This is a genomic window from Roseixanthobacter finlandensis (assembly GCF_043195105.2).
Lineage (GTDB): Bacteria > Pseudomonadota > Alphaproteobacteria > Rhizobiales > Xanthobacteraceae > NCEH01.
Window position 1 is genome coordinate 799,729 of record NZ_CM195536.1, and the last position, 55,409, is coordinate 855,137.

Consider the following 55,409-nt stretch of genomic DNA (forward strand, 5'->3'; position numbering starts at 1 on the left):
GCTGGGTGGTCTATTTCATCCTGCCCCTTGGCCTTGCGCTGCTGGCGTACCGGTGCGCGCAGGCCGCGATCCAGATCTGGCGCGGTGAGCGCGAGATGATCACCATCTCCCACGAGAGCGGCGAGCTCATGGATGAGGAGACCTTCGCGGGCACCCACGAACCTTCGGCGGCATCCGGGCGTGATGCGGCCGCGGCCAAGCGGGGGAAGTGAGACATGGTCTCGTTTTTCCTCTGCGCTTCCTTGCTGGGACTGCTGTTCGCCGGCGTGCCGGTGGCCATCAGCCTCGGCCTCGCCAGTGTGCTGTCGATCGTGCTGTTCTCGTCGGACAGCATGTCCTCGGTGGCGCTGAAGCTGTTCACCGCCTCGCAGAGCTATACGCTGCTGGCGATTCCCTTCTTCATCCTGGCCTCTTCCTTCATGTCCACCGGGGGCGTCGCGCGCCGGATCGTGCACTTCGCGGTGGCCGCGGTGGGGCACATCCGGGGCGGCCTCGCCATCGCCTCGGTCATGTCGTGCATGCTGTTCGCGGCCCTGTCCGGCTCGTCGCCGGCGACCGTGGTCGCGATCGGCAGCATCGCCATCACCAGCATGCGCGAGGCGGGCTATACCAAGGAGTTCGCGGCGGGCATCATCGCCAATGCCGGGACCTTGGGCATTCTCATCCCGCCCTCCATCGTCATGGTGGTCTATTGCGCGGCCACCGACGTGTCGGTCAGCCGCATGTTCCTTGCGGGCATCCTGCCGGGGATCGTGGCCGGTTTCCTGCTGATGGCGACCATCTATGTCTTCGCGCGCCTGCGGAACATGCCCAAGGCGCCGTTCAGCGGCCTTGCCGTGATCCGCGATGCGTTCCTCGATGCCTCCTGGGGCCTGTTCCTCGTGGTGGTGATCCTGGGCGGCATCTATGGCGGCGTGTTCACGCCCACGGAAGCCGCCGCGGTGGCCGCGGTCTATTCCTTCCTCGTGGCGAATTTCATCTATCGCGACATGGGTCCCCTGAAGGGCGAGCCGTGGCGCCGCCCCGGCGAGACGCTGGCGCACACGTTGCGGCGCAATCTGTTCGTCATGATCGCGCGTTCCGTGCCCGCCCTGTTCCACCGCGACACCGAGCGTGTCCTAGTGGAGGCGGGGAAGGCGACGATCATGCTCATGTTCATCATCGTCAATGCCATGCTCTTCGCCCATGTGCTGACGGCGGAGCGGGTGCCGCAGACCATCACGGAATGGATGATCGGCGCCGGGTTCAACTGGTTCACCTTCCTCCTGGTGGTCAATCTGATCCTGCTGCTGGGCGGCCAGTTCATGGAGCCGTCGGGGCTTCTGCTGATCGTCGTGCCGGTGGTCTTTCCCATCGCCATGGCGCTCGGCGTCGATCCCGTCCACTTCGGCATCATGATCGTGGTGAACATGGAGATCGGGCTGATTTCCCCGCCCATCGGCATCAATCTGTTCGTGACGGCGGCGGTGGCGCGCATGAGCGTGGTGGATGTGGTGAGGGCGGCGATGCCGTTCATCATCGTCCTGTTCGTGGTCCTGATCATCGTCACCTATGTGCCGGTGCTGTCCACCATCCTGCCCTACACGCTGATGGGACCGGAGCCGCTCGGCTTCAAATGAGTGGCGGCCTGCGCGCCGCTCAACGTCTTTCCCCGCTGCGGCGGGGCGCCCGGGCCGGGTGGAAGCGGCCTTGACAACAAAGGGAGTTCACTTCGATGGAGATCAAACGTGGCGGGTCCACACCCTCTCGCAAGGCGCCGGCGAAATCCTTCACCGGCACGGTGTGGCAGGACCCGATCATCGAGGCGCCGGAACCGGCCCTGCTGAAGTCCAACGTGGTGATGTTCGAGCCCGGCGCCCGCACCGCCTGGCATACCCATCCCATGGGCCAGACGCTCTATGTCACCGCCGGCATCGGCCTCTGCCAGTCGTGGGGCGGTCCGATCCAGGAGTTCCGCGCCGGCGACGTGATCTGGATCGCGCCGGGCGAGAAGCATTGGCACGGCGCAACGCCCACCAACATGATGACCCACATCTCCATGCAGGAAGGCCACAATGGCGTGGTGGTGGAATGGCTCGAGCACGTGAGCGACGAACAATATAACGGCGCGGCCTGATCGGGCGGCCGGGCTGCGGCGGTGTCCCCGTCGCAAGCCCGGCCGCGTCCCACATGTGCCCGCCATGAGTGAGGAGGAAAGCGGTGGCTCGATTTCCCGACGCCGACTGGATGGCCGCCTTCGCTGGAAGGGTGGCCCAGGATCGCGAATTGTCCGTCATCGGCGGCAAGTTCGACGTGGACATGGGGATGACCTTCGGCGCCTTGCGCTATGTGCTGAAAATCCGGCGCGGGCGGGTGGACGAGATCATCGCTTCGCCGCGCTTCGACGTGCGCACCCAGTTCGAGATGCGCGCGCCGCTGGAGCTGTGGGAGCGCTTCCTGAGCGAGACCCCGCCACCGCTCTATCACGACATTTTCGCCATGATCATGCGGGTGCCCGAGTTCCGGCTGGAGGGCGACACGCTCGTCGCCATGCAGAACGCGCGGGCGCTGCACCGGATGATGAACGTCATGCGCAGCGTGGGCTACGGCAATGCCTGATTTCGAACCCATCCTCGGACGCTATTTGAAGGTCGCCATCAAGGGGCGCGCGCACCGGATCTTCGTGGAGGAGGCCGGCGCGGGCATTCCGCTCATCTGCCTGCACACCGCCGGCGCCGACAGCCGGCAGTTCCGCCACCTGCTGAATGACACGGAGGTCACCGACTGCTTCCGCGTCATCTGCTTCGACCTGCCCTGGCACGGCCGGTCCGATCCGCCGGCCGAATGGTGGCTGGACCCCTACGAGCTGACCACCGAGGATTATCTCGCCGCCATCGAGGCGGTATGGATGGCGCTCGGCGTCGAGCGGCCGGTCTTCATGGGCTGCTCCATGGGCGGGGCCATCGTGTTGCGGGTGGCGAGCGATTTCCAAGGGCGGATTCGCGGCGTGATCGGCCTCGAAAGCGCGGCCCATGCGCCGGGGCGCTACAATGACTTCCTGCTGCATCCGGCGGTTCACGGCGGCGAGCTTGTGGCCACCTATACGTTCGGCCTCAACGCGCCACAGAGCCCGGAAGAGGGAAAGCGCGACAATTGGTGGTATTATTCGCAGTCCGGTCCCGGCGTCTATCGGGGCGACGTGATGTTCTACAGCATGGACTTCGATGCCCGTACGCACATCAAGACCATCGACACGAACATCTGCAAGGTCAGCCTGCTGACGGGCAGCTATGATTATTCCTGCACGCCGGCCATGACGGCGGAGGTGGCCGCCGCCATCCCCGGCTGCCGCCATGCCGAGATGCCGGGCATCGGGCATTTCCCCATGATCGAGAATTATCCGCTGTTCCGCACGTTTCTTCTGCCGGAACTGGATTTCATGGCCAACGACTGACCCTGCCGGCCGCGATCCGCAAGATTTCGCGGCAGGCAGGACGCAATACTCACGAGACAAATGCTCACGGAAAAAGAGCAGGAAACAAGGGCACGCCGCGCACGGCGATGCCCATGATGGGAGGAGCCGAATGGCGCTCGAACCTTACGAAGTCTATGCGGTGCATTACGCGCATAATCCCGCGGCCACCTCGGCGCATAATTTCGTCGGCGGCGATGCCCATGACGTGCCCATGCCGCTCGATTATTTCGTGTGGGCGATCAAGGGCAACGGCCGCACCTTCATCCTCGATACCGGCTTCGACGAGGCCATGGCGCAAAAGCGCAAGCGCCAGTTCCTGCGCTCGCCCGGCGCGGGGCTCAAATGCATCGGCATCGACCCGGACATGGTCGAGGACGTGATCATCTCGCACATGCATTATGACCACAGCGGCAATTACGATCTCTTCCCCCGCGCCAGATATCATCTCCAGGATATCGAGATGGGCTATTGCACCGGCCGCTGCATGTGCCACGCGGCGATGAAGATGCCGTTCGAGGAGGAAGACGTGGTGGCCATGGTCCGCAAGGTCTATGCCGGCCGCGTGCAGTTCCACGACGGCACGGCGGAACTCGCGCCCGGCATCAGCGTCCACCACGTGGGCGGCCACAGCAAGGGGCTCCAGGTGGTGCGGGTGTGGACGCGGCGCGGCTGGCTGGTGCTGGCCTCGGACGCGAGCCATTTCTACGCCAATATGGAGCAGGGCCGGGCCTTCCCGATCCTCCACAGCCTCGCCGATACGCTGGAGGGCTATGACCGGCTGCGGGCATTGGCCAGCGACCGCTCGGCCATCATCCCCGGCCACGATCCGATCCTGTTCGACCGCTATCCCGCGCCCGCTCCGGGCCTGGAGGGCGTGGTCCTGCGGCTCGATGCGGATCCCAAGGGGTAAGCGGGACCAAGGGGTAAGCGGGATAAAACACCGGGTCTGAGGCGGGCACCCGCGTCAGGCCCGGCGTGCGCGCCCCCGGCCGGCCGCCGGGGATCACAGGCCGAGATAGGCCTCGCGCACCTTGGGGTTTTCCATCAGGGCCGCGGCGCTGTCGGCGAGCACGATCCGCCCGGATTCCAGCACATAGCCGCGCGAGGCCACCGACAGGGCGAGCGAGGTGTTCTGCTCCACCAGCAGGATCGAGGTGCCCTGCTGGTGGATCTTCACCAGCGCGTCGTGCACCTCGTCCACCACGATGGGCGCGAGGCCGTGGCTCGGCTCGTCGAGGATCAGGAGCCGCATGCCGAGCATCATGGCGCGGCCCAGCACGACCATTTGCTGCTCGCCGCCGGAGAGGGTGCCGGCGCGCTGGTTGCGGCGCTCGCGCAGGCGCGGGAACAGCGAGAAACTCTCCTCCAGCCGCTGCTTGTGGGCCGGGTCGTGGCGCACGCAATAGGCGCCGAGCAACAGGTTTTCCTCCACCGTCATGTCGGGAAAGACATGCCGGCCCTCGGGCACATGGGCGATGCCGAGCTTGGGCACATCATAAGGCGCGGTCGCCATCAGGTCGTGCCCGTCGAAGGTGATGCGCCCGCGCGCGTTGCGCACCAGGCGCGAGATGGTGCGCAGAAGCGTGCTCTTGCCGGCCGTATTGGCGCCGATGACGCAGATGAACTCGCCTTCGCTCATCTCCATGGAAATGTCGTGCAGCACGTCATTGCCGTCATAGCCGGCATGAAGGTGCTCGATCCGCAGCAACGGGGCTCCGGTCATGTTCATGTGCCCCTTCTCACGCGTATTCGCGGCCGAGATAGGCGCGCACCACCTCGGGGTTTTTCGCGATGTCCTGCGGCGCGCCGTCGGCGATCTTGCGGCCGAAATTGAGCACCACGATGCGCTCGCACAGGGACATGATGGCATGCATGTGGTGCTCGACCACGATGACGGTGAGCCCGTCGTCCCTCAGCGAGCGGATCAGGGCCATGATCTCCTCCATTTCCACATGGTTGAGCGCGGCCATCACCTCGTCGAGCAGCAGCACCTTGGGCCGGGTGGCGAGGCTGCGCGCCACCTCCACCCGCGCGCGCTCGGGAAAGGAGAGGTCGCTCGCCGTCTTGCCGGCGATGTGCGCGAGGCCCACCCGGTCGAGGCAGGCCATGGCGGTCGTGCGGGCCTGCGCGACGCTGTCGCGCAGCAGGGCGCCGATGAGCACATTGTCGAGCACCGTGGCCTCCATGAACAGGGCCACGTTCTGGAACGTCTTGGTGAGGCCGCGCGCCGCCACCTTGTGGGGCTTGAGCCCGGTGATGTCCGCGCCGGCGAAGCGCACCGCGCCGCTGGTGGGCTTGTGCAGGCCCACCAGGGTGCTGAACAAGGTGGATTTGCCGGCGCCATTGGGCCCGATCAGGCCGATGATGTCCCCCGCGTCCACCTCGAACGATACATTGTCGAGGGCGAGCAGGCCGCCGAATCTCTTGGTGATGCCGTCCACCTGGAGGATTGGAGCGCTCATCCCTTCCTCCCCTTGCGCAGGCGCGCGATGCCGTTGGAGACCAGGACCAGCAGGCCGCGCGGCTCGATCAGGATGATGCCGATCAGCATCAGGCCGAACACCAGCTGGGAGAGGCCCGCCGCTCGCGAGGAGAGAGCGGCATTGGCGAATTCCTCCAGCGGCACGATGACGAAGGCGCCGATGAGGGGACCAGCCAGCGTGCCCGCGCCCCCGAGGATGGCGATGATGGCGGCGCGCACGGAGATGGCGACGATGCCGAACACCGCCTCGGGATCGAAGAAATAGGTGAATTGGGCATAAAGCGTGCCCAGCAGGGCGGTGAGCGCGGCCGAGATTACGGCGGCGGTGATCTTCACCCGCGTGGTATCCACGCCCACCACCTCGGCGGCATCGGGATTTTCCTTCACCGCCCGCAGGCGATAACCCAGCGCGCTCTTCTGGATCACCAGGAAGATGACGCAGATGAGCACCAGCGCGCCGAGGATGATGTAGTAATAGGGCGTCGTGCCCTTGAATTGCAGCAGCGCGAGACTGTCCGCCGCATAGGGCACCGACAGGCCCGCCGGGCCGCCGGTCACCGAGGTCCAGGAGCTGGCGATGACGCGCAGCACCTCGCTGAAGGCGAGGGTGGCGAGTGCGAAATAATGCCCCCGCAGCTTCATGGTGGGAAAGCTCAGCAGGAACGCCGCCAGCGCCGCGAGTGCGGCCCCCGCCAGCATGCCGATCCAGGGCGACAGGTTGAAATGGATCAGCAGGATGGTGGAGGTGTAGGCGCCGATGCCGAAGAATGCCGCGTGTCCGAGCGAAATCTGGTTCGCAAGGCCGCCGACGATGTTCCACGCCTGGCCGAGGGCGGCGAACAGCAGCGTGAGCGTCAGGACCCGGATCGGATAACCCGCCGGATCGAGGAAGGACGGCACGACGACCGCTGCGATCAGCGCCGCCGCGCCCCAGATCCAGGATTTCATCGCGCCGCTCCGATCAGGCCGGTGGGCCGCACCGCAAGCACGGTGATGAACACGAGGAACAGGACGAGGTTCTGTAGCTGGATCGGAAAGAACAGGGTCGATACCGATTGGATCACCCCCACCACCAGCCCGCCGACCACCGCGCCGGCGACGCTGCCGAGTCCGCCCAGCACCACCACAGTGAACATGAGCACCACGAATTGATGCCCGACCGTGGGATGGACGGTGAAATAAGGCAGGATGACCGCGCCGCCGAACGCCGTCATGCCGACCCCGAGCCCGAAGGCGATCTGGCGCATGCGGTCGGCGTTGATGCCCATGAGATGCGCCGCCATGGGATCCTGGGCGGTGGCGCGCATGGCCCGCCCGTACCAGGTCTTGTTGGTGAACAGCCACAGCGCCAGGCCCGACAGCAGCGACATGCAGAAAGCCGCGAGATAGGGCACGCTGATGAACAGCGGGCCCAGCCTCAGCGCCGAGGTCTGGTAGCTGGTGGTCACCGATCGGAAGTCGGAACCGAAGGCGATCAGCGACAGATTCTCGATCACGATGAGCAGCCCCACCGTGACGAAGATCTGCGCCACCGGCGGCGCGTTCAGCACCCTCTGGATGATGGTCATCTGCACGAGCACGCCGAGGCCGAAGATCACCACGAAGGAAATGAGCGATCCGACCAGCGGGTCGATGCCCAGATACTTCCAGGCGAAGAAGGCGACGAACATGCCCAGCGTGAGGAATTCGGCCTGGGCGAAGTTCACGATGCCCATGACGCCGAATACGAGGGTGAGGCCGATGGAGATGACGGCATAGACGCCGCCAATCATCAGTCCGTCGATCACGGCTTGAAGGAAGGCCATGAAGCGCTCCGGAAGGCGAAGGTGAGGGACGGGAAGGGGGCGCGGACCGGCTATGCGCCGGTCCAGATGGCCTTGCCCTTGGCGTATTCGTCCGGCCACACGGTCACCAGATTGTCGCCGCGCCATTGCACCATCAGCGGCTTGGCGAGGGTGTTCAGGCCGGTCTCGTCGAACTTGACCGCCCGCCCGGTCATGGCATTGCACCAGCCGCCTTCGAAGCGGGTGCTGTGCAGCGTTTCGCGCACCGCATTGGGATCGGCCTTGCCGGCCTTTTCCAGCGCCTTGGCGAGCACGTCGAGGCACACCGCGTGTTCCAGGGCCTCGTGCACCATGAAATAGCCGTAGCGCTTTTTGAACGCGTCGGTGAGGCTCGGGTCCTGGTCGTAATTGCCCGGCGCGATGGACATGACGTTCTCGGCATAGTCGCCGAGCGCCTTCTTGAAGTCCGGGATCACATAGCCGCCCGCGCCGCCGATCACCGGCAGCTTGATGCCCTGCTGGCGCATGGTGCGGATGATCTGCAGGCCGTCGTTCAGATAGGAGGCGGGGAACACCGCCTGCGCGTTCGCCGCGCGCAGCTTGTTGATGAGCGGCGTGACGTCGGTGATGCCGAGCGGATAGGCCTCGTCCATGGCCACCGTGATGCCCAGCGCCTTGGCGGTGGTGCGCAGGCCGGCGGCCTGCGAGCTGCCATAGGCCGTGTCCTCGTACATGATGGCGATGGTCTTGAGCGTCTCGCCGCCCTTCTGCGCGATCTCGGCGGTGCCCTTCAACTGGGCCTCGCCCAGGGTGGAGGCCTTGGAGATGACCTGGAACACGTTCTTGAAGCCGCGCCCGGTGATCTGGTCCGAGAACGACATGGTCATGAGCGGAATGCCGCGCCGCTCGGTGGCCTCCGAAAGCGCCAGGGTGAGCGATGAGGCATAGGCGCCGAGGATGGCGACCACGTCGTTCTGGGCGATGAGGCGCTGGCCCACGGTGGCGGCGGAGGTGGGCGTGGAAGTGGAATCGGCGATCACCAGATTGATCTTGGCGCCGCCGAGCGCCTTGATGCCGCCGGCGGCATTGATCTGATCCGCCACCAGCTCGATGCCGTTGCGCGAGTTGACGCCGAACTGGGCATTGGCGCCGGATAGGGGCACGACGACGCCCACGTTCACGTCCTTGCCCGCCGCATACGACACCCTGGACAAATAGGGCATGGCCAGCGTCGCGGCCCCGGCGGCCAGAACGCTGCGTCGGCTTGGCATGAAGCCGCTTGGCGTGAAGCCACTCTCGGGACGGTTGGCGCGACAAGCGGAAAGGGTCTTATGCCCCTTGGATTCGCTCATGATCCTCTCCCTATTTAATTATTGTCTTATTGCCTCGACTCTCATCTGCCTGATGTGCGATGTCAAGGAAAACCAATCATACAATATGACATGGACGGGCGGGTCGGTTTCTGCCACCCTCCGCGGCTGCAAAGCCAATAAGGACAGGGAGAGACCATGCAGCGCTACGGCCATTTCATCGGCGGCGCCTTCACCGCGCCGGCCGGCGGCGAATATTTCGAGACCCGCAATCCCTATAGCGGCGAGGCCTGGGCCGAGATCGCGCGGGGCACCGCCGAGGACATCGCGAAAGCGGTCGCCGCCGCCGAAAAGGGGTTCGAGACATGGCGCGCCATGACGCCGTCCGCGCGCGGCAAGATCCTCTATAAGCTCGCCGAATTGATTGAGGCGGATGCGGCGCGCCTGGCCGAGATCGAGGTGCGCGACAACGGCAAGCTCTATGCCGAGATGCACGCCCAGACCAAATATCTCGCCGAATGGTACCGCTATTATGGCGGCCTCGCGGACAAGGTGGAGGGCGCCGTCATCCCCACCGACAAGAGCGGGATCTTCAATTTCACCCGCTACGAGCCGCTCGGCGTGGTGGGCATGATCACGCCTTGGAACTCCCCGCTGCTGCTGCTCGCCTGGAAGCTCGCCGCGGCGCTGGCGGCCGGCAATGCGGCGATCATCAAGCCGTCAGAATTCACCTCCGCCTCCACCCTCGAATTCATGACGCTGTTCGAGAAGGCCGGCTTCCCGGCGGGCGTGGTCAACACCGTCACCGGCTTCGGCACCGAGGCGGGCGCGGCGCTCGTGGAGCATCCCGCCGTCAGCAAGATCGCCTTCACCGGCTCCGATATCGGCGGCCAGAAGGTGTATGAAACGGCGGCCAAGCAGATCAAGCACGTCTCCCTGGAACTGGGCGGCAAGTCGCCCAACATCGTGTTCGAGGACGCGGACCTGGAGGCCGCCGTGATGGGCGCGGTCTCCGGCATTTTCGCCGCCACCGGCCAGACCTGCATCGCCGGCTCGCGCCTGCTGCTCCAGCGCGCGATCCACGATCGCTTCATGGAGCGCCTGCTGGAGGTGGCACGCGCCGCCAAGATCGGCGATCCCATGCAGGCGGAGACCAATGTGGGGCCGGTCACGACGCCGGCGCAATATCGCAAGGTGCTGGATTATATCGACATCGCCCTGGCGGAGGGCGCCCATTGCGCGCTCGGGGGCAAGCCCTATGCGGGCGCGCCCGGCGGCCAGTTCGTCGAGCCCACCATCTTCACCGGCGTCACCAATGCCATGCGCATCGCTCAGGAGGAGGTGTTCGGCCCGGTGCTGGCGGTGATCCCCTTCGACACGGAGGACGAAGCGGTGCGCATCGCCAATGATGTGGCGTTCGGCCTGGCCTCCGGGGTCTGGACGAAGGACATGGGCCGCGCGCTGCGCCTGTCCGAGCGCCTGCGCTCCGGCACCGTGTGGGTGAATACCTATCGCGCGGTGAGCTACACCTCGCCGTTCGGCGGCTTCAAGCGCAGCGGCATCGGCCGCGAGAGCGGTCTTGAGGCCATCAAGGAATATCTCCAGGTCAAATCGGTGTGGATCGCAACCGAAACCACGGTGGCGAACCCGTTCATCATCCGCTGACGATCGGGGCCCATGGCGCGTCAACGGGACGATGCGCCATGGGTCACTATGTCTATGATCGTATTATCATATGAGGCGATGACCGGAGTCCGCGTGTCGCTGCGGCGGCGCGGTGTACGTCAGGCCGGTGCAGAGCGGGGGCTGCACGGTGCGTCGTCATATCCACGCAGGGATGATGCGCGGATTTGGGCATGGATCGTGGCGCCGCGCTATCGGCCGCGTCTTCCACAAGGGCATCCGGAGTGGCGGTGCAAATGCCGTCCCTGCCGAGATCAGGCGAGCGGTTCGCGGTGGGCTTTTCTTCGGCCCAAGTATTGCGCAAGAACGTATGATTGTATTATCACTTAACTTGTTTGCATGTTTCGGATGGCGGGCGCCCGGCACAGGACGCCGCTCCCGCCGGCGCCGAAACCGCCGGCCAGGTTCCAGAGAAAGGTGACGTGAGACATGACTGAAATGTTCGAGAAAGGCCTCGCCAAGCGCAAGAGCACGCTCGGCGCCGAATATGTGGAGAAGAATCTGGCCAATGCCGACGATTTTTCCCTGCCGTTTCAGGAAGCCATGACCGCCTGGTGCTGGGGCTTCGGCTGGGGCGACGAGACCATCGACGTGAAGACCCGCAGCATGATGAACCTCGCCATGCTCGGCGGGCTCGCCCGCTGGCACGAGTGGGAGATCCACTGCAAGGGCGCCCTGACCAATGGTGTGACCAAGGAAGAGATCCGCGCCATCATCCATGTGGTCGCCATCTATGGCGGCGTGCCCTGCGGCGTGGAATGCTTCCGCATCGCGCGCAAGGTGCTCCAGGAAGCCGGCCAGCTCTGAGGCCGGCCAGCTCTGGGCCGATCGCCATTCATGGCTTGACGCCATGGCAGCAGAACCTCGTCATGCACGGGCTTGTCCCGTGCATCCACGCGGCACCGTTGGTGCCAGCCGTTCAAGATCGGTGGGGTCGGCCCGGCGTGGATGGCTGGGACGTGCCCGGCCATGACGGCTTGTGAAAGCACGATAATCGCGCGCACCTGCCGTCACGCGTCTCGACGATACACCACGCCGCTGAATGTCGATCGGTCCTAGGGCAACGCGCGCAGAAGAGGCGCCGAACCCCACAAGTTCCGGTGGCGCGCTCTGCCCGGCGCCCGGCATGCCGGGCAGAGCGCGCACTTCATCGGGAACACGCATCGCGGGAGCATGGGAATGGATTTGGGACTTGCCGAACGGCGCGCCCTCGTCACCGGCGCGGGCAGCGGCATCGGCCGCGCGGTGGCGAAGGTGCTGGCCGCCGAGGGCGCAAGGCTTGTCATCGCCGCGCGCAATCCTGCGCCTTTGGAGGAATTGGCCGGCGAGATCGCCGCCGCGGGTGGCGTGCGCCCCATCGTGGCGACTGCCGATGTCGCGGGCCCGGACGGCGTCGCCCGATTGACCGCCGCCGCCCTGCAGGCGCTGGGCGGCATCGACGTGCTGGTGAACAATGCCGGCGCCTCGCGTCCCCTGGGCGAGCACGCGGGGGATGCGGAATGGGCCGAGGCCTTCGCGCTCAATTTCGACGCGGCGCGCCGCCTCACCGAGGCCTTCGCCCCCGGCATGAAGGCGGCGGGCTGGGGCCGGGTGGTGAACATTTCCGGCGCGGTGATCTCCAAGGTGATGAATGCGGCCATTCCCGCCAAGGCGGCGCTGGAAAGCTGGTCCAAGTCCGCCGCCGCCGAGCTCGCGCCCCACGGCATCACGGTGAACTGCGTGGCGCCCGGCCGCATCAAGTCGGTTCAGATCATGACGCGGCTTTATCCCACGGATGCGGCGCGGCAAAAATTCATCGACCAGAACATCCCCATGGGCCGCTTCGGCGAACCGGAGGAACTGGCGGATCTGGTGGTCTTCTTGTGCTCGAAGCGGGCAAGCTTCGTCACCGGCACCACCATTCCCGTCGACGGCGGCGGGCTGCGCTTCGCCTTCTAAAGCATTTTCGAGCGAAGTGGACTCCGGTTCGCGTGAAGAAAAATGCGACAACGCAATGAGTTAGAGTATTTCATCGTTTCTGTGAAACGATGAAATACTCTAAGGAACCGCGCCAGCGCGCCGATCGCGCGGCGCAAACAAGGGGTGCGCGCCGCGCGTTTCGCCCGCACCCGCCATCAAGGTCGCAGCAATGTCCCTTTGCCCGCCGCGCACCAGGGAACACGCAGGCTCAGCGCACCGCCGCGCTGGCCTTCAGGTCGCGGATCCGCTCCGCGCTATAGCCGCATTGCTCCAGGACCGCGTCGGTATGCTGGCCCATGACGGGCGCCGCGAACGGCGCCGGGCCTGGCGTGCGGGAGAAGTGCAGCGGCTTGGTCATGCCGCGATAGGTGCCGATCACCGGATGTTCGTAGGTGGTCACCAGATCCTGCGCCAGCACTTGGGGATGGTCGAACAGGTCTTCGATCGGCTGCACCGGGGCATTGGGCACCTTCTCGCCGAACATCTCCGCCCATTCCACCGCGGTATGCTTGCGCAGCGCGGCATGCAGGCGCGGGAGGATCACGTCCACATGGGCGATCCGGCTCGCCATGGTCGCCATGCGCGGATCTTCCTTGAAGTCCTGCATCTCCAGCATGTCGCACAGCGCATCCCAGAAGTGCTTGGAATGGGAGGAGATGTAGAGATACCCCGCCTTGGTGGGGTGGATGCCCGTGAGCGGCGCGAGGCGGATGTCGCGATTGACCGCGCGATCCTCGCCGTCCGCCCACACGAAGCGGGCCGATTGCATGGTGATAGCGCTGCGCAGGAGCGAGGAGCCGATATATTGCCCGTGCCCATCGCGCTCGCGCTGGAACAAGGCGGCCGAAATGCCGAAGGCCACCAGCGCGGAGGTGTAATAATCCACCACCGAGCCCAGCACGATCTCGGGTTCCCCGTCCGGCCCGCCCTGGAAGGTGCAGAGGCCCGTGAGACACTGGAGCACCTGGTCGAAGCAGGCATTATTGGCCATCGGGCCATGGTCGCCGAAGCCGGTGATGGCGCAATAGATGAGGCGCGGATTGATGGCCTTCAGGCGGTCATAGTCGATCTTCAGGCGCGGCGGTACGGAGGGGCGGAAATTGTGCACCACCACGTCGGCGGTGCGCACCAGATCGAGGAAGGTTTCGAGCCCCTCTTCCTTCTTCAGGTCGATGACGATGCCGCGCTTGCAGCGGTTTGCGCCCACGAAGGAGCGGCTCTCATCGGGCAGCGTCGAGGGATAGCTGCGCATCATGTCGCCGCTGGGCGCCTCGACCTTGATGACGTCCGCGCCGAGGTCCGCCAGCAAGGTGCAGCCATAGGGGCCGGCGAGATAGCTTGTCAGGTCCAGAACCCGGATGCCGGAGAGCGGCCCGCGCGGCTCGCGTGCGCCTGCCGGGCTCTCGCTATCGCAGAAGGTGTTTTCGCGCGCCTCAGGCATTCGTCCCGTCCTTCTTGTTTGTTTGCCGCACGGATGGGTGCAGGTTCGCTCCCCCGGCCCGGCGGAGAGGGCCGTCCACGCGTGCTTTCCTATGTGCTGGCGCGCACGACCAAAAATAACGTTCGGGCCTACCGCATATATCTCCCTGGTATGGTTGGAGGAGGACTTTGAGATGAATGCTTCGTTCCGGCCACCCGTGGGCGCCTTCAGGAGCGAAAGGTTCGATCTGCGGAAGCTTCATTATTTCGCGCGCATCGTCGAACTGGGCAGCATCTCGCGGGCGTCGGCGGAATTGCACGTCGCCCAGCCCGCCTTGAGCAAGAGCATGCGATGCCTGGAATTCGACCTGCGCACGTCGCTGCTGGAGCGCTCCTCCAAGGGCGTGCGCCCCACCCGCGCCGGCGAGAAGCTCTATGCGCATTGCAAGATCGTGTTTCACCAATTGGAGATGGCGCGCTCCGAGATCCAGGGCTCGCTGGAGGAGCCCACGGGCAGCGTCACGATCGGCATTCCCTACAGCGTCAATCTCATCCTCGCCGCGCCGCTGCTGCGCGAGACCCTGGTGCGGTTTCCGGCGATCGAGCTTCAGATCGTGGAGGCGCACAGTTGCGGCATCGCGGTGCATCTCATGTCGAATTCCATCGACGTGGGCGTCATGGTCCGCGAAGGCAATCTCAATCCCGCCATCCACGCCCATGACCTGGTGGAGGAAGAGTTCCTGCTGGTGCGCTCCAGCCAAGGCGCGGAACGGGGGGACGAAGCCGTCCGGCTCGAAGACGTGGTCGACCGGCCGCTGATCCTGGCGAAGGGTCAGCTGCGGACCATGGTGGAGGAGCGCTTCGCCCGCCGCGCCCTGAGGCTCGCCGCCGTGCGCGAGATCGAGACCTTCAGCATGATCCCCCAATGCGTGGAGGCGGGCATCGGGGAAGCCATCCTTCCCGCCGGTTGGATCAGCGCCCTGGGCCAGACCCGCACCATCTGCACGCGCTTCGAGGAGGCGACGATGAACCGTCGCCTCGCCATCTGCCATACCGCCTCGCGGCCTTTGAGCTATGCGGCGCTTTGCGTGAAGGATCTGGTGCGGCAGATCGCGGCCGGGCTGATCGAAACCGGCCAATGGCACAGCGCCCGCATGATGGCCGTCCCGGCCGCGCTGGTGCGCGGCTGAACAATGGCGTCGGGACCCGCACGCCGGCGCTTGCCCCCGTGATCATCAGCCCCGGTGCGCGACCGCTGGCGATCGGGTCGAGACACAGGTGTTCAGGTCAAAGAGCTGAGACGCTCGAAGATGGCGCGCGCCATATGCCGCGAACCATTGCGGTCATACGCCTCGGCCAGTCTCAGTAACCCCTCTTCCGAGGCAATGGCTTGAGCGGTCCCGGTATGCTCTTCTGACAGCATCCAATAGATATCCGCCGCCTGACACGTTCGGCCTTCATTCTGATAGCGCTGCGCCATGGCCAGAAGCTGATCCAGGCCCCGGTGAACCACATCCCATCTGCGTTCTTGCCATAGGACGCCACGCGCCGCCGATTGTTCAATCTGCATAGCACTTCTCCTCCTCACATACTTGAAGAGCGATAATATTTTGAGAATATCATAAAATAAATTATCAAAAAATTCAATTATATATTTAACATAATTAAAATATTATATAATATATATGTATAATAATGGATTGCAGCATTTAGGTATAATATTTTTCCTACGAATTGCAAACAACTTGCGTGATCGTGAGGGGTTTTTGTTCGAAAGTCATCATCGTCACTCCACAGGCGCTCATAATCCGTCGAGAGGAATATTCAGCTTGAGGGAGATGTCGCCCTCCTCAAGGCCGAAGTGCCGGCGCAGCTCCTCCATCTTCTGTTCCAGGCGCAGCAGGGCGAGACCGAGCCGCTCGATTTCCTCCTCGCTCAGCGTGCCGCCCTCCACCCGGCGGATGGCCTGACGCTCCACCACCTGTCGCACCGTCTCCACCAGCATCAGAACCAGCCGGACGAGGCCCTGTTCCACCCGGTCGGGATCAATGTCGATACGGCCCCTGAGCGCCGCGTCGAGGGTCTCGTGCGTGCATTCCGCGGTCATGGGCCGCCTCCACTCAGGTTGGGGTCGGAAAAGGAATAGGGCGGCCAGGGGCCGGTCACGGTGATGCCGAGGTCCGGGCGCAGGTGTTGCAGGGCGGAAACGTCGGCGAGGAACGAGGACGCAAAGGCGCGCAATACGAGGAACGACGCCCGCAGGTCCGGCTGGGAGGGGGAGCGCGCCCACAGCAGACGGTCTGTCGCATGGGTCGCGAGCCCGTCATGGGGAAACTCCGCCGTGGAGGACGGCCAGCCCCTTTCGCGCCGCGCAAGGGTGCGCAGATGGCTCGCGCCCGGCCCGCGCCCGTCCAGCCGCGACAACGGACCGGTGGCCGGGTCGGGGATCTCGGGCAGGCCGGCCACCCGCAAGGCGAACTCCAGGCAATGGCGCACCCGGTCAAGCTGTGTGCTGAGAACGTCGTGATGGCGCGTCAGCAGGTGGCGGCAGGCGGCGGCGTCTTCCGTCAGCGTACCGAACCGCAACGGCAGCATCGTGCGTCCCTCCATGAGAGCGCCCACCACCTCCTGGTGGCGCAGGACATGGGCCGCATTGGGCGCGATCGTCGCATCCGCGATGTCGCTGACGGCGCAGGCCAGGCCGCACGCCTCCACGAACATCGGCGTTCCCCCCCCGATGCCGGTGGGCATCGGGATTGTCGGGGGTGGAGATTCCAGGATCGCATAAAGATAGAGCATGGCATTTAGCCTGCGTGATGGTTCCGCCCGTCCGGCGGGCTCGCCGCGGCCTCGCGCATTCGGTTCACGGTATCGGTGGAGGTCAGGAGTATCTTGAGGCCCAGATAAACGAGATCGACGCCGGCCACCGAGATGGTGGCCTCGCCCCAGAGCACCAGGCCCTTGTGGAGCACCCGATCCAACAGATCGGCGACCGCAATCTCGCCGGTGGTGCGCGAGGGGATGGGGTTAAGGTCGGACAAGGCCGTCTCCTGCGAAATTATAGGCCCCCCAAGGGCCGGTCAGGGCATAGTGCATCCCTTCGTCGGCGTAGGCGCCCTCCAGTTCGGAAAGGCACGCCCGCCAGGCGGGCTCGTCCTGAAGGGCCACCAGATAGGCCCCGTTGAGCGCCATCGTGCCCGGCTGCCGATGCAGTTCCGGCGGCTGCAGGGGATTGGAGACCGCCGCCCGGGCGTGGGCGGCGAGACGCTGGTGGCTCGTCGTCACGCAATGATTGAGGGCCGCCTCGGCCGCGGCACGGGCCTGCTGTTCCTCCTTCTTGCGCCGGAAGAAGGCCGCGCCCGCGCCGGGTCCTGCGGGCTCCGGCGCCCGGACCGTGGGGTCCCGAGCCTTCACGAAGAGCTTCACGCCCCATTCCCGGGCGCCGCGCAGGCGGCCGACGGACTGCTCCAACGCCGCCCGGTGGAGGGCGAGCGCCGCGCCGAGCGCGTCAGCGCCGGAAAACAGGGTGCAGAATTTCAGCGGGAGCACCGTGGCGCGGGTCAGGAGGGCGCAGACCACCCGCTCGTGGCCCAGCACTCGCGCGTGCGTCCATGGCATGTCCTCCAGGTGCGCCGGCAGCGCCTCGGCCCCGAACAGGTGCTCCGGCACCGGGCTCGCCACCGCGGCGAGCGCGCCGGAGGACACCTGCCAAACCGGCACGCCGGGCAGGATGCCCTCCGGCAGAAGGTCCATTCCCTCCGGGCCATGGTCCGCGATGATCGCGTAGACATACAGCATGGACACCTCCCGCCTCCTCTGACGCGGACATCTGGTGGTTTTCGGCTCCTCCGTCCTCCCGGCATACCGGAGGGCGGCATTTCTGTTCGCGGCGCCGCCCCCGCGCATCGCCGGTGCCTGGAGGCGCCTCAGTCCGGTAGCGGTTCCTGCTGTCTGCGGAGCGACACTGGCGCCGCTTCCGCCTGAAGCACCCGATAGGCCGCGGAAAGGTGCAGGAAGCCGGCGGTGTCGCCCTCCTCCTCTGCGTGGAGCGGCCCGGCCGGAGCGGTTGCGGCCTCCTGATGCACGAGGTCAGGATGGACAAGGCGCAGCGCCCGACGATAGGCGGCTTTCACCGCGTCCGGGCCGGCATCCGGCTCCACGCCCAGTTCGGCGCGGGCGCCGCGGACCGCCGCCGCCGGCGCCAGATGGACATGGACCGAGGCAAAGCTGTAGGGCGGCAGCGGTCCCACGAGACGGAAGGTGAGCCCGCCGTCGAACGCCGCGTCCAGCGCTTCCAGAACCTCGACCAGCGCGCCGTCCGTTCCGCGGTCCACCAGCAAGGCGAGGCTGACGACGCCATCGGGTTCGCTCGGCCCGGTCGTGGCGAGATCCTGCGTGGCGGCCCGCAGGCGCTCCATCACCCGGCAGCGGACCTCCCGCCGCTCCGCCGCCACCAGGCCTTCGAGCATCGCGCCAAGGGCCCTGCGTGCCGGCGCGTCGCCGCCGTCGGCCGCATGGCGCAATTGCGCGGGAACGTCGGCAAGGCGCCGCGCCACCACGGCGTCGAGGTTCCAGCGCACGGAGAGGTCCATCTCGAACCGGGAGCCCAGGGCATTGAAGGCGCCCTGGAGCACGTCGGCGCCGTGGCTCAGCATGTGGCGAACGCGGCCCTCGTCCTCCAGCACGGTGCCCAGCGCCACCGGCAGCACCGGAGCTTCGGCGAGCAGCCGTTCCATCACCTTCTGGCTGGCGAGGAGCCAGGGCAGCAGCGCGGCGCGCTCGCGGCCCTTCAGGCCGCCTTCCGGCGCGGCGCCGACCACGGCGGCAAGCGATCCGGCCGTGATGGCCCGCAGGCCGGGCGGCAGGCCCTCGCGATCCGCGAGGAAGGCGGGACCGATGCTGTCGGCAGGCACCACGGCGAAGACGAGAAGCTCGGTCATGGGGCACGTTCCCTCTTCGTGGCGATCAGGGCGTCGTCGAAATGCTGCTGCGTGACCTGCAAGGTGGCCGCGGCTTCATCGCCACCGCGCTCCACCACGTCGCGGATGGCGGCAATGCCGGCATGGCGGCACAGGGCTTCGAGGTCGGCTCCCACCATGCCTTCGGTGCATGCGGCGAGGGCCGCGAGGTCGACACCCGGCGCCAGCGGCATGCGCCCGGCGTGGACATCGAGAATGGCGCGCCGGCTCTCAAGGTCGGGCGCCTGGAACTCCACCAGGAAGTCGAACCGTCCGGGCCGCAGCAAGGCGGCGTCGATCTGGTCCAGCCGGTTGGTGGCCGCCACCACGGTGACGCCGCGCAGGTCCTCGATGCCGTCGATCTCGGTGAGAAGCTGGGCCACCACCCGGTCCGTCAGGGCGCCGCCGGTGCCGCCGCGATTGGGGGTGAGGGTGTCGATCTCGTCGAAGAACACGATGCAGGGCGCGGTCTGGCGGGCCTTGCGAAACACTTCGCGTACGCCGCGCTCGGATTCACCCGCCCACATGGACAAAAGCTGCGGGCCCTTCACGGCGATGAAATTGGCGCCGCTCTCCCCCGCCAGGGCCTTGGCCATCAGGGTCTTGCCGGTGCCCGGCGCGCCGTAGAACAGGATGCCCTTGGGCGGCTGGATGGCGGCGGCGGCGTAGAGCGCCGCATGTCGGGTGGGCCATTCCACCGTCTCCACCAGCAGCCGCTTTATGTCCTCGAGGCCGCCCAGGTCCGCCCATCTCTTGTGGGAGGCCTGGGTGACGATCTCGCGCAGCGCACTCGGCTGGGTGCCGGCCTGGGCGGCGGCGAAATCCTCGGCCGTGACGACCAGCGCCGCAAGCTTCTCCTCCGAGATCCGGCTGTCCTCGAAGTTCAGGTCGGGGATCAGCCGCCGCAGGGCGCTCATCGCCGCCTCGCGGCACAAAGCGGCGAGGTCCGCCCCCACGAAGCCGGGGGTGTGGAAAGCGAGCCGGGCAAGGTCCACATCGGCGGCCAGCGGCATGCCCCGGGTATGGATCTCCAGGATTTCCCGGCGCCCGTTCTCGTCGGGCACGCCGACAACGATCTCCCGGTCGAACCGGCCGGGCCGGCGCAGCGCGGGGTCGATGGCGTTGGGGATATTGGTGGCGGCGATGACGATCACTTGGCCGCGTGACTGGAGCCCATCCATCAGCCCGAGGAGCTGGGCCACAACCCGGCGCTCCACCTGCCGGTCGCCGCTCATCTCCTCGCGCTTGGGGGCGATGGCGTCCAATTCGTCGATGAAGATGATGGAGGGGGCGTTCTTCTCCGCCTCGTCGAACATGCGGCGCAACTGCGCTTCGCTCGCCCCGTACATCTTGTCGATGATCTCGGGGCCGTTGAGGTGGATGAAGTGTACGTTGGCTTCCCGCGCCACCGCACGCGCGATCAGGGTCTTGCCGGTGCCGGGCGGGCCGTACAGCAGCACGCCCTTCGGGGATTCGATGCCGAGATGCTGGAACACCTCCGGGTGCTTCAGCGGCAGCTCGATCATCTCGCGGATGCGCCGCACCTCCTTGGAGAGCCCGCCCACGTCCTCATAGGTGACGGCGTTGCCTTCGGCCGCGCCGTCCAGGCAGCGCACCTGGGTGTCCGGCCCGATCAGCACCGGGCCGGGCGGATCGGAACTTTCCACGGTGAATTCGCGGGTCTGGGCGCCCACCAGCGTGGTGCGCACCCGGTCGCCGGCCAGCATGGGAATGCCGTCGAGCAGCCGCATCAGGGTGCGCGGCTCCGGCGCGCGGGTGCGCGAGCCGACCTGGGCCAGGGTGACGGCGCGGGCTCGCGCCACGGTGGCGGGACGCAGCGTCACCTGCTCGTCGAGGCTGGCACCGGCATTGACGCGCGCAAGGCCGTCCATCTGCACCAGGCTCTGCCGGCGCATGCCGGCATGCGCCGGCATCACCCGCGCCACCGTGGCGCGGCGGCCGATGATGGACACCACGTCGCCCACGACCACGTCGAGCCGCCGCATGTCTTCGGGATCGAGCCGGATCAGCCCGCGCCCGACATCCCGGGTGGGCGCCTCGCAGACCCGGAATGTGAAGGCAGCGGGTTCATCGGCCATGATGCGCCTCCTGGTTCGCGAGCGTCTGGCCCGCGAGCGCGGGTGCCATCGCCTCGGGCGGCGCCACGGCCGCTTCCAGCCGGTCGAGCCGCTCGCGCAGCAGCCGGTTCTCCTCCGCCATCTCCCGTGCCTGGGAATTGAGGTTGGGATCGCTCTGCCACCAGTTGATGCCCATGGACATGGCGCGGTCCACCGAGGCCACCACGAGGCGCAGGCGGATATTCAGCAGTTCCACCTCCACCAGCGAGATGGTGATGTCGCCGGCGATCACGATGCCCTTGTCCAGCACGCGCTCCAGAATGTCCGCCAGCCCCGCCGCCTGAAGGGAATGCTCCATCCGCTGTTCGCTCATCTCTGTCCACTCCCTGTCCGCGTCTTCCCGTCCGGCGGCCATCCGGCGCGCATGCGCCGTGGCTCATCGGCTTCGACGTGCCCGCGCGCCGCAGCGGCGCGCGGAATTCCTCAGGACACCAGCCGCGCCGCGCGCAGGAGAAGGCTGGAGGCGTTGGCGCGCAGGTGCGAGAAGTCCTCGCACAGGCGGCAATTGAGGTTGTCCGCCTGGCGGTCCTTGCAGGCGAGGAGGTCCTCCGCGACCGCACGGAGGCGGGTGGCGAAGGCCACTTTTTCCGGCAGGCGCGTCGCGCGATTGAGGGCGCCGGTCAACGCGCGGATCTCAGCTTCCTGCGCCGCGAAGATGCCGGCGGGGCAGAGGATGCGGGCCTCACCCGTCTCAACGGTCACGGCGCGTCCTCCATCACCTGGTCACGCAGATAGCGGCGCGAGCGGTGGTAGCCGGTCACGTTGCCATCCCGGTCCAGGATGATGCGGTAGGCGGCCAGCAGATCGGTCGAGGCCGGGATGCGCTTCAGCTCCAGAAGATTGACCGTCATCTCCCAACCGTTTTCGGTCAGATTGAAGTCCGAGACGCTGTCGGCGGAGAAGCCGGTCAGCTCCTGCACCTGCGTTTTCACCTTGCGGATCAGTTCCAGTGTCGTTGCCATAGGCTGCCTCCTTAGCTCCGCGCGTGCTACCGCGGGGCCGAACCAATTGCCTCAGATCGTCCGGGCGGGCAGCGGAGCCGCCGAGGCGGGAAGCATGCTGCTTTGCGCGCCGCGCGCTTCAAGCGCCGCTACGCGCCCGCTCCCGGGCGATCTTCAGGCGCTCCAGCAGGATTTCCTCCTGCGTCTCGAAATCTGCCTCGCCAATCTCGCCAGCCTCGAGCTGCTGCTCCAGATCGAGGAGCGCGGCCCGGATCACGTTCTCGTCGTAGAGCGTGCGCTCGGCTTGCTCGGCGATGATCCGGGCCAGCCACAGCACCCCCTTCAAGGGCCCCACGGCCGGTGCGAAAACCACATTGCTCAGAATGCCCATAGCCGCCTCCCTACCAGTGAATGACAATCGCGACGAAGTTGTAGGGCGGCACCGGCCCGACGTATTTGAAGGTGAGCCGCCCGCCCCATTCGGCATCCATGGCGCGGATGCTCCGATCGAGTTCGGCCTCGTGCACCGCCTCCACCAGGAAGGCGCCGTTCATCACCATGCGGTCGCCGATGGGCTTGTTCAGCTTCGTCTTGTGAACGAAGGGCCGCACCCGGCCGAGGATGCGCTCCTCGTCCTCCCGGCGCTTGCGCTCCAGGGCCTGGCCGATCTGCTCGCCGAGGCGGATGCGCTCGAAATGGGTCTTGTCGGGCGATTTCCCGATGAGGGAATCGCGCAGCTTGCGGATGCCGGGATCCTCCGCGAGCACTTCCTCGAACACCACTTCCTCCCGCCACGACGCCTTGAGCCCCAGCTCCATGCGCCCGCGCATCTGCTCAAGGTGCGCGGTGAGCTCCTCGCGGCGGCCGCTCAGGATCTTCTCGGCGATCACCTCGGTGCCCACCGCCACGGTGCCGAAGCACACCGGCAGCAGGGTATGGCTGGCCATCACCTCTTCCAGGACGCGGGTATGGGCCATCATGTGGCGGCGGCTGTTGTCGTACTCGATGCGCGGGGAATCGCTCACCACTGCCGCGAGGCGTCCCACCGCGAAGGTATGCACCACGTCGCCGCGGCCGCCGATGCCCGGCGCCGCGAAGGTGGCGGGGGCTGGGGCATCGATGATGCCGTAGAGATATTTGCCCTCCGCGCAGGCCGACGCCTCGTCGGCGGTGCCGTTGGCGGTCATGGTTTCGGTCATGGTTTCCGTCATGGCAGGCTCCCGGAATGGAGCGCCGGGCGCGCGGGGGCGAGGCGCAGGGTGAGGGGCGCGCCGCCTTCGGAGAGGAAGGCGGACAGGCGGGCCAGGATGTCGGCGCACCAGGATGCCAGCGCCGTGCCGCCCCAGTCCGGCTTCAGCTGCAGGAAGAGGGTCCGCAGGTCGCGGTAGATGCCGGCCACATCCGGCGCCATGGTGGACATGAGGCGGTCCACCAGCAGGTCCTCCAGCTCGGTGGCCTCGGCGGCAAGCCCGGTTTGGACGAAGGGAACGACTTCGAGGGTGAAAGGCAGGCTGACCTGGGCGTCGGCGAGCCGCAGGAGCGGGCGCAGCTCTTCGGGCGGCAGCGTGCCCGCGGCCACGCCCGCCGCGGCCCGGCGCTCCAGCTCGGCGCGCTGGGGCAGGTTGCTCACCGCGCGGCGCAGGGTGATGCGATCCAGATGGGCCAGCGCGTCGGCGAAGCCGGTGCTGAGGCAGAAGGCATTGGCGAGCAATTCGGTCACTGCGCCGGTGGACAGCGTCCGACCCAGCTGCGCGGCCAGGGGCGCAAGGGCGGCGGGGCCTTCGGCCTCCACCGTCAGCGCGCGCGCGGCGGCGGTGACCGGTGCCTCGGAGAGGGGATGGGCGTGCTCGTGGGCCAGCAGGCCCTCGGCAGCAAGGCTGTCGCCCCAATAGCCCTCCGCCACCATGATCTGGCGGTTCACGAAGACGAAGCACTCCATGGCGTGGCGCGGATCGTAGAGATTGACCATGGGGCGCTGCGGGAGGCGCACCAGATCGTCCGCCAGCATCCGGTGCGTCTGCGCCAATTGGCCCACCAGCGGCGCAAGGTCGTCGAGGACGAACAGGGTCACCGTCTCATGGGGCCACAGGCCGCGGTCCACCAGCTTGCGCACCACCCGTTCCTCCGCCTGGACGATGGCGGAGATGTCGGCCGCGCAGTCGGTGACGACCCGCACCTGGGCTGCCCCCACGGTGAATACGCCGATCCCCTCCACCGTCCCGGTCATGGCCTCAGACCTTCCGAAGCTTGACCTGGAGGATGCCGTTGCGATGGCTGCGCTCCAGCGAGGCCGGGTCGATGTTGCCGGGTAGGGCGACTGTCTTGGCGTAGCGGTGGCGGCCGGTGGTGGCGAGGGCGAGGTGGTTGCCGTCCAGGGCGAGCGAGATCTCGTTCTCTGCCACGCCGGGGATCTCGGCGGTAACGATGACCTCGTCGGCCTCGTCGAACACGTCCACCAGCGGTTCGCGCACGTCCTCCACCACCGGGCCCTTGGGACCGGTGTTGAGATTGCCGAACCGGCGGACCTGGGGGACCCCGCCGATCCCGGTGCGGACGCTGAAGCCGTAGACGCCGCGGGCCTGGTCGCCGAGCCCTTTTACCTTGAACTCGCCCTGGCGTTCGATGTCCTCAGCCTTCTCCACCAGCGTGCCGAGCATCTCCACGAAGCCACCGAGGCCGCGGAATGCCGCGCCGAGATCAGCCATGGCCTCGGCCTTGCGGGCTGCCTCCGGCCCGGCGCCCTCCGCCTTGTGCGGGCCCTTGTCCTGATCCTTGTCCTTGTGGGTCATGGAACCACTCCCCTTCAGAGGCCTGGATTTCTGGGATGCTTGGTGGTTCGACCGCGACCGATGGACCCCATCTGTCGCTTGCGGATCGAACCATAAGTCTTTGACTTGACGAATTAATTTTTAGAAACGGGGGTGCCATCCGTTTCGGCTGGTCCATTAGTATTCGATATGCGGGTGCGCGCGGGGCGCGGCAGGCGCGGCGCCGGCGGTCTGCGATCGCCGCTGGCGTTTGGACGGGGACACGCCCCGGGGGGCGCCGGACGGCGCATCCAGCAGCAGGGCCTGCATCGCCGCAAGCTCCTCCTCCACCTTGGCCAGCATCCGCTCGGCCTCGGCCTTGCGGGTGTTCCATGCGTCCAGCTCGCGCTGAATGCGGATGCGTTCGTTCTCCAGCCGCGCGAACCGGCTCACCGCCTGTGTCCGGTTGGCGGGGGCGGAGCGGGTGATCTGGGTCTGGACCGTGGAAACTTCCCTCAGCCCCCGCATCCGCGCCACCTTGCGATCATTGCTCATGATTGTGCGCCTTCGGGTTGGCTCAGCGGCACGGCCCTGCGGCGCCCGCGCGGCGCCACGGCCGAGGGGCAGTGGATCGCGATGAGGGTGAGGAGCGCGGCCCGGCGCTCCGCACGCGCCTCGGCATCCGCCCGCTGGCCGGAGAAGATGCGCGACTCGAGGGCGTCCACGCACAGCTGCACGAAGCGCGGATCGTCGACGGAGACGGCGAAGCCACCCTGCGCCGCCACGCGGGCGATCATCAGGCTGGCACGCAGGGTCGGGGTCTGCTGGTAGGCGCCGGAGGCGCGGAAGGCGCGCACCAGGTCGATGATCCGGGCGGCGGCGGCCTCGGCAAGGCCGGTGCGCGCGGCGGCGACCGCCAGCTCCATGGCCCGGTCGGGATAATCCACGTCGATGGTGGCGAGGCGGTCGGCCAGAGCGTCCTGGCTGGAATGGACGCCGGCATATTCCTGCGGGTTGCTGGTGAAGATGGCCCGGAACTCCGGGTGGACGCGGATATAGCATTCCTCTCGCGCCTGGGCGGGCAGGAACAGCATCTTCTCCTCGAACACGCCCAGCAGCACGTTGTGCGTCTCCGGCCGCGAGCGGGTGAATTCGTCATAGACGAGGGTATAGCCCTCGCGGCAGGCGGTGGTCAGGCGATGGTCGGTCCAGTGCTGGTTGGCGGTCTCTTCCAGCTTGGTCACATTGTGGATGAACTGGTCCACCACCTTCCGGTAATGATAGCCGCGCTGTGATCCCACGAGGTCGGCCGTGCCCAGCTCGTTGTCGCCGGTGATGACGATCACCGGCCGGCCAAGCTGCGCCGCCACGTGCAGGGCGAGGGTGGTCTTGCCCGTTCCAGCCGGCCCGCGGAAATGCAGCGGATAGCCCGCATTGAGGAAGCCCAGCGCGCGGCCGGTGAGGTCCTTGACCTGCTCGGTCTCGACGAAGCCCGCCCGCGGGCGGGGTGTCAGCGCCGAGGAGGTGGGCCGCCGGGCGGCATCCGGCACCAAGGGCGATGGCTCGGCGGACGCCGCCGCCACACGCAGCGCCCCCGCCGACGCGCCAGACGCCGCGGCACCTGGCTTGGAGGCCGGCGAAAGAGGCATTCTGGATGCAACCTCAGTAGTCATGCGAAAATCCTCACCGGTTGCCGAAACCGCAATTGCCGCCCACCAGATCGAAGAGGTGTGGTTCGGCCCGCAGTCGAACCACTAGCGGGCGCCGGCGCGCGGGGAGCGCCGACGCGCCGGGGTCTCCTTTGAACGTCACTCGGACTTGCCAGACCCCGCCTTCTCCACCGCCGGCTTCTGCGCGGCGGGCTTGATCTCTGCGGCGGGCTTGCTCTCGACCTTCGCCTCGACCTTGGCGGCGGGCTCGTGGTGAGGCGCGTCGCCCTTCGCGGGCTCCGCCTTGATCGGCTCCGCCTTCAGGGGCTCGGCCTTCAGGGGCTCGGCCTTCATCGGCTCGGCCTTCATGGGCTCGGCCTTCATGGGCTGGGCCTTCATGGGCTCGGCCTTGGCATGATGTGCGGCAGGGGCGTGATGGTCCGCCCCGGCACGTCCGAGCCAGATGACCGAAGCCTCTTGGCGGTCCTTGGTCAGGCCTTCGAGGAAGGCGAGGTTGCGGGCCATCAGCTCGCGCATGGTGGCGCTGAGGGCCTGGCGGTCGCGCCGGCGCTGGCGCAGGTTCTCGGCGGCCTCCTTGCGACGCATCGCGAGCTGGGTGCTCATCCATTTGCGGGTGTCGCTGCGCAGGGTCTTGAGCCCTGCGGCCAGCGCGCGGTCGAGTTGGACGGCCTGCTTGATCCGGTCCTTACGGTAGCCGTCGATGCGCTCGTCGGCGCTGCCGAGCAGGATGGCGGTCCCGAGCTTCATGCTGCGCAGCGCCTCCGTCAGGCGGTGTTGCTGCTCGGAAGCCATCTGCCGTTGGGCGGCGCGCGCATCGCTCAGATGGCGGGCGGCATCGGTGCGGATGCGCCCCAGGTCCTCGCGGCGCGCGGCGCGCGCTGAGGACAGCGTGGTAACGGTATGGGAAATCTGGCCGGCCAAAGACATGCTTCGATCCTCCGTGCCCAAGATGGGATTCACCCGTGAATTCACCGCCAATCGGTCGAGAGGCGTACTGCCTGTCCGGCCCGGCGACCCGATCGCGCGGGTCCGGTCGGCTTGCCGGGCAAGCTGATCGGACCCGGCATCAGAGCCTTTTCCGCAAGGACCAGAGGTCTTCGCAGAAGGATTGGCTCCGAGAGCGCGAGCCGATGAGCCCGCCCGGCCGGATCACTGCAATCCGACCGATGATTGTCAGGCGGTCTGCGCGCCCGCGGTGAGCCCAACGGCTTCCGCATACTTCAGATAGGTGTCGACACCCGCGATCACGACGCGAGCCTCAACGGCCAGCAATTCGATGCCGACCAGCGAGACGCGAACCCAGGCGTCAACCACCACGCCCTTGTCGAGGATGCGATCCACGACTTCGGCAAGGCTGCTCGAGGCGTTGATTTTCTCTACGGCCATTTGAACCTCCTCAGAACCAATGCTGGATATGCCCGAATGCTGCCATGGCCACCCCGAGCGAGCCGCCGATGGGGCCTTCGAACGACCTCACTATGCGGTGAAGGGAACCCGGACCGAAAGGCACGTGATTCCGCCCTTTCCCCCGTCGAAACCCCGCCTGACCGGGGTCGGGCGCGCGGCGTGCATGGGGCGATCCCTGCCCCTTCCGGGGAGAAACCCCGAGAGAAGTGGGGAGGACCCGGTCCGATCGTCCATCGGGCTTTGCAGGGTTAGGGTGGGAAGGGGGGCCGGTCGCGACCATGGACATTCGACCGATTCACACCTCGCCATCGAGGGCGGGTGTCAATGGGCGTATTTCATGTATACTCAATCATAACGTGCAAGCAGACTGCGCGGGCAGGCCGGATTTGGCGGAACGATTCGGTCGATCGGGTCGTCTGAAAAAGTCTGCAGGGCAACTTAAAAATTGACCGCAATCCAAAATTTCTGTACTATATTACTTCTATTATTGTTTAGAGCAGTCTTTTTTTGTGAAACCTCTTGGGGTTTCGACGATTTTACCGGTGTTCGGTGGAAGCAACGCCTCTTCGTGCCGCGGTGAATTTCCAGTCCTTTCCAGATCAGCCGCCGTATGCCGGCGCACGTGACCAGAAAACATAAGAAGAGTTGATCCGTCAGGGATCGTCGCGATGGGACTCTTGGAGGGTGGGGAATGGAAGCAGCCGGTTTCTTCGGCGCCGATGCCGTTTCCGGGGATCGTGTCAGCCGCAATCACTTTGCGCCACGATGCTTGGGTCCAGCGAACTTTGGGCCTGCGAATTTGGGGCCCGCGAACTTGGAACCAAGGGGCTTGGAACCAAGGGATTTGGAACCAAAGCGTTTGGACCTAGGAGCCGGCGTGCTCCCCGCCTGCGAGCGGGTCGGGTCCATCCTGGCGAACTTTCCAGAGGGATTGGTCAGCGTCAGCTGCGGGCTGGTGCAATCCGTGAATCACGCCTTCATCAGGCTTTTCCAAGTGCCCGGCGCCGCAGTGGTGGGCCTCCCGCTCCATCGCGTTCTCGATCGGCTGGGGTTTGGTCCCGGCGATGTGGCAGCCCTGATCTCGCCGGTCCCAAATCAGGGCGACGACCTGGAGCTGGTGCGGTCCGTCGCGGGGATGCCCCCACAGAACCTGCTGGTGCGGCGCTTTCCGATCGAGGGGGAAGGCCGCGGGGCGCTCCATGCCCTGGTCTTCGTCGATGAAACCTCATGGCGCGAGGCGCAGCGCTCCACCGAAGTGCTGGTGGAAGAATTGCTGCGTGCCGACCGCCAGGCGGCTCTCGGCGAGATGGCGATGGCGCTCGCTCACGAGATCAACCAGCCGCTGGGCGCCATCGTCAATTTTGCCGGCGCCGCCCGCAGGACCCTGACGGGGCGGATCATCCGTGCCGGCGAGCTGGAAGAGGTGCTGATCAATATCGGTGCCGAGGCGGCGCGGGCAGGCGATGTCATCAAGAGCTTGCGGTCATTCCTCAGGGGCACGCCGCAACCCGCCACCGACGCCAGCGTGAACGCGGCGGTGAAGGTGGTGCTGGGCTTCGCCGAGCCAGCCATGCGGGAGCAGTCCATCGACTTCCGGCTCGATCTCGCCCCCAGCCTGCCGCCGGTGCAGGGCGACCCGATCATCCTTCAGCAGATCATCCTCAATCTGGTGACCAACGCCATTCAGGCCATGGGGATGCAGCCGCTCGGCCAGCGCCGCCTCAACATCCGGACCGCGCGCGAGGGCACCTCCAATGTGCGGGTTGATGTTCGCGACACCGGCATTGGCCTGCCCTCGGAGCTTGGCGAGCGGATCTTCGATCCCTTCATCACCACCAAGGTGAACGGCTCCGGGCTGGGCCTGTCGATCGCGCGCACGCTCGCCCAGCGCCTGGGCGGAACCGTCGAGGCGGGCGCCGAGGAGGGCCGGGGCACCCGCTTTACCATCCGCCTGCCCTGCCGACGGGAAGAGGACGTGCGCCATGCGTGAACCGGCTGTCTACATCGTGGACGACGATCCCGGTCTCAATGCCTCGCTGGCGGCGCTGTTCCGCTCCGTCGGCCTGAAGACCGATCTGTTCCAGCATCCCCAGCCGTTTCTCGAGCTCACCCAGATCACCCGCCCGGCCTGCGTCCTGATGGATGTCCGCCTGCCCGGCATCAACGGGCTCGAAGTCCTGGAGCAGGTCGGCCGGATCGGCTGGACCATGCCGGTGCTCATGATAAGCGGCCATGCGGACGTGGGGATGGCGGTTCGGGCCATGCATGCCGGCGCCCGGGACTTCCTCGAAAAGCCGGTCAACGACACCGTGCTCCTGCAGTTGGTTCAGCGCTGGATCCGCTGGGACGCGCAGAATTATTCCTGCGAGCTGATCTGCGACGACATCCGCTCCAAGCTGGCGGTGTTGACGGAGCGCGAGCAATCCGTGCTGCAATGCATGTTGCGCGGCCAGCCCAACAAGGTCGCGGCCCACGCCCTGAAGCTCAGTGTCAAGGCGGTGGAGGGCCACCGGATCAATCTGCTGCACAAGATGGGCGTTCAATCGCCCATCGACCTGATCCGAATGGTCGGAAGCTGCCCCAAGGACACCCATAATCCGCTGCGCTGCTCGCGGGAGCATGTTGGCCGCGGCGGGCCCGGCCATGGGTGTCCGCTGAACACGTGAGAGGAGCCAATCCTCCGCGTTCGCCGAGAGGGCGCGATAACCGCATGCGTGCATGCACGTATGCACGCGTCGAGCGATGGAGCCGCCTTAAGTCAGGATCGCCTGTGGGGCTTCCCAGGGCGACCTGGGCATGTCTACCGCCACCTCGCCACTCAACTCAGCCAGTCGTGATCTTTGAGGTCTTCGTCGCCAAGCGTGATTCTGAAAATGCGCTGGCCGACCAGCGTGCGAATTTCATGCTCGATGAGGTCGGCCAACGTTGATCCTGGAAGGCGGCGAAGCGGCCAACCATTCCGGTCGCGCGGCCGGTCGCAGCCAGCAGGAGACCGCCGGCGTCGCTCGTAACCGCGCCACGTCAGACGCCGCTACCGCACTGCGAAACTCAACGCGTGCAGAATCGGAGCTCGTCGCGCTACACTCTGTTTGCATTGGTGAACTCCTCTGCTGTTCGCTAAGCCTTTGTCACAGATGAACCGCTCACGGTTCCAGCCCCGATGCGCCCCCAATCTGTGACATCTGCAGGCTAAGTTCGAGAGGCGAGATAGCCACGCTATGAACATGCTGTATTTCTCCGCCTTCCGCGCGGTGATGCTGACCGGGACGGTCAGTGCGGCGGCTGAACTGCTGGGGCGCAGCCAGCCGGCGGTCAGCCGGTTGCTCGACCGGCTGGAGGGCGAACTGGGCGTATCTCTGTTCGAGCGCCGACGCGGGCTGGTGACGCCCACTGCGGCCGCCCGCCTGCTGCTTGACGAGGTCGAGCGCGCCTATGCCTCGCTCGAGACGCTGAAAAGCTTCGCGCAGAAGGTGGCCGATGGAGAGAACAGCCGGATCGCGATCGGCGTGATGCCGGCGCTTGGCATCACCTTCCTGCCGAAGCTGCTGTCGCGATTCCGCGAGGACTGGCCCCACACCCGGGTGCAGCTCAATGTCTGGCTCTCCGCCAAGATCGAGGAATGGGCGGTGGCGCGGCAGATTGAGTTCGGCTTGGCGGAAACGCCGCTTAAGCGCTCGGGATTCCGCACCGAGATCTTTAGCGACACACCCTATTTCGCCGCGGTTCGCGCCGATCATCCTTTGGCGCGCAAGTCGCGACTGGTCCCGGCGGACCTGGTCGGCACGCCATTCATCTCCTGGACCTCGTTCGTCTCGGCTGGGCCGCTGATCGCCCAAGCGTTCCGCTCCAACGGCATTAAGCTCGATCCGGCCTATGAGACCACGCTTTCCTCCTCCGCCTATGAAATGGCCAAGCAGGGATTGGGCGTGGCACTGGTTGATCCCTACACCGCGATCCAGCAGCACGACGAGCGGGTGGTCCTGTTGCCATTCGCGCCGACGATCCCCTTCAATGTCGCGTTGTTGCGGCCCGACAGCCGACCAATGAGCCGTGCCGCCGAAGCCTTGATCGAGCGGATGATGACGGAGCGCGACGCCATCATGGCCCAGCTGCCCCGCTGACCCCTATATGACTTTTCCGCATAATGATCCTCAATCATTTCATTTTGAGCATTATGGATTGTGCGGCTTACTTGCGTCGTGAGCGGTTTCGGCACAGCTCCGGCGGGTGCCGGATGGCCGCCGAGGCCGCCCGATCGACGATCGGGATTATCGCGGAAGCTACGCTTCGGCAGTAAGGTCATAATGTATCCGGCAAGCTGCGACGGCGCCGCAATGGCGTCCAACGTTGCTGTCGGACCAGAGGGAGAACAGGAACGATGCAGTTCGCCTGCGTATTCAAACGTATGCTCGTGGTCGCCGCGTGCGCCCTGGGCGCCGTCTCGACACTGGCCGTCGGCGCTGCCTCCGCAGAGGGGCGTCTCAAGGAAATTCTCGACCGCGGCGCCGTTCGCGTCGGTGTGCAGGGTGCGCTGAAGCCGTGGGGGTTCCCGGCGCCGGATGGTACGCTGCAGGGCATCGAGGTCGATCTGGGCAAGAGCGTCGCCGACGCGCTCGGCGTTAAGTTTGAGCCCGTGATCATCACTTCAGCCAACCGCATGCAGTTCCTGCAGCAGGGCAAGATCGACGTGATCATCGGCGGCATGTACGATACTGCCGAGCGCCGCAAGATCGTCGGTATGATCGAGCCGGCGTATTGGGCCTCGGGTCCCTCGTTGATGGCCAAGAAGGGTGTCATCAAGAATTGGAAGGACCTCGCGGACAAGCCGGTCTGCGGCAAGCAGGGGCTTTACTACAACAAGCAGGTCGAGACTGACTTCAAGGCCAAGGTGATCGCGTTCGCCGGCAACACCGAGGCGAAGGAGGCCCTGCGTACCGGCAAGTGCATCGCCTATCTGTATGACGACGTGGGCATCATGGCGGATCTCGATCAGCCGGAATGGGCCGAGTATGAGATGCCGGTGGCCGTCCTCTACAACAATCCTTGGGCCTCGGCTGTGCCTCTCGATGAGCTGAACAAGGGTTGGGGCGTGTTTATGGCCGGGATGGCCTATCGCTGGCAGGCCGGGGGCACCCTGATCGAGCTCGAACGCAAATGGGGCCTCAAGCAGTCCGACTGGTTTGTGGAGCAGAACAAGAAACACCACTGGGACACCGGCTACTTGGCTCCGCAGAAGTGATGGCAGCCCCGTACGTCATGGCGTTAGACAACTGTTCGATATCTCGACATGCTTGAACTCATATCGCCACTCTTCCGTGAACTCTATGATCGGACGGGGCTGAATTTCACAGTATTCTACGAACGGTACGAATATGACCGGTTCGTGGGAGGCGCCAGCGTCTCGCTGCAGCTGATCTTCTGGTCACTGCTGTTGTCGTTGATCATCGGCGTGCTGGGGGCCTGGAGCCAGAACTCCCAGTCGCGGGCGCTGCGGATCTGCGCGGATGCCTACATTCAGGTGTTCCGCAACACCCCGCCGATGATTCAGCTGTTGTTCTTCTATTTCGGACTGGGTGCCTTCACGCCGGCGTTCGACATGGGCGGCTATTCGCAGCCGATCATCTCGGCCTTCGGCTGGGCCGTGTTGTCGCTCGGCATATTCGGCGGGGCATTCAATGTCGAAATCTTCCGGTCCGGACTCGAGGCGGTGCCGGCTTCGACGCTGGAAGCGGCCGAGAGCCTCTGCTTCACGCGGTGGCAGACCTATATCTATGTCTCGCTGCCGCTTGCGTTCCGCATCAGTCTGCCGGCGCTGACCAACAATCTCGTTAGCCTGGCCAAGACCACCTCGCTCGCCTACGTCATATCGGTCCCGGAAATGACATACGTGCTCAATCAGGTCTGGTCGGACAATGTCAACGTCCCGGAGATGATGTGGGTGCTGTTCCTCTTCTACGTCGGTGTCATCACCCTGCTGTCCTATGGCCTGCACGCGCTGGAGCGCCGGCTCGCCCTTCCGGGGTACGGTCGATGAGCCGCCGGCCGTTCCAGCTCGATCCTCGCCTGCTGGTTTCCGGGCGCGTCTTGAGCGCACTCGACTGGCGCCATGGCGCGGCGCTGTTGGTGATGTTTGCCGCGTCGCTGACCTTTGCATCGGCGCAGTCGGCGGCGGCGCCGCCCGCCACGCCCTCGGCGCTGGCGACGCTGGCGACGTGGACGCCCCATATCCTGCGCGGGTTCGTCCTCAATCTCGTGATGAGCTTCCTGGCCATGGCGCTCGCCACCGTGCTCGGCATCGGGCTCGGTCTGATGCAGATCAGCCCGAGCCGCCTGTTGCGGCTGCCGGCGCGGTTCTTCACGTTGCTGCTGCGCAACTCGCCCTGGCTGGTGATCCTCTTTGCCATCATGTACTTTCTGCCGATCGAGATCCGCATTCCCGGCGGCAAGCCGATCGAGTTCCCCGACTGGCTGAAGGCGACGCTGGCCTTCTCGCTGCCGGTGGCGGGCAATGTCAGCGAGATCCTGCGCGGCGCGGTCAACTCGATCCCGACAGGCCAGTGGGAATCAGCAGATGGCCTGGCATTCACGCGCGCGCAGACGTTGCGTTGGATCATCCTTCCGCAGTGCATCCGCCGCGCCATTCCGCCATGGATGAACTGGTACGCGCTGTTGACGCTTTCCACCCCGATGGCTTCGATCTTCAGTGTCCATGAGGCGGTGTGGAACGCCCAGTCCAGTATGGAGGCGGCCGGGGCACGGCCCGAGTTGTTGCTGCCCTTCTACCTTTTTCTGCTGTGCCTTTTCTTCATCTACATCTACCCGATCGCCATCTGCACCCGTAAGCTTGAGCGCAAATATGCTGTTGCCACCTGAACCCTCGGTCACCGAGCATCGCTCCTGGCCGGACGAGAGCCCAATCGTTTCGCTGAAGGACGTGCACAAGTCGTTTGGCTCGTTCGAGGTGCTCAGGGGCGTGAGCATGGATGTCCGTAAGGGCGAGATCGTCTGCATCATCGGCCCATCGGGCTCCGGCAAGTCGACGTTGATCCGCTGCATCAACGGGCTTACCCCGATCCACCAGGGCTCGATCACGGTCGAGGGCCAGGAAGTCAACGACGCCAAGCTGGGCAAGCTCTCCCTGCGTCGCAAGGTCGGCATCGTGTTTCAACAGTATAATCTGTTTCCGCATAAGACGGCGTTGGAAAATGTCATGATGGCGCCGCTCAAGGTGCTGCGTGAGCCAAAAGCCGAAGTCGAGGCGCGTGCGCGCGCGCTGATCGCCAAGGTGCGGCTGACCGGAAAGGAAGACGCCTATCCGGGCCAGCTTTCCGGTGGCCAGCAGCAGCGAGTGGCCATCGCGCGCAGTCTTGCCATGCGCCCCGACGTGATGCTGTTCGACGAGGTGACAGCCGCTCTCGACCCGGAGACGGTCAAGGAAGTGCTCGTCACCATCAAGGAACTCGCCACCGAGGGCATGACCTGCATTCTCGTGACTCATGAGATGGGCTTCGCCCGTGAAGTGGCCGACCACGTCTACTTCACTGATCGCGGGGTCATCGTCGAGCACGGTTCGCCTGCGCAGATCTTTGGTGCGGCGCAGGACCCTCGCACGCGACAGTTCTTGAGCCAGATTCTCTAAGCACGTCCGGCTTTGATTGCTTCGCAATCCAGGCCTGACCCGCAATGACATTCGCTCCCGCCACGCTGTGGCGGGCCCGGTGTCCTATGTCCGAACGCCAAGAACCCTCCCGTATCGGAACGGGAGGGTGGTTTTACCAGGGGATGATAGGAATGAGCAGCCCCGCGCGCTGGACGATGGTCCAGCCGGCGCCGCGCCACGAGCGGCCGGCACCGGAGTCGATGGCGCGCCGCGCGTTTGCGGGGCGCGCACGGCGCTTAGCGGCCGATGTGGTCGAGGAACTGGTACCAGCCGGCGACGACACGCACGGTCGGCTCGTGCAGGAAGTAGAATGGAATGTTCTGCGGCTTCGTGCGGCGCATCAGCGAGAGGTCCGGCTCATCGCCCATGGCGAGGTCGAGGACGTGGCGACCGATCAGGCTCGACATAGCGATGCCGGTGCCATTGTAGCCCAGCGCGAACGCCATGCGTGGGTTGAGCATGCCGACCTGCGGCAGGCTGTCGAGGGTCATGGCCACCAGTCCGGACCAACGATGGGTGATCGCCCGGCCTTCCAACAGCGGGAAAATCCCCTTCATGGCGCCTTCCAGCGCGCGGAAGGCGGCTTCGGAATCATCCTTGCCGAAGGCGCCGCGCCCGCCAAACAGCAGCCGGTCGTCGATGCGGCGGAACCAGCGCATCATACGCCGGGTCTCGCTGTAGCTGCGCCCCTGCGGCACCAGGGTCTTGAACACGTCGCCAGGCAGAGGCTCGGTCGCGATCATCGCGCTGCGGAACGGGATCACCGTCCGCCGCACCGCTTCGGTGGCGGACGTGAGGTCGGAATAGCCGTTGGTTGCGATGATCAGCCGGTGGGCTCGCACCGTGCCGCGGTTGGTGGCGAGTTCAATGCCATGGGTCTGCTGGGTCACCGAGGTGACGGGCGAGCGTTCGAAGATCAGGCCGCCGCGTGCACGCACGGCGGCCGCAAGGCCGCGCGCATAATTGAGCGGATGGATAACACCAGCATGCTGATTCAGCACGCCACCGACGAATGCCGTCGAACCGGTCTCGGCCGCGGTCTGGCTGGCGTCGAGGATGATCAGGCTGGTGTCGCCGAACAGGCGTCTGGCGGTCTCGGCCTCGTCGGTCAGCCGCTGCAGCGCGAGCCTATTGTGCGCGCAGCGCAGATTGCCGGTCTTGGCAAAGCCGGCCGAGATACCGAGGCTCTCGACATAGTGCTCGACGCAATCAGTCGCGTTGTGGCCGATCTGGCTCATCCGGCGGGCGACCTCGATGCCATGGGTGCGCGCCATGTCGCTTAGCGAGACGCGGAACTTGGTCGAGACCACGCCGCCATTGCGGCCAGAAGCGCCGAAGCCGACTTCACCGGCTTCGACAATGACGGGTTTTAGCCCGCGTTCGATGGCCCGCAGGGCTGCGGAAAGCCCTGTGTACCCGGCGCCGATGATAGCGACATCCGCGACCACGGCTTCCGCCAACTCCACCGGTTCGGCAGCTGCCATGGCGGTGTGCCGCCACAGCGAAGCAGGATATTTCAGTTCGCGCATCTCGGTTTGTCTCATCTATCGGAGCCGGTCGACGTCAGTCGTTCTCGACCGCGTCCGCCAAAGCGCCGAGCGTGGCGAAATGGAAGTCGGGCTTGGTCACGGTTTTCGGTTCCGGCGTGCCGCCGAAGCCCTTCATGCCCTGGCGGCGCTCGATCCAGCAGACCTTGTAGCCGAGCTCACGCGCCACGCCGATGTCGTGGTACTGGCTCTGCGCGACGTGCAGGATCTCTTCCTGCTTGTAGCCGAGCATCGACTGGCGGCCGAGGTTGTAGGAGAAGAAGCGCGGATCGGGCTTCGGATACTGGGCCTCGTCCGAGGTGACGCTGTCGTGGAACGGCAGTTCCAGCGTATTGGCGCAAGCGGTGTAGCCGACGCGGTCGAAATTGGTCATCGCCACCAGACGGAACTTGCGGCGCAGGCGCTTCAGCGCATCGATCGAGTCCGGGAACGCCGGGAAGTTGAAAAAGTACCGCATGAAGGTGTCACCGGCTTGGTCGTCGTGCGGCAGACCGAGTTCCTTGGCAGTGTGAATATAGACATCGCGCATCACGACGCTGGAGCGACCCGGGAACTTCACCCGGCCCTTAAGGTACGGCGCGAAGATTTCGTCGTCCGTCAGCTTTGCCGTAGCCTCGCCGCCAATCGCGCGGACGCCATCGAGGATGCCCTTCTCGAAGTCGATGCACGTTCCCACGATGTCGAAAGTCAGAACCTTAAAATTCTCGAAAGCCATTTTTCGTGCCTCTTCGTCTGTCTGGTGTCACTAACCCCAATAGGAGTGTTGGGGAGACATGAAGCCCGACGGGGCGGTGTGAGCAATTCTCAAAATAATCATCGCGGGGGTTACATTCGGTAATGTCCCAGCTCAGAAAACTACTGCCATCCCTCAACGCCCTGGTTGTCTTCGAGGCTGCGGTGAGGTGCGGAACCTTCGCCCGCGCCGCCCGGGAGCTCGGCGTCACCAGCCCAGCGGTCAGTCGCACCATCGGCCGGTTGGAGGGCCATCTCGGGTTGAGCCTGTTTCACCGCACGCCGACGGGTGCGGTGCTGAGCAAGGACGGCAGCGAGCTGTTCGAGGGCATCTCGCAGAGCTTCGGCGAGATCGAGCGGACCCTCACGCGGTTGCGACGTGACCGGCCGGCCAGTCTCAAGCCGGTGGTCCTTTCGGTGTCGACCGCGTTCGCGACACACTGGTTCATGCCGCGCTTCTCGCAGTTCCGGGCCCAGTTTCCTGGCCAGGAGATCCGCTTCGATCTCATCAGCGGCCTGCTGGGCCGACCGGTGGGCGATGCAGACATCGCCATGCGCTTCGATCATAAGCCGGATGGGCAGCACCATGTGCGCACGCTGATGCCCGAGTCGCTGCTGCCGATCCGTATGCCGTCTTTCGGCGCACCCGAGGCGCAGGCCGAGCTGCCTGCGGATTCGTTCCTGCGCAGCGGAACCAAGGTGATCACGCTCGATGAGGCGCAGCCCGATTGGGCAAGCCTTTTCGCCCGGAACAAGAAGCTCGAGTCGTCTGAACCTGAACTGCAGTTCTCGGACTACACGTTGGTGGTGCAGGCGGCGCTGGTGGGGCAGGGGGTTGCGCTCGGCTGGCTGAATGTCGTCTCCCATCTGCTGGCGCAGGGGAGCCTGGTACCGGCGAGCCCCACTGTGGTCCATACCCGCCGCCACTGTGAACTCGTGACTCGCCGGGGTCCCGATTGCGGCGTGGTCGATGACATCTGCGACTGGATGATCGCCGAGCTACGGCAAGACATATCGCGAATCCATAGCCGCTATCCCAGCCTCGACATTCGAAGCTGATCACCCGCCACCAACGGGACCCGCGCGCCTATCCATACCCTCACAGAAGCATAGGAATACCATCATGAGTACTCTTGTCGTCTTCGATCTCGCTAATCCCGGTGAGCCTAAGCACAGCAAGCCGGCGCCAGACCGTTTGATTTCGGGCGATCCCAGCTATCGCACCTGGGAAAATGCGGCCGCCGGCCAAACGGGCATCCGCACCGGCATCTGGGAAGCAACGCCGGGCGTGACCCGCTCGATCAAGGGCGGAACCTGGGAGTTCTGCACCATCCTGTCCGGCGTCGTCTTGCTGACGGAAGACGGCGGCGAGACCCGTCGCTTCACAGCAGGCGACACCTTCGTGATGCGCCCCGACTTCGTTGGGACGTGGGAGACCGTCGAGACGGTTCGCAAGGTTTTCGTGGCGGTCTCCTGAGCGACCGCCGGCACGCGCCCGCAAAAGGGCCTTGGAGAGTATTCTGATGACCAAGACGACCGAAACCGTGCTCGGGCTCGCTGATCCCGGCTTGTTGGTCGAGGCTGCGCTGATCGCGGGGCAATGGTGCCCGGCGGACGACGGCGCGACGCTTCCGGTGGAGGACCCGGCCTGCGGACGGGTTATAGGCACGGTGCCCGCTTGCGGCGCCGGCGAGACGCGCCGCGCCATCGAGGCTGCGCAGACCGCATTCGCCAGTTGGCGCAGGGTGCCGGCCGCAGAGCGGGCCCGCCTGTTGGAGCGCTGGCATGACCTCATCCTCGCCAATGCCGCCGATCTCGCGTGCATCATGACCGCCGAGCAGGGCAAGCCGCTGGCCGAGGCGGAAGGCGAAGTGCGCTATGGCGCGTCGTTCGTGAAGTGGTTCGCCGAGGAAGCGCGCCGCATCTACGGCCGCACGATTCCCGCCCCGGGGTCCGACCGGCGCATCCTGATGTTGGAGGAGCCCATCGGCGTCACCGCCGCCATCACGCCGTGGAATTTTCCCATCGCCATGATCACGCGCAAATGCGCGCCGGCACTCGCCGCCGGTTGCACCATGGTGATCAAGCCCTCCGAGTTGACGCCGTTTTCGGCGCTAGCATTGGCCAAATTGGCCGAGCGGGCCGGTATTCCTGCCGGGGTGATCTCGGTGGTGACGGGCCTACCTGCCGGCATCGGCGAGGAACTGACCGCGAGCCCGATCGTCCGCAAGATCTCCTTCACCGGCTCCACGCGGGTGGGCGCGCACCTGATGCGCGCCTCGGCACCGACATTGAAGAAACTGAGCCTCGAGCTGGGCGGCAATGCACCGTTCATCGTGTTCGACGATGCCAACCTCGGTCTGGCCGTCGAGGGCGCGATGGTCTCGAAGTTCCGCAATGCTGGCCAGACTTGCGTGTGCGCCAACCGCATCCTGGTGCAGGCGGGAATCCACGACGCCTTCGTCGCCCGGCTCGGCGAGAAGGTCAAAGCGCAGGCGGTTGGTCCGGGCACACAGGCTGGCGTCGGTATCGGTCCGCTGATCAATGCAGCGGCCGCGTCCAAGGTCCGCGCGCATGTTGATGATGCGATGAGCAAGGGCGCGCGCGTGGCGGCGCAGGCCCATAGCGGGCTCGACGAGACGCGCTTCGTCGCGCCTCTGGTGCTGACCGGTGCCACCATCGACATGCTTTTGGCCAATGAGGAAACCTTCGGCCCGGTGGCGCCGATCTTCCGGTTCGAGACCGAGGCGGAAGCGATCGCGATCGCCAATGGCACGCCTTTCGGACTTGCGGCGTATTTCTTCACCGAGGACATGCACCGCGCCTGGCGGGTGGGCGAGGCGCTCGAATTCGGCATGGTGGGGCTGAATACCGGCGCCATCTCCATGGAGGTCGCGCCCTTCGGCGGCGTGAAGCAGTCCGGGCTTGGCCGCGAGGGCGGATATCTCGGCATCGCCGAATATCTCGAGCCCAAGGCATTCCACATGGGCGGGCTGAAGCTCGACCCGATGGCCTGACATCGGCCTGATATCAACCACATGAGGAAACGTAAATGACCGACAGACGCTACCGGATCGCCGTCATTCCTGGCGACGGCATCGGCAAGGAAGTCATGCCCGAGGCGACGCGAGTGCTCAAGAAGGCCGCTTCGCTCTACGGCTTCACGCTTGAACAGACCTGGCACGAATTTGCCTGCTGCGACTGGTACGCCCGTCATGGCGAGATGATGCCGGAGGACTGGAAGGAGCGCATCGGCTCGTCCGACGCGATCCTGTTCGGCGCGGTGGGCTGGCCGGACACGGTCCCGGACCACGTGTCGCTGTGGGGCTCGCTTCTGCAGTTCCGTCGCGAGTTCGACCAATATGTGAACCTGCGTCCGGTCCGGCTGATGCCGGGGGTGCCCTCGCCGCTGGTCGGCCGCAAGCCGGGCGATATCGACTTCTGGGTGGTGCGCGAGAACACCGAGGGCGAATATACCTCGATCGGCGGGCGCATGTATCCCGGCACACCGCGTGAGATTGTGGTGCAGGAAACCGTGATGTCGCGCCACGGCGTCGACCGGGTGCTGAAATACGCGTTCGAGCTGGCGATGCGGCGTCCGGCCAAGCACCTGACCTCGGCGACAAAGTCGAACGGCGTCGCGATCACCATGCCGTACTGGGACGAGCGGGTGGAGGCGATGAAGGCCTTCTATCCGGAGGTGCGGACCGACAAGTACCACATCGACATCCTCACGGCGCAGTTTGTGCTGAACCCGGACCGGTTCGACGTGGTGGTGGCCTCGAACCTGTTCGGCGACATCCTCTCCGATCTCGGCCCGGCCTGCACCGGCACCATCGGCATCGCACCGTCCGGCAACATCAATCCCGACCGGACCTTCCCTTCGCTGTTCGAGCCGGTGCACGGCTCCGCGCCGGACATCGCCGGCAAGGGGATCGCCAATCCGCTCGGTCAGATCTGGTCGGCGGCGATGATGCTGGAGCATCTCGGCGAGGCGGACGCGGCGGCAGCGATCGTGCGGGCGATGGAGCGCACCTTGATCGACCCGGCCTCGCGGACCGGCGACATCGGCGGCCGGGCCGATACCGCGACCTGCGGCAAGGCGGTAGCGGACGCTCTCGCGTGAGCAAAATTTTCACCGTGCCGCCCGGCTTTCCGGGCGGTGCGGGGAAACGTTCTTCGCCGAAAGTCTCCATCGCGTGTGGCGCGTTGGGTTAGAGCCTGGTCTGAGCAAGTTGAAACGACGTGATCAGTGCCGGGATGACCAGAATATCTAATAAATGTCTCTCCGCCTCACGCGAGGTCTTGAGCATGCCGTGATTGTGTGCAATTGGTCGCGGGTCTGATAATGATTATGCGGGAGAGATCAGCAGTCCTCCCGGGCACATGTCGGCGCCGACGGAGCAACCCCCCAAGGAAACTCTCAGGCAAAAAGGACCGCATAATCAGGACGATCTGGAGAGAGGCGCCGCCCGGTTGGCAGGCGCCCACCGAAGGGGAAGCCCGAATGACGGCGGTGGTGCACCGTCCACCTCGGGGCGAGCTCTCAGGTACCGTGACAGATTGGGGGCAGTCGGCTGGATGCCAGAGGCATCCATGTCATGTCGTCCTCAAGCGCGGGAGAGCTCCATGCGCAGCATCGCCGTCATTGGAGCCGGTATAACCGGCATTACCACTGCTTATGCCCTGAGTGAGCGTGGTTATGACGTCACCGTCATAGATCGTCAGCGCTACGCGGCGATGGAAACATCCTTCGCGAACGGCGGACAGCTTTCGGCCTCCAACGCTGAAGTCTGGAATTCTTGGGCAACTGTGCTGAAAGGCATCAAATGGATGTTCAGGCAGGACGCGCCTCTGCTGATGAATCCGAAGCCTTCCTGGCACAAGTATTCCTGGATGGCCGAGTTTCTGGCCAACATCCCAAATTACAAAGCGAACACCATCGAGACCACTCGCCTCGCCATCCGGGCCCGCGACTACATGTTCGACGTGGCGAAGCGTGAGGGCATAGATTTCAATCTCGAAAAGCGCGGCATTCTGCATATCTATCGCGACAAATCCGGCTTCGAGGCGGCGGCCCGTGCCAGTGCGCTCTATGCGCAAGGTGGATTGCCGCGGCGAGCGCTAGGTCCCGCCGAGATCCATGAGATCGAGCCCACCCTCCACGGAAACTATTACGGCGGCTTCTTCACGGAATCAGACTCAACGGGAGATATCCATCTCTTCACGCGTGGTCTTGCGAAAGCGTGCCGGCGCCGTAACGTCCTTTTCCTCCATGAGGCGGCGGTCGACTCCGTCAGGCATTCTCTTCAGGGCTCCCGACCTCGTATCGACATTTCGCTCACGATTTCCCCAGCGGATGAAGTCGCGCCCGCTGTCCACGAGACCCATCGCTTCGATGCTGTCGTGGTGTGCGCAGGCGTGGGGTCACGGGCGATTGCCGCTCAGTTGGGGGATCGTGTGAACGTTTATCCGGTGAAGGGCTATTCGATCACCGTGATGCTTGATGATGAGGCCAGCCAGAACGGGGCGCCCTGGGTGAGCCTGCTCGACGACCAGACCAAGATTGTTACAAGCCGCCTCGGGAAAGATCGCTTCCGCGTTGCTGGGACCGCCGAATTTAACGGCGAGAACCGCGACATCCGTGCGGATCGCATTCGCCCTCTGGTGGAGTGGACGCGCAAGCTGTTTCCGCAGGCGTCCACGGCGCGGGTGGTGCCTTGGGCCGGTCTGCGTCCGATGATGCCGGACATGATGCCGCGTGTCGGGCCCGGGAAGCGGCGGGGCGTGTTCTACAACACTGGCCATGGGCATCTCGGCTGGACCCTGTCAGCTGCGACTGCTCAGATGATCGCTGAAGCGGTTGCCATTGATATGCCGCTCGAACCCTCCTCGCCAATGCTCAGTGTCGCGGCGGAGTAGGGCGCCGGAGCGGATCAAACCGCTCCAGCTTTAGCCATCAGGCGCGTTTTTTGCCCTGCCGGGCTGATCTGCGGTTCGCCCGGGCGCAACTGGGCGAGCCTGAGACGGTTCTGGGCGGCGGCGATCTTGTCCACCATCAGGCGGCCCGCGGTCCTGAGCCCGTTGCGCGCGTTGGACGCCACCGGAAGGCGGAACACGAAAGCCAGTCCCCGTTCCGCCGCCATCTCGCGACCGGCGCGCACGACCGCGGATCGGATTTCACGGCTCGTCTCCGGGAGCGCCGTGCCCAATGCCGCGAGGCCGTAAGCCTCGGTCCCCCCGATGCGATCAATAGGTCGCGCGGCCCCCGGACACGTCGAAGACGGCGCCGGTCGAGAAGGACGCCTCGTCGCTGGCGAGCCAGCACACCAGTGAGGTCATTTCTTCAATCGTTCCGAAGCGGCCGACAGGAATCTTCGACAGCATGAAATCGATATGCTCCCGCGTCATCTGATCGAAGATTGGCGTCCGCACCGCGGCCGGCGTTACGCAGTTGACCCGGATATTCGTCCGGGCCATCTCTTTGCCCAGGGCTTTGGTGAAGCCGATCACACCGGCCTTCGAGGCGCTATAGGCGGAGGCGTTGGGGTTCCCCTCCTTGCCGGAGATGGAAGCAATGTTGACGATCCGGCCGTAGTCCTTCGGCTCCATGGAGCGAATGGCGGCCTGGTTGCAGTAGAATAGGCCGTTGAGGTTCACATCGATCACCCGACGCCACGCATCGGCCGGATAGTCCCGCACCGGAAGATTGGGGCCGGTAATGCCTGCGCTCGCCACCAGAATGTCGAGCCCGCCAAGCGCGATGATGCTCGCATCCATCGCCCGGGTTACCGCTGCGGCGTCGCAGATGTCGAGCGCCTGGACATCATGAGCGCCCGTCGCCGTCCTGGCGGCAGCCAGTGCTTCCACCTGCAAATCCCAAAGGCTCACTCTGGCACCTTCGGCAACCAGACGTCTTGCCACGTCAGCGCCAATGCCGGAAGCGCCGCCGGTCACGATGGCGGCGCGATTGCGAAAACGTTCGGCGAATACCATCGCTCAATTCCTCAAGCGCGCGTCCAGGCGACGACGTCCTGGCGCTGGCTCCCAAGCCTTTCGATCCCAAGAGACATCACGTCGCCGGGCCTGAGATAGATCGGTGACGGCTTCTTGCCCATGCCGACTCCGGGCGGCGTTCCGGTGGTGATGATGTCGCCTGGCATCAGCGTCATGAACCGGCTGAGGTAGCTGACGATCTCCGCACAGGAGAAGATCATTGTCCGGGTATTGCCGGCCTGCATGCGCACGCCGTTCACATCGAGCCAGATGTCGAGATTCTGCGGATCGCCGACCTCATCTTGTGTCACCAGCCAGGGGCCGACAGGCCCGAATGTGTCGCAGCCTTTTCCCTTGTCCCAGGTGCCACCACGCTCGAGCTGGTATTCGCGCTCGGAAACATCGTTGACGAGGCAGTAGCCGGCGACATGAGCAAGTGCGCCCTCCTCCTCCACATAGGAGGCACGGGTGCCGATCACGATGCCGAGTTCGACTTCCCAATCGCCCTTCGCGGACTCCTTTGGCAGCATCACGGTGTCGTTCGGCCCAGAGAGAGAGGAAATTGCCTTCGTAAAGACCACCGGTTCCTTGGGGATCGGTAGATCGGCCTCGATGGCGTGGTCGACATAATTCAGCCCAATGGCGATGAACTTGCCGACCGAGACGATCGGCACGCCAAGTCGTGGCGTGCCTTCGACCAGGGGAAGCGAGAGCGGGTCGAGGCGGGACAATTCGGCGAGCACCGGGGGCGCCAGCGTCGCGGGGCTGATATCCGTTAGATGAGCGCAGAGATCGCGAATACGCCCTTCGGCGTCGACGAGTCCCGGCTTTTCCTCGCCCTTCTGGCCATAACGCAGCAATTTCACGGTTCAGGTTCCTGCGATGTGATTGGGGAAACTACGGCTGCGCCGATCTGCTGCCGAAGCATTCATTCGGTGATGGGCATGCTTCGGGCGGACCACGGACGCGAAAATATCGCGGTCGGAAGGCTCCCTTCCGATGTCTTCCGCATTCGACCGTATCGGCAGCGCCGATTTCACGCGTCGTGGCAATGGAGATTGACCCGGAGTTCGCCCGGCCTGAGCGAGGCAGCAGGATGGGCGCAGGCGATATCTTGCCCGGCGACCTCAGTGCTTGAGGAAGTCCAGGACCATGCGATTGAACTTGGCGGAGTGCTCCCATTGCGCCCAGTGGCCGCAATTGTTGAAGACGTGAAGCTCCGAATTCGCGATCCCTGCAACAAGACGAAGACCCACATCGAGCGGGACGAAGCGGTCGTTGCGGCCCCAGATGACCAACGTCGGAGCGGAAATCTCGCCGAGGCGGTGGCCGACGTCGGGAAACTGGCGTGGGTTGGCGGCCGAGCTCTTTACGAAATTCTCAAGATGATCCCGCCGCGCCAGCATGTTTTCGAGCCGGGCCTGGAACAAATCTTCGGTCAGGTCGCTCGCGTCGAAGACGAAGACGTTCATCATCCTCTTCAAGCTCTCAATCGTTGGATCGCGATACAGGGCCTGAAGCAGCTTGATGCCCTCCGTTGGCATCGGCACGAATGAACTGACGCCCCCGGTTCCGCCACCCATCAGCACGAGTTTGCCGACGCGGTTCGGATGGGCCAGCGCGAAGGCCACGGCGCTGTGCCCTCCCATGGAATTGCCCAGTATGTGGAGGCTCTCCAGCTTGAGGTGATCCACCAGCCCCTTGAGGATCCGCGCATTCAGCTCCGATCGTGAGCCGGTGCATATGACCGTGTCGCTCTTGCTCCAGCCGGGGCAATCAAGAAGGACCACGCGATAGCCGGCGTCGGTCAGGGGCGTGATGTTGCGATTGAAGTTGGCCCAGCCACTGGCCCCCGGCCCGGAGCCGTGGAGCATGACGATCGTCTCACCTCCCGTGCCGGGGTCGCAGTCATTGTAATGAATATTGAATTGCTGCCCGCCGTCGGAAATCTTGGCGAAACGGCTGGTGGCGGATTCGGAAAAGTCCTGACCCATGCGGGGCCCTCCCTCAATTGCCGTCGAGGCTCTGAAGCGAAACGGGCCATGGATTTCGGACGAAGATCCCATGGATCGCCACGGCTCATTCTGTGAGCCGCATTCCTCTTGTTAGGCACGAGACCTGCCCCAAGCCGGACACGGTCAGCGGCGAGTGGTACCAGCGGTAACCGAGGCCCGACAACCAGTCCTGTCATCGTGGGCACGGAGTGCACCGGCCGGTGCGCGGGCGTGCGCGACGGCGCGACGCCCGAGTGGTGCGACCCCAATCGGCGTCTTCAGGCCGGCTGACGCAGGCCGGGCCATTCGGCGGGCAGGCATGTGCACTGTGCGCACTGGCTGCGCGTCTCGCATTGTGGATGCAGGCGCACTCTTGCTAGCAGTCGGTGTTGTGGGAGCGGAAAACGGTCCGCTCAGAGGCTGTTTTCAGGCATCGGGTTTGCGGGCCATGTGCGCGGTGGCCCAGTGCCTGGCGCGATGTCGCTTAGAGCCGGTTTGGGAAATCGGCGGCTGAGGGCCGTCGAGGGATTTTTGGCGATCTGGCAGGAGAAGCCGCCGGCGCGATGCCGGGCATCGGGCCAAGGTTTCGACGAACCGGGCGCCGGAAAGACCCGGCGGACCGACCCGTCCGACTTTTCCAAACAGGCTCTTAGGACGTGCTCTGCACATTCTCGCAGCGGGGGCCGTCGCCGCTCGGTGTCAGGTGGACGATCGGCACGGCCGTTTAAAGCACGGATCGCCGCACAAAAATCCCATCACAATATGTTGGAGGAATCAATGTCGCTGCTCTCAGATCGCTTCGATCCCGGTCCGCAGATCGCCCAGTGCGGGTCAATCAACCTCGGGACAAAGAGCCTCGAGAAATCCCTTTCGTTCTTCCGTGACACCCTCGGAATGGAGGAGGTCGAACGCCGGGGCAACGTCTCCTATCTTCGCTGCTACCAGGAACTCGGCCACCACTCCTTGGTGCTGACCGAGCAGGACGAAGCGATCGTCAATGCCTACAGCTTTCGCGTCAGGCGGCCCCAGGATGTCGAACTCTTCCACGATGCTCTGAAGCAGCAGGACATCGAGGTTGTCGAAGTGCCGGCGGGCACCGAAGCAGGCCGCGGGACGGCGATCCGTTTTCTCCTCCCCGGCGGCGAACACCCCTTCGAACTCTATTTCGATATCGATAAGCCGCGGGCACCTGAGGCGTTGCGTTCGCGACTGCCTTCGAACTCGTCGAAGCGCCGTGGTCTCGGGGTGCGCCGGATCGATCATTTCAACATCCAGACATCGCCGTCGACCATCAACCAGGCCGAGCAGTGGGTGAGGGACAACCTTGGCTTCAAACGCCGGGAATTTGCTTATCTGCCAGATCAGCCGGACACGGTGATGGCGTCGTGGATGTCGGTAACGCCCCAGGTGCACGATCTCGCCATCGTCGCCAATCGTCTGGACAAGAAGGCTCAGCTTCACCACGTTGCCTTCAACCTGCAGGATTTCTCCGACGTGCTCACCGCCGCCGACGTGCTCCGCGACCTGGAGGTTTCCTACGGCGTCGGTCCGGGGAAGCACGGCATCGGTCAGGCAATGTATCTCTATGTGTTCGACCCCGGCTCGGATCACCGCGTCGAACTTTATGCCGGCGGTTATTTGATCTTCGACCCGGATTGGGAAGCCATCGAATGGAAGAAGGAAAACTTCCCCGATGGCCTGACCTGGTACGGCGACCCCATAGACACCGCTCCAGGCAGCCGAGGCCGGGATACAACAGGATCGGCCGGTCTGCGCCGGAAGTAGCAAAAGGGCCGGGTTTCCCGGCCCTTTTTCTATACGCGGGGAGAAGAAAGATAATCCTCAATCTTGCTGGCTGCGGATCGTAACGGGACGAGGAATTTTTTCCGCGCATCGGCGAGCGTAAGCGCAGACCGCAGCATGACGATGTTGATGCAGCCCGCCACCCTCCCGCCGTGAAGCACTGGCACCGCCAAGGCGAGGATCCTCGGCTCCTGCTCCCATTCGCCATTGTTGTGGGCATGGCCGGCTTGCCTGTGCTGGTTCAGCAGGCTCCGGAAGGCTTCGCGGCCCCGCCCAACCAAGCGTGAGCCCGGCTGCGCCGCCAGCCGATCGATCAATTCCTCACGCTCATCGTCCGGGCAGAAGGCAAGATAAGCTCGACCGACCGAAGTCTGCGTCAAGGACATACGTCTGCGAACGGTCACACTATTGAACGAGAGCGGACTGAAGCGATGCGTGGTTTCGCGCACACACATGTCCAGTCCGTCCAATGTTGCCAGATCCGAGGGCCAGACGACCTTGAGCAGCAATTCGCCGAGGACGTTGGAGGCCACTTGCGATATCCATTCCTCCTCGCGATAGCCCTCGCTCAGGTTCCGGACTTCCGGGGTCAGCCGATAGCTGTCATCCGAGTTGGAGCGGCGCAGGAGACCCTCGTCCTGAAGCGTCTCCAGCAGACGACGGATCGTCGTTCTATGCAGCCCAGTTGCTTCAGACAGTTCCCGTATTGTCGCCCACCCGCCTTCTGCTTGGTTCAGCGCCCGCAAAACTGCAAGCCCACGCGAGAGGCCCTGCACTGTCTTGTAAGGAGATTCGGCGTTCGACCCCACCCCAACCGTCCTGATTTGCCGTGCACTGAGTGAACATAGATGACATGGCCATTGCAGCCCTAGCAATGCCGACGCTAGCGTCCCCTTAAGAAAAAGTTGGAACCTGCCTGAATGGGTTCCATGCGGAGGAAGCTGATGACTAGCCATAACGTGGCATAAACGTGCCGAAGCGACTTCGGTCTGTGCGCGATCCAGCGTTCCTGATCCGTCCGCGAAAAACGTTCCCTTCCCATTCCCTGCACGTGATCCGCGACGACCTGCCTCGCGGGAGGCCGTATCGGGCTCGCGAGCGTTCGCTCTTGTACATGGAGGATTGCCCATGCACGCCAATCCGAGCACCTCTGGCCGTGACGCCACAGATCAGAGCCTATCTACTGTAAAAACTGAGGTCTTAATCGTCGGAGCAGGCCCGGTTGGTCTCACGCTGGCCAATTATCTCGGCGGATATGGCATCCAGACCATCGTCATAGAAAGTCTTGCGCAGCTCATCGACTATCCTCGCGCCATTGGCATCGACGATGAATCCATGCGCACCATGCAGGCCATTGGTCTGGCCGACGCGATCGAGCCGCATACGACGCCCAATCACTGGATGCGTTTTCTAACCGCGTCGGGCCGCTGCTGGGCCTCGATCGAGCCGCGCACCGACGAATTCGGATGGTCGCGCCGCAACGCCTTCATCCAGCCGCAGGCCGACCGCATTCTCTTCGAAGGACTGTCGCGCTTCCCGAATGTTCAAGTCCGCTTCGCCACCAGCTTCGTTGGGCTCAGGCAGGACGCCGACCGCGTCGTCGCGCACGTCGCCGGTGCGGAGGGAGAATATACGATCGAGGCCGCCTATCTCGTCGGTGCTGACGGCGGGCGCAGCCCGGTGCGGGACTCCCTCGGGCTGGCCTTCGAAGGGAAGACCGCCCCTAACAAGTGGCTCGTCATCGACGTCGAGAATGACCCGGTCGGCACCCCGAATCTCTATCTCTGCTGCGATCCGAAACGGCCTTATGTTTCCGCCGCGCTTCCGCACGGCGTGCGCCGGTTCGAATTCATGGTGACGAAAGGCGAGGACGAAGCCTATTTCAGCCGACCCGAAGCCATCCGCGCGCTGCTCGCGCGGGTCATCGATGACCCGGACAGAGCGAAATTGATCCGGCAGCGCATCTACAACCACAATGCCCGCCTCGCCACACGCTTCCGTGTCGGGCGGGTGCTTTTGGCGGGCGACGCGGCACACATCATGCCGGTCTGGCAGGGACAGGGCTACAACAGCGGCATCCGCGACGCGGCCAATCTGGGATGGAAGCTGGCGATGGTCGCAAGGGGCCGGCTCGGCGAAGAGCTGCTCGACACCTATCAGCACGAGCGCCGCGACCATGCCAAGGCGATGATCGACTTGTCGGTCATGGTCGGCAAAGTGTTTAATCCCCCCTATGCTTTCCTGAACACGGTCCGTGACGTCACCACTCGCATCCTGAACCTGATCCCTCCGGTCCAGCGCTACCTTCTGGAAATGCGCTTCAAGCCCATGCCGCGCTTTACCCGGGGCGTCGTGGTGCCGAGCCGGACCGGCGATCCGCGCAAGAGCCCGATCGGCCGTCTCTTCATACAGCCGCGGGTGCGCCGGCTCTCTGGGGAGGTCGTGCGGCTGGACGACGTCATTGGGCCGAATTTCGCGATCATCGCCTGGGGCAGCAATCCCTTGCAGTATATGGACTTGGACCAAGTCGCCATGTGGCGCGAGCTCGGCGCCGTCTTCATCAGTGTCAAGCCGGACGTTCAACTCGGCAGCCGTCCCGACGACGCGCTTGGTTTCCGGACCGATCCCCTCCATGGCATTGTGGAGATCGGTGACGTGCAGGGGTCCCTTAAGGACTGGTTCGGCAATTGGCCCGAGCCGATCGTGTTCCTGCGACCCGACCGCATCGTGGCCGCCACCTCCTCGCCGATGCGCGTCAAAGACGTCTCCCGGGACGTTGCGAGGGCCATGGCCTACACCTCCCGCAAGGGCCATGCCGCGCCGGAGCTGCTTCTTCCGCACAGTGTGGCCGCAGCCGAATGACCCCCTTGCCGAACCGAATGCCCCGATCGCCCGCCGCGGCTCAGGAGACATAAGATGCCATCTTCAGAATTTGTCACAGCGCTGGCCGCCGAATTGAGAGCCGCGGAAGAGAGTGGCACGGCGATCGCCCCGATCCGAGGCCGGTTGCCCGACGACGGCGGGGAGACCGCCTATGCCGTGCAGCGCGCCAATGTCGAATACTGGCGGGGTCGAGGCCGCAGGGTCGTCGGTCGCAAAATCGGATTGACCGCGAAGGCGGTTCAAGCCCAGCTCGGTGTCGACCAGCCGGACTTCGGCACGCTCTTTTCCGACATGATCTTCGGCGACGATGAAGAAATCCCGGTGGCCCGGCTCCTGCAGCCGAAGGTCGAAGCTGAGATCGCGCTGGTGCTAAAGCGCGATCTTCCCGCCGCGGACGCGACGCTGACGGAACTGATCCAAGCCGTCGACTTCGCCCTTCCTGCCATCGAAGTGGTGGGTAGCCGCATTGCGGGATGGGATATTCGGTTTAACGATACTGTCGCTGACAACGCCTCCTCCGGCCTCGTCGTTCTCGGCGCGGTGCCAGTGCCTCTTGCGGGGTTGGATCTCAAGCTGTTGCCGATGATCATGACGCGCGGCGGCGAGAAGATCTCTAGCGGCAGCGGGGCCGCTTGTCTTGGCCACCCCCTGAACGCCGCACTGTGGCTCGTGCGCAAGATGGCGGCATTCGGCACCCCGCTCGCGGCCGGGGATCTCATCCTGACAGGTGCACTCGGGCCGATGGTACCCATATCCCCAGGCGACCGCGTGACGGCCGAGATTTCGGGACTGGGCATCGTTCATGCCGCGTTCGGTCGGACGGCCGCCTGACCACCGAGCCTGACGAGGCAGCTGGAGGTCCCAGATCAGGCGGTGAGCGCTCACAAAGCGATGGCGAGCCAGACTGGCAGCGTCATCAACGGCATTCGAACGAACGCTGTGACCGCCATACGGTGCACTATGTGCCCATAGATGACGCCGCTATTGAAACGAAAGTTAAGCGTGGCGATAGCTGGCTTAGAAATAAAGGGTCCGCCCAAATAAGGCCCACGCTGGAGGAAACAACATGACCAAGCAGATGAGCTGGGGTGCCCCAGCGTTGACCATCTCCTTTCGGAAAGCGCCCTGCCAGCTCCCTCTTTGCGATAACTCATGACCTTTCGTCGTTGAGGCATAGCCGATTTTCAGCACCAAGGTTGGGCTTCGCTCTGTCGAACGCCGGATCGCGTCAGGCCGCAATCAGGCGCCCATCCTCTGGACGCCTGGAGCCGGCCTCGGCCCGCGTCAAGCGATACCGGCGCAGCCTGCGTCATCGCCCGAGATCTCGTTATGTAACGCCAATTACAGTCAACGAAAAAGACTTGAGGAGGAAAATGGTATGATCAGGCGCCAGTTCCTGTTGAGTGCGACAGCCGCGCTCGTTATCGCCTTTCCGGCGTTCGCCGCCGATACGGTCAAGGTCGGCCTTGTCTTGCCAATGTCCGGTCCGTTCAGCCAATACGGCCAGCAGATGCAGAACGGCATCAAACTGTTCATGAAAGAACATGGAGACGTCGTCGCGGGCAAGAAGATCGAGCTCATCGTCAAGGATGATGGCGGGATCGCGCCCGACCGCGCCCGCCGCGCGGTGCAAGATCTGATCGTTCGGGACAAGGTCGATGTGCTGGTCGGCTTCACCTTCACCGCGTCGGCGCTTGCCGCCGCGCCGCTCGCCAAGGAAGCGGACAAGGCGATGATCGTGCTGAACGCTACGTCATCGGGCATCACCGCCGCCAACCCCTATATGATCCGCATTGGCCAGACCTTGCCGCAGATCACCGAGCCGGCTGGTCGCTATGCCGGCGCGCAAGGCTACAAGACAATCTACACTGTGGTTGCCGACATCACGGCCGGCCACGACGCTGAAGCGGCCTTCACGCGTGGCCTGAAGGCCGCGGGCGGCGAGGTTGCCGGGACTTTGCGCGTGCCGGCCCAGAACCCCGACTTCGCACCGTTCGTCCAGCGCATCAAGGATGGCAAGCCGGACGCCGTCTTCACCTGGCTGCCGCCGGGCGAAGCCACGATCAATTTCATCAAGGAGTTCAATCAGCGGGGCTTGTCGGCGGAAAACATAGTCATGCTCGGCACGGGCGATCTGACGGACGAACTGACCATCGAGCAGACTGGCGAGGCCGGTATCGGCGTGGTGACCACGGGACATTATTCCATGGCGCACAAATCGCCCAAGAACCAAGCCTTCATTAAGGCATATCTTGCCGAATTCCCGAACCACAAATGGCCGAATTTCATGTCCGTCTCCGCCTATGACGGCATGGCCGCGCTCTATCGCGGGCTGGAGAAGACCGGCGGCAATGCGTCCGGTCCGGCCCTCGTCGAAGCGCTGAAGGGTGAAAAGTTCGAAAGCCCGAGAGGTCCGATCGAGATTGACGCGAAGACCCGCGACATCGTGCAGACCGTCTATGTCCGCAAGGTCGAGCGTGTCGATGGCACGCTCGCCAACGTGGAGTTCCAGGAGTTTCCCGCCAGCCGCGACAGCGCCTCGCACTAGCCACGCCCGCCAACGCTCCAGAGGTCAGCATGGCAAGCAATATCCTCGGCATTCTTTTCGATGGGCTGGCATACGGAAGCCTTCTGTTCCTGATCGGCGTCGGCTTGTCCATCACGATGGGCCTGATGAATTTCATCAATCTGGCTCACGGGACCTTTGCAATGGCGGGGGGCTATGTCAGCGCCTCCCTCTCGCAAAAAAGCGGTATGCCGTTTCTCGCCACACTGCCGGTCGCCTTCGTCGGGGCGGGGCTCTTCGGCCTCGTCGCCGAACGCCTGCTCTTCCGGCGGCTTTACAAGGCGCCGCATCTCGACCAGGTGCTATTCACCTTTGGATTCGTCCTTTCCTCTATCGCCGCCGCGCACTATTTCTTCGGCGCGGGCCAGCAGATGGGTGTGATGCCGTCCTTCCTGCAGGGCCAGATACGTGTCTACGGGATTGATCTTGGCAGATACCGCCTGCTGCTCATTGCATGCGTTGGGCTGATCACGCTGGCGCTTCACCTCATCTTGTCGAAGACCCGGTTCGGTGCCCAGGTCCGAGCCGCCGTCGACAACCAGGATGCCGCCGCCGGCCTCGGCATCAATGTGGGGCTCATCTTCAGCCTGTGTTTCGCACTCGGGACCGGGCTTGCCGGATTGGGGGGAGCACTCGGCATCGAAGTGCTCGGGCTCGATCCCGGCTTTCCGCTGAAATATATGGTCTATTTCCTTCTGGTCGTCGTGGTCGGCGGCGCCGGCACCATCCGGGGTCCGCTGATTGCCGCGATGATCCTCGGTGTCTTCGATGTGGCGGGGAAATACTATGTCCCGCAAGCCGGAGCATTCATCATCTACGTGCTGATGATCGTCCTGCTCCTTGCCTTCCCCACAGGGCTGGGAGGCAAGCGCGCATGACTCTTGCTCGCCTGCCCACACGACTCCGGCCAATGGTTCCAGTTCCGGGAGTTTCCGCATGAGCCCTCGTTCGTCTGCGATCGAGCGGTTGGCCAGTCCGCGTCCGCGTCCGGTTGAGGTGCTGGCCTGGCTGTTGCCGGCGCTCGCCTTTTTCCTCGTGCCCGACAATCTGGCGCTCGGCGTCTCGATCATGACCTATGCGGTCGCCGTGCTGGCGCTTGATCTGGTGCTTGGGTATGCTGGCATTGTCTCCCTCGGGCACGCCGCCTTTTTCGGCGTCGGGGCCTATACTGCGGGCCTCCTGGCGGTCCAGGGTTGGAAGGAGCCGCTGACCGGCCTGCTTCTGGCGGGGGCCGTCTCGCTTGCGCTCGGCTTCCTCGCAAGCTTTCTCGTGGTGC

General features: G+C 64.9%; 59 protein-coding genes and 2 riboswitches (2 of these 61 only partly in view). Of the genes, 28 read left to right on the plus strand and 31 right to left on the minus strand.

Translation table 11 applies throughout. The features are described from left to right. From V5G24_RS03670 to V5G24_RS03695, 6 genes are all read left to right on the plus strand, one after another. A protein-coding gene (locus V5G24_RS03670) for a TRAP transporter small permease (protein ID WP_394079660.1) crosses the window boundary here: on the plus strand, positions 1-212 show its 3' portion. 460 nt of this gene lie to the left of the window's left edge; only the last 212 of its 672 coding nucleotides appear in the window; its start codon lies off the left edge, out of view; it ends in the stop codon at positions 210-212. Positions 213-215: 3 nt separating this feature from the next. Then, positions 216-1,619: a TRAP transporter large permease gene (locus tag V5G24_RS03675; RefSeq protein WP_394079662.1), complete on the plus strand. Its 1,404-nt coding sequence runs from the start codon at positions 216-218 to the stop codon at positions 1,617-1,619. Positions 1,620-1,714: 95 nt separating this feature from the next. Next, the gene (locus V5G24_RS03680) at positions 1,715-2,116 is read left to right on the plus strand and encodes a (R)-mandelonitrile lyase (protein WP_394079664.1); all 402 of its coding nucleotides are present in this window, start codon (positions 1,715-1,717) and stop codon (positions 2,114-2,116) included. An 83-nt stretch (positions 2,117-2,199) separates the two neighbouring features. Beyond that, the gene (locus V5G24_RS03685) at positions 2,200-2,598 is read left to right on the plus strand and encodes a hypothetical protein (protein WP_394079666.1); all 399 of its coding nucleotides are present in this window, start codon (positions 2,200-2,202) and stop codon (positions 2,596-2,598) included. Beyond that, on the plus strand, positions 2,591-3,433 hold the full coding sequence (locus tag V5G24_RS03690) for an alpha/beta fold hydrolase (protein WP_394079668.1): 843 nt from the start codon (positions 2,591-2,593) through the stop codon (positions 3,431-3,433). Before V5G24_RS03685 ends, V5G24_RS03690 begins: the two co-directional genes overlap by 8 nt. Before the next feature lie 130 nt (positions 3,434-3,563). Beyond that, the gene (locus V5G24_RS03695; RefSeq protein WP_394079670.1) at positions 3,564-4,364 is read left to right on the plus strand and encodes an N-acyl homoserine lactonase family protein; all 801 of its coding nucleotides are present in this window, start codon (positions 3,564-3,566) and stop codon (positions 4,362-4,364) included. Between the two features lie 93 nt (positions 4,365-4,457). Here V5G24_RS03695 and V5G24_RS03700 read toward each other — a convergent pair whose 3' ends face one another. From V5G24_RS03700 to V5G24_RS03720, 5 genes are read right to left on the minus strand one after another with little or no spacing between them, the layout of a single operon-like run. Continuing rightward, positions 4,458-5,162: an ABC transporter ATP-binding protein gene (locus V5G24_RS03700; protein WP_394080345.1), complete on the minus strand. Its 705-nt coding sequence runs from the start codon at positions 5,160-5,162 to the stop codon at positions 4,458-4,460. A 31-nt stretch (positions 5,163-5,193) separates the two neighbouring features. After that, entirely contained in the window at positions 5,194-5,916 is a 723-nt protein-coding gene (locus tag V5G24_RS03705; RefSeq protein ID WP_394079672.1) for an ABC transporter ATP-binding protein, read from the minus strand. Further along, positions 5,913-6,884: a branched-chain amino acid ABC transporter permease gene (locus V5G24_RS03710; protein WP_394079674.1), complete on the minus strand. Its 972-nt coding sequence runs from the start codon at positions 6,882-6,884 to the stop codon at positions 5,913-5,915. The genes V5G24_RS03705 and V5G24_RS03710 overlap by 4 nt, the downstream gene beginning before the upstream one ends. Next, entirely contained in the window at positions 6,881-7,741 is an 861-nt protein-coding gene (locus tag V5G24_RS03715; RefSeq protein ID WP_394079676.1) for a branched-chain amino acid ABC transporter permease, read from the minus strand. The genes V5G24_RS03710 and V5G24_RS03715 overlap by 4 nt, the downstream gene beginning before the upstream one ends. Positions 7,742-7,791: 50 nt before the next feature. Further along, positions 7,792-9,072, minus strand: coding sequence for an ABC transporter substrate-binding protein (locus tag V5G24_RS03720; protein ID WP_394079678.1), 1,281 nt, complete (start codon positions 9,070-9,072; stop codon positions 7,792-7,794). A 156-nt stretch (positions 9,073-9,228) separates the two neighbouring features. Between V5G24_RS03720 and V5G24_RS03725 the strand changes: the two genes are divergently transcribed. The 3 genes from V5G24_RS03725 (at position 9,229) to V5G24_RS03735 (ending at position 12,651) form a co-directional block, all read left to right on the plus strand. Then, complete coding sequence (locus tag V5G24_RS03725) at positions 9,229-10,695, plus strand: aldehyde dehydrogenase (RefSeq protein ID WP_394079680.1); 1,467 nt, start codon at positions 9,229-9,231, stop codon at positions 10,693-10,695. 447 nt (positions 10,696-11,142) lie between these two features. Continuing rightward, on the plus strand, positions 11,143-11,520 hold the full coding sequence (locus tag V5G24_RS03730) for a carboxymuconolactone decarboxylase family protein (protein WP_394067003.1): 378 nt from the start codon (positions 11,143-11,145) through the stop codon (positions 11,518-11,520). A gap of 372 nt (positions 11,521-11,892) precedes the next feature. Next, positions 11,893-12,651: an SDR family NAD(P)-dependent oxidoreductase gene (locus tag V5G24_RS03735; protein WP_394079682.1), complete on the plus strand. Its 759-nt coding sequence runs from the start codon at positions 11,893-11,895 to the stop codon at positions 12,649-12,651. 229 nt (positions 12,652-12,880) lie between these two features. On the opposite strand, the gene V5G24_RS03740 is transcribed toward V5G24_RS03735, so the two are convergent. Beyond that, complete coding sequence (locus tag V5G24_RS03740; RefSeq protein ID WP_394079684.1) at positions 12,881-14,113, minus strand: CaiB/BaiF CoA transferase family protein; 1,233 nt, start codon at positions 14,111-14,113, stop codon at positions 12,881-12,883. A gap of 172 nt (positions 14,114-14,285) precedes the next feature. Between V5G24_RS03740 and V5G24_RS03745 the strand changes: the two genes are divergently transcribed. Then, positions 14,286-15,281 (plus strand): LysR substrate-binding domain-containing protein, encoded by a 996-nt coding sequence (locus V5G24_RS03745; RefSeq protein ID WP_394079686.1) that lies wholly within the window; start codon positions 14,286-14,288, stop codon positions 15,279-15,281. Positions 15,282-15,373: 92 nt separating this feature from the next. Here V5G24_RS03745 and V5G24_RS03750 read toward each other — a convergent pair whose 3' ends face one another. From V5G24_RS03750 to gvpA, 18 genes are all read right to left on the minus strand, one after another. Next, positions 15,374-15,661 carry a hypothetical protein gene (locus V5G24_RS03750; RefSeq protein ID WP_394079688.1) on the minus strand — a complete coding sequence of 96 codons (288 nt, stop codon included), beginning with the start codon at positions 15,659-15,661 and terminating at the stop codon, positions 15,374-15,376. Between the two features lie 231 nt (positions 15,662-15,892). After that, a complete protein-coding gene (locus V5G24_RS03755) occupies positions 15,893-16,198 on the minus strand; it encodes a gas vesicle protein K (protein ID WP_394079690.1) in 306 nt (101 codons plus the stop codon). Then, entirely contained in the window at positions 16,195-16,890 is a 696-nt protein-coding gene (locus tag V5G24_RS03760) for a GvpL/GvpF family gas vesicle protein (protein ID WP_394079692.1), read from the minus strand. The genes V5G24_RS03755 and V5G24_RS03760 overlap by 4 nt, the downstream gene beginning before the upstream one ends. A 5-nt stretch (positions 16,891-16,895) precedes the next feature. Continuing rightward, positions 16,896-17,132, minus strand: coding sequence for a gas vesicle protein (locus tag V5G24_RS03765; RefSeq protein ID WP_394079694.1), 237 nt, complete (start codon positions 17,130-17,132; stop codon positions 16,896-16,898). Then, positions 17,119-17,889: a GvpL/GvpF family gas vesicle protein gene (locus tag V5G24_RS03770; RefSeq protein ID WP_394079696.1), complete on the minus strand. Its 771-nt coding sequence runs from the start codon at positions 17,887-17,889 to the stop codon at positions 17,119-17,121. The genes V5G24_RS03765 and V5G24_RS03770 overlap by 14 nt, the downstream gene beginning before the upstream one ends. A gap of 128 nt (positions 17,890-18,017) precedes the next feature. After that, positions 18,018-19,031 (minus strand): GvpL/GvpF family gas vesicle protein, encoded by a 1,014-nt coding sequence (locus V5G24_RS03775; protein ID WP_394079698.1) that lies wholly within the window; start codon positions 19,029-19,031, stop codon positions 18,018-18,020. Next, positions 19,028-21,148 (minus strand): CDC48 family AAA ATPase, encoded by a 2,121-nt coding sequence (locus tag V5G24_RS03780; RefSeq protein WP_394079700.1) that lies wholly within the window; start codon positions 21,146-21,148, stop codon positions 19,028-19,030. Before V5G24_RS03780 ends, V5G24_RS03775 begins: the two co-directional genes overlap by 4 nt. Next, entirely contained in the window at positions 21,138-21,500 is a 363-nt protein-coding gene (locus V5G24_RS03785; protein WP_394079702.1) for a gas vesicle protein, read from the minus strand. The genes V5G24_RS03780 and V5G24_RS03785 overlap by 11 nt, the downstream gene beginning before the upstream one ends. Positions 21,501-21,610: 110 nt before the next feature. Then, positions 21,611-21,889 (minus strand): hypothetical protein, encoded by a 279-nt coding sequence (locus V5G24_RS03790; protein ID WP_394079704.1) that lies wholly within the window; start codon positions 21,887-21,889, stop codon positions 21,611-21,613. After that, entirely contained in the window at positions 21,886-22,149 is a 264-nt protein-coding gene (gene gvpO / locus V5G24_RS03795) for a gas vesicle protein GvpO (RefSeq protein WP_394079706.1), read from the minus strand. The genes V5G24_RS03790 and gvpO overlap by 4 nt, the downstream gene beginning before the upstream one ends. Positions 22,150-22,267: 118 nt before the next feature. Next, positions 22,268-22,519 carry a gas vesicle protein GvpG gene (locus tag V5G24_RS03800; protein WP_394079708.1) on the minus strand — a complete coding sequence of 84 codons (252 nt, stop codon included), beginning with the start codon at positions 22,517-22,519 and terminating at the stop codon, positions 22,268-22,270. Positions 22,520-22,529: 10 nt separating this feature from the next. Beyond that, positions 22,530-23,339 (minus strand): GvpL/GvpF family gas vesicle protein, encoded by an 810-nt coding sequence (locus V5G24_RS03805; protein WP_394079710.1) that lies wholly within the window; start codon positions 23,337-23,339, stop codon positions 22,530-22,532. After that, a complete protein-coding gene (locus tag V5G24_RS03810) occupies positions 23,336-24,355 on the minus strand; it encodes a hypothetical protein (protein ID WP_394079712.1) in 1,020 nt (339 codons plus the stop codon). Before V5G24_RS03810 ends, V5G24_RS03805 begins: the two co-directional genes overlap by 4 nt. Positions 24,356-24,359: 4 nt before the next feature. After that, positions 24,360-24,917, minus strand: a complete 558-nt coding sequence (locus V5G24_RS03815; RefSeq protein WP_394079714.1) for an Hsp20/alpha crystallin family protein — start codon at positions 24,915-24,917, stop codon at positions 24,360-24,362. A 156-nt stretch (positions 24,918-25,073) separates the two neighbouring features. Next, positions 25,074-25,430, minus strand: coding sequence for a hypothetical protein (locus tag V5G24_RS03820; RefSeq protein ID WP_394079716.1), 357 nt, complete (start codon positions 25,428-25,430; stop codon positions 25,074-25,076). Beyond that, complete coding sequence (gene gvpN, locus V5G24_RS03825) at positions 25,427-26,524, minus strand: gas vesicle protein GvpN (protein WP_394079718.1); 1,098 nt, start codon at positions 26,522-26,524, stop codon at positions 25,427-25,429. The genes V5G24_RS03820 and gvpN overlap by 4 nt, the downstream gene beginning before the upstream one ends. 159 nt (positions 26,525-26,683) lie before the next feature. Further along, positions 26,684-27,472: a hypothetical protein gene (locus tag V5G24_RS03830; RefSeq protein ID WP_394079720.1), complete on the minus strand. Its 789-nt coding sequence runs from the start codon at positions 27,470-27,472 to the stop codon at positions 26,684-26,686. Positions 27,473-27,718: 246 nt separating this feature from the next. Beyond that, entirely contained in the window at positions 27,719-27,931 is a 213-nt protein-coding gene (gene gvpA, locus V5G24_RS03835; protein ID WP_394079722.1) for a gas vesicle structural protein GvpA, read from the minus strand. An 898-nt stretch (positions 27,932-28,829) separates the two neighbouring features. On the opposite strand from gvpA, the gene V5G24_RS03840 reads away from it, so the two are divergent. The 7 genes from V5G24_RS03840 to V5G24_RS03870 all read left to right on the plus strand — a co-directional run bounded on the left by V5G24_RS03840 (position 28,830) and on the right by V5G24_RS03870 (position 35,591). Next, positions 28,830-29,942 carry a sensor histidine kinase gene (locus V5G24_RS03840; protein ID WP_394079724.1) on the plus strand — a complete coding sequence of 371 codons (1,113 nt, stop codon included), beginning with the start codon at positions 28,830-28,832 and terminating at the stop codon, positions 29,940-29,942. Continuing rightward, positions 29,935-30,618 carry a response regulator transcription factor gene (locus V5G24_RS03845; RefSeq protein WP_394079726.1) on the plus strand — a complete coding sequence of 228 codons (684 nt, stop codon included), beginning with the start codon at positions 29,935-29,937 and terminating at the stop codon, positions 30,616-30,618. The genes V5G24_RS03840 and V5G24_RS03845 overlap by 8 nt, the downstream gene beginning before the upstream one ends. A gap of 558 nt (positions 30,619-31,176) precedes the next feature. After that, positions 31,177-32,073 (plus strand): LysR substrate-binding domain-containing protein, encoded by an 897-nt coding sequence (locus tag V5G24_RS03850; RefSeq protein ID WP_394080347.1) that lies wholly within the window; start codon positions 31,177-31,179, stop codon positions 32,071-32,073. Between the two features lie 257 nt (positions 32,074-32,330). Further along, complete coding sequence (locus V5G24_RS03855; protein WP_394079728.1) at positions 32,331-33,191, plus strand: transporter substrate-binding domain-containing protein; 861 nt, start codon at positions 32,331-32,333, stop codon at positions 33,189-33,191. Positions 33,192-33,239: 48 nt separating this feature from the next. Then, the gene (locus tag V5G24_RS03860; protein ID WP_394079730.1) at positions 33,240-33,986 is read left to right on the plus strand and encodes an amino acid ABC transporter permease; all 747 of its coding nucleotides are present in this window, start codon (positions 33,240-33,242) and stop codon (positions 33,984-33,986) included. Continuing rightward, a complete protein-coding gene (locus V5G24_RS03865; RefSeq protein WP_394079732.1) occupies positions 33,983-34,825 on the plus strand; it encodes an amino acid ABC transporter permease in 843 nt (280 codons plus the stop codon). Before V5G24_RS03860 ends, V5G24_RS03865 begins: the two co-directional genes overlap by 4 nt. Further along, positions 34,809-35,591, plus strand: a complete 783-nt coding sequence (locus V5G24_RS03870; RefSeq protein ID WP_394079734.1) for an amino acid ABC transporter ATP-binding protein — start codon at positions 34,809-34,811, stop codon at positions 35,589-35,591. The genes V5G24_RS03865 and V5G24_RS03870 overlap by 17 nt, the downstream gene beginning before the upstream one ends. A 257-nt stretch (positions 35,592-35,848) precedes the next feature. Here V5G24_RS03870 and V5G24_RS03875 read toward each other — a convergent pair whose 3' ends face one another. Further along, positions 35,849-37,141, minus strand: coding sequence for an NAD(P)/FAD-dependent oxidoreductase (locus V5G24_RS03875; RefSeq protein ID WP_394080349.1), 1,293 nt, complete (start codon positions 37,139-37,141; stop codon positions 35,849-35,851). A gap of 34 nt (positions 37,142-37,175) precedes the next feature. After that, a complete protein-coding gene (locus tag V5G24_RS03880) occupies positions 37,176-37,874 on the minus strand; it encodes an HAD-IA family hydrolase (protein WP_394079736.1) in 699 nt (232 codons plus the stop codon). Between the two features lie 122 nt (positions 37,875-37,996). Here V5G24_RS03880 and V5G24_RS03885 point away from each other — a divergent pair, with 122 nt between their 5' ends. From V5G24_RS03885 to V5G24_RS03905, 5 genes are all read left to right on the plus strand, one after another. After that, complete coding sequence (locus V5G24_RS03885) at positions 37,997-38,950, plus strand: LysR family transcriptional regulator (RefSeq protein WP_394079738.1); 954 nt, start codon at positions 37,997-37,999, stop codon at positions 38,948-38,950. A gap of 64 nt (positions 38,951-39,014) precedes the next feature. Beyond that, positions 39,015-39,368 (plus strand): cupin domain-containing protein, encoded by a 354-nt coding sequence (locus V5G24_RS03890; protein ID WP_394079740.1) that lies wholly within the window; start codon positions 39,015-39,017, stop codon positions 39,366-39,368. Between the two features lie 67 nt (positions 39,369-39,435). Continuing rightward, on the plus strand, positions 39,436-40,908 hold the full coding sequence (locus tag V5G24_RS03895; protein WP_394080351.1) for an NAD-dependent succinate-semialdehyde dehydrogenase: 1,473 nt from the start codon (positions 39,436-39,438) through the stop codon (positions 40,906-40,908). A gap of 35 nt (positions 40,909-40,943) precedes the next feature. Further along, positions 40,944-42,017, plus strand: coding sequence for a tartrate dehydrogenase (locus tag V5G24_RS03900; protein ID WP_394079742.1), 1,074 nt, complete (start codon positions 40,944-40,946; stop codon positions 42,015-42,017). Positions 42,018-42,238: 221 nt separating this feature from the next. Further along, a riboswitch (glycine riboswitch) is annotated at positions 42,239-42,341 on the plus strand. 1 nt (position 42,342) lies between these two features. Further along, positions 42,343-42,457: riboswitch (glycine riboswitch) on the plus strand. A gap of 63 nt (positions 42,458-42,520) precedes the next feature. Further along, positions 42,521-43,813, plus strand: a complete 1,293-nt coding sequence (locus tag V5G24_RS03905; protein ID WP_394079744.1) for a D-amino acid dehydrogenase — start codon at positions 42,521-42,523, stop codon at positions 43,811-43,813. Positions 43,814-43,827: 14 nt separating this feature from the next. Here V5G24_RS03905 and V5G24_RS03910 read toward each other — a convergent pair whose 3' ends face one another. The 4 genes from V5G24_RS03910 to V5G24_RS03925 form a co-directional block, all read right to left on the minus strand. After that, positions 43,828-44,103: a hypothetical protein gene (locus V5G24_RS03910; RefSeq protein WP_394079746.1), complete on the minus strand. Its 276-nt coding sequence runs from the start codon at positions 44,101-44,103 to the stop codon at positions 43,828-43,830. Positions 44,104-44,140: 37 nt separating this feature from the next. Further along, positions 44,141-44,887, minus strand: a complete 747-nt coding sequence (locus V5G24_RS03915) for an SDR family NAD(P)-dependent oxidoreductase (RefSeq protein ID WP_394079748.1) — start codon at positions 44,885-44,887, stop codon at positions 44,141-44,143. A gap of 11 nt (positions 44,888-44,898) precedes the next feature. Continuing rightward, the gene (locus V5G24_RS03920) at positions 44,899-45,753 is read right to left on the minus strand and encodes a fumarylacetoacetate hydrolase family protein (protein WP_394079750.1); all 855 of its coding nucleotides are present in this window, start codon (positions 45,751-45,753) and stop codon (positions 44,899-44,901) included. A 261-nt stretch (positions 45,754-46,014) separates the two neighbouring features. Next, positions 46,015-46,881, minus strand: a complete 867-nt coding sequence (locus V5G24_RS03925) for an alpha/beta fold hydrolase (protein WP_394079752.1) — start codon at positions 46,879-46,881, stop codon at positions 46,015-46,017. Positions 46,882-47,658: 777 nt separating this feature from the next. On the opposite strand from V5G24_RS03925, the gene V5G24_RS03930 reads away from it, so the two are divergent. Then, the gene (locus V5G24_RS03930) at positions 47,659-48,666 is read left to right on the plus strand and encodes a VOC family protein (protein ID WP_394079754.1); all 1,008 of its coding nucleotides are present in this window, start codon (positions 47,659-47,661) and stop codon (positions 48,664-48,666) included. Between the two features lie 29 nt (positions 48,667-48,695). Here V5G24_RS03930 and V5G24_RS03935 read toward each other — a convergent pair whose 3' ends face one another. Then, positions 48,696-49,493, minus strand: a complete 798-nt coding sequence (locus V5G24_RS03935) for a DNA-binding transcriptional regulator (RefSeq protein WP_394079756.1) — start codon at positions 49,491-49,493, stop codon at positions 48,696-48,698. A gap of 319 nt (positions 49,494-49,812) precedes the next feature. Here V5G24_RS03935 and V5G24_RS03940 point away from each other — a divergent pair, with 319 nt between their 5' ends. From V5G24_RS03940 to V5G24_RS03960, 5 genes are all read left to right on the plus strand, one after another. Then, positions 49,813-51,546: a bifunctional 3-(3-hydroxy-phenyl)propionate/3-hydroxycinnamic acid hydroxylase gene (locus V5G24_RS03940; RefSeq protein WP_394079758.1), complete on the plus strand. Its 1,734-nt coding sequence runs from the start codon at positions 49,813-49,815 to the stop codon at positions 51,544-51,546. Positions 51,547-51,600: 54 nt separating this feature from the next. Further along, the gene (gene mhpD, locus V5G24_RS03945) at positions 51,601-52,398 is read left to right on the plus strand and encodes a 2-keto-4-pentenoate hydratase (RefSeq protein WP_394079760.1); all 798 of its coding nucleotides are present in this window, start codon (positions 51,601-51,603) and stop codon (positions 52,396-52,398) included. Positions 52,399-52,945: 547 nt separating this feature from the next. Then, the gene (locus tag V5G24_RS03950) at positions 52,946-54,115 is read left to right on the plus strand and encodes an ABC transporter substrate-binding protein (RefSeq protein WP_394079762.1); all 1,170 of its coding nucleotides are present in this window, start codon (positions 52,946-52,948) and stop codon (positions 54,113-54,115) included. Between the two features lie 29 nt (positions 54,116-54,144). After that, positions 54,145-55,011, plus strand: a complete 867-nt coding sequence (locus V5G24_RS03955; protein ID WP_394079764.1) for a branched-chain amino acid ABC transporter permease — start codon at positions 54,145-54,147, stop codon at positions 55,009-55,011. Positions 55,012-55,069: 58 nt separating this feature from the next. Continuing rightward, positions 55,070-55,409 carry the start of a branched-chain amino acid ABC transporter permease gene (locus V5G24_RS03960; protein ID WP_394079766.1) on the plus strand. Its footprint extends 656 nt past the window's final position, so the window shows 340 of its 996 coding nt (coding positions 1-340); it begins with the start codon at positions 55,070-55,072; its stop codon lies off the right edge, out of view.

Bases quoted from the DNA above. Each gene is read 5' to 3' on its own strand.
- V5G24_RS03675 (WP_394079662.1), top strand. From the start codon at position 216: ATGGTCTCGTTTTTCCTCTGCGCTTCCTTGCTGGGACTGCTGTTCGCC.
- V5G24_RS03680 (WP_394079664.1), top strand. From the start codon at position 1,715: ATGGAGATCAAACGTGGCGGGTCCACACCCTCTCGCAAGGCGCCGGCG.
- V5G24_RS03690 (WP_394079668.1), top strand. From the start codon at position 2,591: ATGCCTGATTTCGAACCCATCCTCGGACGCTATTTGAAGGTCGCCATC.
- V5G24_RS03695 (WP_394079670.1), top strand. From the start codon at position 3,564: ATGGCGCTCGAACCTTACGAAGTCTATGCGGTGCATTACGCGCATAAT.
- V5G24_RS03705 (WP_394079672.1), bottom strand. From the start codon at position 5,916: ATGAGCGCTCCAATCCTCCAGGTGGACGGCATCACCAAGAGATTCGGC.
- V5G24_RS03710 (WP_394079674.1), bottom strand. From the start codon at position 6,884: ATGAAATCCTGGATCTGGGGCGCGGCGGCGCTGATCGCAGCGGTCGTC.
- V5G24_RS03715 (WP_394079676.1), bottom strand. From the start codon at position 7,741: ATGGCCTTCCTTCAAGCCGTGATCGACGGACTGATGATTGGCGGCGTC.
- V5G24_RS03720 (WP_394079678.1), bottom strand. From the start codon at position 9,072: ATGAGCGAATCCAAGGGGCATAAGACCCTTTCCGCTTGTCGCGCCAAC.
- V5G24_RS03725 (WP_394079680.1), top strand. From the start codon at position 9,229: ATGCAGCGCTACGGCCATTTCATCGGCGGCGCCTTCACCGCGCCGGCC.
- V5G24_RS03730 (WP_394067003.1), top strand. From the start codon at position 11,143: ATGACTGAAATGTTCGAGAAAGGCCTCGCCAAGCGCAAGAGCACGCTC.
- V5G24_RS03735 (WP_394079682.1), top strand. From the start codon at position 11,893: ATGGATTTGGGACTTGCCGAACGGCGCGCCCTCGTCACCGGCGCGGGC.
- V5G24_RS03740 (WP_394079684.1), bottom strand. From the start codon at position 14,113: ATGCCTGAGGCGCGCGAAAACACCTTCTGCGATAGCGAGAGCCCGGCA.
- V5G24_RS03745 (WP_394079686.1), top strand. From the start codon at position 14,286: ATGAATGCTTCGTTCCGGCCACCCGTGGGCGCCTTCAGGAGCGAAAGG.
- V5G24_RS03750 (WP_394079688.1), bottom strand. From the start codon at position 15,661: ATGCAGATTGAACAATCGGCGGCGCGTGGCGTCCTATGGCAAGAACGC.
- V5G24_RS03755 (WP_394079690.1), bottom strand. From the start codon at position 16,198: ATGACCGCGGAATGCACGCACGAGACCCTCGACGCGGCGCTCAGGGGC.
- V5G24_RS03760 (WP_394079692.1), bottom strand. From the start codon at position 16,890: ATGCTCTATCTTTATGCGATCCTGGAATCTCCACCCCCGACAATCCCG.
- V5G24_RS03770 (WP_394079696.1), bottom strand. From the start codon at position 17,889: ATGCTGTATGTCTACGCGATCATCGCGGACCATGGCCCGGAGGGAATG.
- V5G24_RS03775 (WP_394079698.1), bottom strand. From the start codon at position 19,031: ATGACCGAGCTTCTCGTCTTCGCCGTGGTGCCTGCCGACAGCATCGGT.
- V5G24_RS03780 (WP_394079700.1), bottom strand. From the start codon at position 21,148: ATGGCCGATGAACCCGCTGCCTTCACATTCCGGGTCTGCGAGGCGCCC.
- V5G24_RS03785 (WP_394079702.1), bottom strand. From the start codon at position 21,500: ATGAGCGAACAGCGGATGGAGCATTCCCTTCAGGCGGCGGGGCTGGCG.
- gvpO (WP_394079706.1), bottom strand. From the start codon at position 22,149: ATGGCAACGACACTGGAACTGATCCGCAAGGTGAAAACGCAGGTGCAG.
- V5G24_RS03800 (WP_394079708.1), bottom strand. From the start codon at position 22,519: ATGGGCATTCTGAGCAATGTGGTTTTCGCACCGGCCGTGGGGCCCTTG.
- V5G24_RS03805 (WP_394079710.1), bottom strand. From the start codon at position 23,339: ATGACGGAAACCATGACCGAAACCATGACCGCCAACGGCACCGCCGAC.
- V5G24_RS03810 (WP_394079712.1), bottom strand. From the start codon at position 24,355: ATGACCGGGACGGTGGAGGGGATCGGCGTATTCACCGTGGGGGCAGCC.
- V5G24_RS03815 (WP_394079714.1), bottom strand. From the start codon at position 24,917: ATGACCCACAAGGACAAGGATCAGGACAAGGGCCCGCACAAGGCGGAG.
- V5G24_RS03820 (WP_394079716.1), bottom strand. From the start codon at position 25,430: ATGAGCAATGATCGCAAGGTGGCGCGGATGCGGGGGCTGAGGGAAGTT.
- gvpN (WP_394079718.1), bottom strand. From the start codon at position 26,524: ATGCCTCTTTCGCCGGCCTCCAAGCCAGGTGCCGCGGCGTCTGGCGCG.
- V5G24_RS03830 (WP_394079720.1), bottom strand. From the start codon at position 27,472: ATGTCTTTGGCCGGCCAGATTTCCCATACCGTTACCACGCTGTCCTCA.
- gvpA (WP_394079722.1), bottom strand. From the start codon at position 27,931: ATGGCCGTAGAGAAAATCAACGCCTCGAGCAGCCTTGCCGAAGTCGTG.
- V5G24_RS03845 (WP_394079726.1), top strand. From the start codon at position 29,935: ATGCGTGAACCGGCTGTCTACATCGTGGACGACGATCCCGGTCTCAAT.
- V5G24_RS03850 (WP_394080347.1), top strand. From the start codon at position 31,177: ATGCTGTATTTCTCCGCCTTCCGCGCGGTGATGCTGACCGGGACGGTC.
- V5G24_RS03855 (WP_394079728.1), top strand. From the start codon at position 32,331: ATGCAGTTCGCCTGCGTATTCAAACGTATGCTCGTGGTCGCCGCGTGC.
- V5G24_RS03860 (WP_394079730.1), top strand. From the start codon at position 33,240: ATGCTTGAACTCATATCGCCACTCTTCCGTGAACTCTATGATCGGACG.
- V5G24_RS03865 (WP_394079732.1), top strand. From the start codon at position 33,983: ATGAGCCGCCGGCCGTTCCAGCTCGATCCTCGCCTGCTGGTTTCCGGG.
- V5G24_RS03870 (WP_394079734.1), top strand. From the start codon at position 34,809: ATGCTGTTGCCACCTGAACCCTCGGTCACCGAGCATCGCTCCTGGCCG.
- V5G24_RS03875 (WP_394080349.1), bottom strand. From the start codon at position 37,141: ATGCGCGAACTGAAATATCCTGCTTCGCTGTGGCGGCACACCGCCATG.
- V5G24_RS03880 (WP_394079736.1), bottom strand. From the start codon at position 37,874: ATGGCTTTCGAGAATTTTAAGGTTCTGACTTTCGACATCGTGGGAACG.
- V5G24_RS03885 (WP_394079738.1), top strand. From the start codon at position 37,997: ATGTCCCAGCTCAGAAAACTACTGCCATCCCTCAACGCCCTGGTTGTC.
- V5G24_RS03890 (WP_394079740.1), top strand. From the start codon at position 39,015: ATGAGTACTCTTGTCGTCTTCGATCTCGCTAATCCCGGTGAGCCTAAG.
- V5G24_RS03900 (WP_394079742.1), top strand. From the start codon at position 40,944: ATGACCGACAGACGCTACCGGATCGCCGTCATTCCTGGCGACGGCATC.
- V5G24_RS03905 (WP_394079744.1), top strand. From the start codon at position 42,521: ATGCGCAGCATCGCCGTCATTGGAGCCGGTATAACCGGCATTACCACT.
- V5G24_RS03915 (WP_394079748.1), bottom strand. From the start codon at position 44,887: ATGGTATTCGCCGAACGTTTTCGCAATCGCGCCGCCATCGTGACCGGC.
- V5G24_RS03925 (WP_394079752.1), bottom strand. From the start codon at position 46,881: ATGGGTCAGGACTTTTCCGAATCCGCCACCAGCCGTTTCGCCAAGATT.
- V5G24_RS03930 (WP_394079754.1), top strand. From the start codon at position 47,659: ATGTCGCTGCTCTCAGATCGCTTCGATCCCGGTCCGCAGATCGCCCAG.
- V5G24_RS03940 (WP_394079758.1), top strand. From the start codon at position 49,813: ATGCACGCCAATCCGAGCACCTCTGGCCGTGACGCCACAGATCAGAGC.
- mhpD (WP_394079760.1), top strand. From the start codon at position 51,601: ATGCCATCTTCAGAATTTGTCACAGCGCTGGCCGCCGAATTGAGAGCC.
- V5G24_RS03950 (WP_394079762.1), top strand. From the start codon at position 52,946: ATGATCAGGCGCCAGTTCCTGTTGAGTGCGACAGCCGCGCTCGTTATC.
- V5G24_RS03955 (WP_394079764.1), top strand. From the start codon at position 54,145: ATGGCAAGCAATATCCTCGGCATTCTTTTCGATGGGCTGGCATACGGA.